General features: G+C 60.4%; 38 protein-coding genes and 1 riboswitch. Of the genes, 14 read left to right on the top strand and 24 right to left on the bottom strand.

The genetic code is table 11. From position 1 onward, the window contains the following. Positions 1–23: 23 nt before the first annotated feature. From HMPREF2779_RS09135 to leuS, 5 genes are all read right to left on the bottom strand, one after another. Positions 24–191 carry a hypothetical protein gene (locus HMPREF2779_RS09135; protein ID WP_233992248.1) on the bottom strand — a complete coding sequence of 56 codons (168 nt, stop codon included), beginning with the start codon at positions 189–191 and terminating at the stop codon, positions 24–26. Between the two features lie 442 nt (positions 192–633). Continuing rightward, complete coding sequence (pgk, locus tag HMPREF2779_RS03465; protein WP_105360839.1) at positions 634–1857, bottom strand: phosphoglycerate kinase; 1224 nt, start codon at positions 1855–1857, stop codon at positions 634–636. 339 nt (positions 1858–2196) lie between these two features. Beyond that, a complete protein-coding gene (gene gap, locus HMPREF2779_RS03460) occupies positions 2197–3201 on the bottom strand; it encodes a type I glyceraldehyde-3-phosphate dehydrogenase (RefSeq protein WP_070686871.1) in 1005 nt (334 codons plus the stop codon). 619 nt (positions 3202–3820) lie between these two features. Then, positions 3821–4879 (bottom strand): DegV family protein, encoded by a 1059-nt coding sequence (locus HMPREF2779_RS03450; protein WP_105360838.1) that lies wholly within the window; start codon positions 4877–4879, stop codon positions 3821–3823. Positions 4880–5058: 179 nt separating this feature from the next. Beyond that, positions 5059–7560, bottom strand: a complete 2502-nt coding sequence (gene leuS / locus HMPREF2779_RS03445; protein WP_369825411.1) for a leucine--tRNA ligase — start codon at positions 7558–7560, stop codon at positions 5059–5061. Positions 7561–7788: 228 nt separating this feature from the next. On the opposite strand from leuS, the gene HMPREF2779_RS03440 reads away from it, so the two are divergent. Together HMPREF2779_RS03440 and HMPREF2779_RS03435 are read left to right on the top strand one after the other, a co-directional pair. After that, positions 7789–8829 carry an alpha/beta fold hydrolase gene (locus tag HMPREF2779_RS03440; RefSeq protein ID WP_070686877.1) on the top strand — a complete coding sequence of 347 codons (1041 nt, stop codon included), beginning with the start codon at positions 7789–7791 and terminating at the stop codon, positions 8827–8829. 9 nt (positions 8830–8838) lie between these two features. After that, positions 8839–9966, top strand: a complete 1128-nt coding sequence (locus HMPREF2779_RS03435) for a glycosyltransferase family 4 protein (RefSeq protein ID WP_105360836.1) — start codon at positions 8839–8841, stop codon at positions 9964–9966. A 325-nt stretch (positions 9967–10291) separates the two neighbouring features. Here the strand turns inward: HMPREF2779_RS03435 and HMPREF2779_RS08960 are convergent, their stop codons facing one another. From HMPREF2779_RS08960 to HMPREF2779_RS03400, 7 genes are all read right to left on the bottom strand, one after another. After that, positions 10292–11164 carry a hypothetical protein gene (locus tag HMPREF2779_RS08960; protein ID WP_158676579.1) on the bottom strand — a complete coding sequence of 291 codons (873 nt, stop codon included), beginning with the start codon at positions 11162–11164 and terminating at the stop codon, positions 10292–10294. A 190-nt stretch (positions 11165–11354) separates the two neighbouring features. Continuing rightward, positions 11355–11606, bottom strand: coding sequence for a DNA mismatch repair protein (locus HMPREF2779_RS03425; protein WP_070686884.1), 252 nt, complete (start codon positions 11604–11606; stop codon positions 11355–11357). A gap of 27 nt (positions 11607–11633) precedes the next feature. Further along, positions 11634–14216, bottom strand: a complete 2583-nt coding sequence (locus tag HMPREF2779_RS03420; protein WP_233992246.1) for an aconitase — start codon at positions 14214–14216, stop codon at positions 11634–11636. Positions 14217–14325: 109 nt separating this feature from the next. Then, the gene (locus HMPREF2779_RS03415; RefSeq protein ID WP_105360834.1) at positions 14326–16737 is read right to left on the bottom strand and encodes a primosomal protein N' family DNA-binding protein; all 2412 of its coding nucleotides are present in this window, start codon (positions 16735–16737) and stop codon (positions 14326–14328) included. Positions 16738–16770: 33 nt separating this feature from the next. Further along, positions 16771–17976, bottom strand: coding sequence for a methionine adenosyltransferase (metK, locus tag HMPREF2779_RS03410; RefSeq protein WP_005506182.1), 1206 nt, complete (start codon positions 17974–17976; stop codon positions 16771–16773). Between the two features lie 175 nt (positions 17977–18151). Then, the gene (gene uvrC / locus HMPREF2779_RS03405) at positions 18152–20092 is read right to left on the bottom strand and encodes an excinuclease ABC subunit UvrC (protein WP_070686888.1); all 1941 of its coding nucleotides are present in this window, start codon (positions 20090–20092) and stop codon (positions 18152–18154) included. Positions 20093–20269: 177 nt separating this feature from the next. Then, positions 20270–20950: a lysophospholipid acyltransferase family protein gene (locus HMPREF2779_RS03400; RefSeq protein WP_044150489.1), complete on the bottom strand. Its 681-nt coding sequence runs from the start codon at positions 20948–20950 to the stop codon at positions 20270–20272. 622 nt (positions 20951–21572) lie between these two features. Here HMPREF2779_RS03400 and HMPREF2779_RS03395 point away from each other — a divergent pair. The 4 genes from HMPREF2779_RS03395 (at position 21573) to HMPREF2779_RS03380 (ending at position 26857) form a co-directional block, all read left to right on the top strand. Beyond that, positions 21573–23990 carry a nitric-oxide reductase large subunit gene (locus HMPREF2779_RS03395; RefSeq protein ID WP_070686890.1) on the top strand — a complete coding sequence of 806 codons (2418 nt, stop codon included), beginning with the start codon at positions 21573–21575 and terminating at the stop codon, positions 23988–23990. Between the two features lie 2 nt (positions 23991–23992). Continuing rightward, a complete protein-coding gene (locus HMPREF2779_RS03390) occupies positions 23993–24835 on the top strand; it encodes a transposase (protein WP_070629640.1) in 843 nt (280 codons plus the stop codon). 285 nt (positions 24836–25120) lie between these two features. Beyond that, positions 25121–25894, top strand: coding sequence for a slipin family protein (locus HMPREF2779_RS03385; RefSeq protein WP_105360833.1), 774 nt, complete (start codon positions 25121–25123; stop codon positions 25892–25894). 252 nt (positions 25895–26146) lie between these two features. Next, entirely contained in the window at positions 26147–26857 is a 711-nt protein-coding gene (locus HMPREF2779_RS03380) for a YoaK family protein (protein ID WP_158676578.1), read from the top strand. A 457-nt stretch (positions 26858–27314) separates the two neighbouring features. Here HMPREF2779_RS03380 and HMPREF2779_RS03375 read toward each other — a convergent pair whose 3' ends face one another. The 3 genes from HMPREF2779_RS03375 to HMPREF2779_RS03365 all read right to left on the bottom strand — a co-directional run bounded on the left by HMPREF2779_RS03375 (position 27315) and on the right by HMPREF2779_RS03365 (position 33108). Further along, positions 27315–29063, bottom strand: a complete 1749-nt coding sequence (locus tag HMPREF2779_RS03375) for a bifunctional hydroxymethylpyrimidine kinase/phosphomethylpyrimidine kinase (RefSeq protein ID WP_199774551.1) — start codon at positions 29061–29063, stop codon at positions 27315–27317. Continuing rightward, positions 29052–29237: riboswitch (TPP riboswitch) on the bottom strand. It overlaps the preceding gene by 12 nt. 210 nt (positions 29238–29447) lie before the next feature. After that, entirely contained in the window at positions 29448–31196 is a 1749-nt protein-coding gene (locus HMPREF2779_RS03370; RefSeq protein ID WP_105360832.1) for an ABC transporter ATP-binding protein, read from the bottom strand. A gap of 1 nt (position 31197) precedes the next feature. Beyond that, positions 31198–33108: an ABC transporter transmembrane domain-containing protein gene (locus HMPREF2779_RS03365; protein WP_105360831.1), complete on the bottom strand. Its 1911-nt coding sequence runs from the start codon at positions 33106–33108 to the stop codon at positions 31198–31200. 444 nt (positions 33109–33552) lie between these two features. Between HMPREF2779_RS03365 and HMPREF2779_RS03360 the strand changes: the two genes are divergently transcribed. Together HMPREF2779_RS03360 and HMPREF2779_RS03355 are read left to right on the top strand one after the other, a co-directional pair. After that, positions 33553–36153, top strand: a complete 2601-nt coding sequence (locus tag HMPREF2779_RS03360; RefSeq protein WP_105360830.1) for a DEAD/DEAH box helicase — start codon at positions 33553–33555, stop codon at positions 36151–36153. Positions 36154–36246: 93 nt separating this feature from the next. Further along, positions 36247–37698 carry an alpha/beta fold hydrolase gene (locus HMPREF2779_RS03355; protein ID WP_105360829.1) on the top strand — a complete coding sequence of 484 codons (1452 nt, stop codon included), beginning with the start codon at positions 36247–36249 and terminating at the stop codon, positions 37696–37698. 111 nt (positions 37699–37809) lie between these two features. Here the strand turns inward: HMPREF2779_RS03355 and HMPREF2779_RS03350 are convergent, their stop codons facing one another. From HMPREF2779_RS03350 to HMPREF2779_RS03330, 5 genes are all read right to left on the bottom strand, one after another. Next, positions 37810–39015, bottom strand: coding sequence for a TerC family protein (locus HMPREF2779_RS03350; RefSeq protein ID WP_105360828.1), 1206 nt, complete (start codon positions 39013–39015; stop codon positions 37810–37812). Positions 39016–39218: 203 nt separating this feature from the next. Then, positions 39219–39575: a hypothetical protein gene (locus tag HMPREF2779_RS03345; protein ID WP_233992243.1), complete on the bottom strand. Its 357-nt coding sequence runs from the start codon at positions 39573–39575 to the stop codon at positions 39219–39221. 164 nt (positions 39576–39739) lie between these two features. Beyond that, on the bottom strand, positions 39740–41908 hold the full coding sequence (gene uvrB, locus HMPREF2779_RS03340) for an excinuclease ABC subunit UvrB (protein WP_105360827.1): 2169 nt from the start codon (positions 41906–41908) through the stop codon (positions 39740–39742). A 160-nt stretch (positions 41909–42068) separates the two neighbouring features. Further along, a complete protein-coding gene (locus HMPREF2779_RS03335) occupies positions 42069–43397 on the bottom strand; it encodes a 2-oxoglutarate dehydrogenase (protein WP_105360826.1) in 1329 nt (442 codons plus the stop codon). A 511-nt stretch (positions 43398–43908) separates the two neighbouring features. Continuing rightward, positions 43909–44595, bottom strand: coding sequence for an IMPACT family protein (locus HMPREF2779_RS03330; protein WP_105360825.1), 687 nt, complete (start codon positions 44593–44595; stop codon positions 43909–43911). 58 nt (positions 44596–44653) lie between these two features. On the opposite strand from HMPREF2779_RS03330, the gene coaE reads away from it, so the two are divergent. Further along, positions 44654–45289 carry a dephospho-CoA kinase gene (coaE, locus tag HMPREF2779_RS03325; RefSeq protein ID WP_105360824.1) on the top strand — a complete coding sequence of 212 codons (636 nt, stop codon included), beginning with the start codon at positions 44654–44656 and terminating at the stop codon, positions 45287–45289. A 206-nt stretch (positions 45290–45495) separates the two neighbouring features. Here the strand turns inward: coaE and rpsA are convergent, their stop codons facing one another. After that, a complete protein-coding gene (rpsA, locus tag HMPREF2779_RS03320; RefSeq protein ID WP_105360823.1) occupies positions 45496–46950 on the bottom strand; it encodes a 30S ribosomal protein S1 in 1455 nt (484 codons plus the stop codon). Between the two features lie 714 nt (positions 46951–47664). Then, positions 47665–50676, bottom strand: coding sequence for a DNA polymerase I (gene polA / locus HMPREF2779_RS03315; RefSeq protein WP_105360822.1), 3012 nt, complete (start codon positions 50674–50676; stop codon positions 47665–47667). A gap of 426 nt (positions 50677–51102) precedes the next feature. Here polA and HMPREF2779_RS03310 point away from each other — a divergent pair, with 426 nt between their 5' ends. The 3 genes from HMPREF2779_RS03310 to HMPREF2779_RS03300 all read left to right on the top strand — a co-directional run bounded on the left by HMPREF2779_RS03310 (position 51103) and on the right by HMPREF2779_RS03300 (position 53380). Beyond that, entirely contained in the window at positions 51103–52380 is a 1278-nt protein-coding gene (locus tag HMPREF2779_RS03310) for a dicarboxylate/amino acid:cation symporter (protein WP_070686921.1), read from the top strand. A 132-nt stretch (positions 52381–52512) separates the two neighbouring features. Beyond that, positions 52513–53019 (top strand): PaaI family thioesterase, encoded by a 507-nt coding sequence (locus tag HMPREF2779_RS03305; RefSeq protein ID WP_070686923.1) that lies wholly within the window; start codon positions 52513–52515, stop codon positions 53017–53019. 112 nt (positions 53020–53131) lie between these two features. Next, a complete protein-coding gene (locus tag HMPREF2779_RS03300; protein WP_070686925.1) occupies positions 53132–53380 on the top strand; it encodes a hypothetical protein in 249 nt (82 codons plus the stop codon). Positions 53381–53647: 267 nt separating this feature from the next. Here HMPREF2779_RS03300 and HMPREF2779_RS03295 read toward each other — a convergent pair whose 3' ends face one another. Further along, the gene (locus HMPREF2779_RS03295) at positions 53648–54259 is read right to left on the bottom strand and encodes an ANTAR domain-containing response regulator (protein ID WP_070686927.1); all 612 of its coding nucleotides are present in this window, start codon (positions 54257–54259) and stop codon (positions 53648–53650) included. Positions 54260–54698: 439 nt separating this feature from the next. On the opposite strand from HMPREF2779_RS03295, the gene HMPREF2779_RS03290 reads away from it, so the two are divergent. Then, positions 54699–55601 carry a PIN-like domain-containing protein gene (locus HMPREF2779_RS03290; protein WP_070686929.1) on the top strand — a complete coding sequence of 301 codons (903 nt, stop codon included), beginning with the start codon at positions 54699–54701 and terminating at the stop codon, positions 55599–55601. A 139-nt stretch (positions 55602–55740) separates the two neighbouring features. Here HMPREF2779_RS03290 and HMPREF2779_RS03285 read toward each other — a convergent pair whose 3' ends face one another. Beyond that, a complete protein-coding gene (locus HMPREF2779_RS03285; protein WP_105360821.1) occupies positions 55741–56787 on the bottom strand; it encodes a glycosyltransferase in 1047 nt (348 codons plus the stop codon). A gap of 662 nt (positions 56788–57449) precedes the next feature. On the opposite strand from HMPREF2779_RS03285, the gene HMPREF2779_RS03280 reads away from it, so the two are divergent. Beyond that, a complete protein-coding gene (locus HMPREF2779_RS03280) occupies positions 57450–57653 on the top strand; it encodes a hypothetical protein (protein WP_168165231.1) in 204 nt (67 codons plus the stop codon). Positions 57654–57671: the final 18 nt, after the last annotated feature.

Here is a 57671-nt window from a genome sequence, read left to right as displayed (position 1 = left end):
TAGCCCAGGTAGGGGTGCAGGTTTTACACCTTGTAAGCACTCGACATGTACCTCACCCCCGGGGTGAGTGCCGAGTAGGCGGGGTGGTCCCGGTTTGCGGGCGTGTAGGGCCCGATCACGCCATCGGCAACGTACGGGTATGTTCCGGTGTAGTCTTTTTCGTCAAAGAGCATTTGAGCGTTGACGGTCATTCTTTGCCTCCTTGGATTCGATGTTCACTAGTTGCCGTTTTCATAAGCTGCCGAGGTGGTTCTGGGCTGCTCGGGACGGTTGGGTTCAACGGCTGGGCTTCTTCGCCCGCCTGTATTCGCTTGTCTGTATTTGCTTGCCTGCATTTGTTTGCCTGTGGAGGTGCGTGCGCCCCCTGCTTCGCTCCCCCGCAGTAACCGTATGGGTACCGCCCGGTGAGCGCCGGGAACCTCTACAAATCCAGTCTAGTAAAGCCGACTCTAACCCTCCCCGGCACAAGCCGCACACCCAGGGAACCCACAGCATATAGCCAGGAAACAGTATGCAAACACCCGCAAGGATAACTTACCGGGCATGCAGAAACCCCCGCCGGAACGGTACCGAAATACCGCCCCAGCGGGGGTTCCTTACACTAAAACCGTGTACTAAATCTGTGCATCCAGATTAGGCGCCCAGTGCCTCCAGGCCGGGCAGGGTCTTACCCTCAATGTACTCGAGGGAAGCGCCACCACCGGTGGAGATGTGGCCGAACTGCTCATCCTTGAAGCCCAGGTTACGGACTGCAGAAGCAGAGTCGCCACCACCAATGATGGAGAATGCGTCAGAGTCGACGATAGCCTGTGCCACCGCGCGGGTACCCTCAGCGAAGGGAGCAATCTCGAACACGCCAACGGGGCCGTTCCAGAAGATGGTCTTTGCGCCCTTGATCTTCTCAGCGAAGATTTCGCGGGTCTTGGGGCCAATGTCCAGACCCTCAGCCTCTGCGCCGAGCTTGCCGCCGGTCAGATCCTCAATGGGGCGGATCTCGGTGTTAGCGTCAGCGGAGAATGCGTCAGACCAAACAACGTCAACTGCGGTGATGATCTCGGTGCCCTTCTCGGGAGCTTCCTTCAGGTAACGCAGAACGTTGTCGACCTGGTCCTTCTCCAGCAGCGACTGGCCAACCTCGTAGCCCTGTGCGTATGCGAAGGTGTAGCCCATGCCGCCACCAATGAGGATGGTGTCAGCCTTACCGATCAGGTTGTCAATCACGGCGAGCTTGTCGGAAACCTTAGCGCCACCCATGACCACAACGAAGGGACGCTCGGGGTCGTTCAGGGTCTTAGCCAGAACGTCAACTTCCTTCTTCACCAGGTCACCCAGGTATGCGGGCAGACGCTTAGCAACGTCGTAGACGGAAGCGTGCTTGCGGTGAACCGCGCCGAATGCGTCGTTCACGTATGCGCCGTTCTCGCCGGTCAGTGCGACCAGCTCGTCAGCGAATTCGCCGCGCTCTGCGTCATCCTTGGAGGTCTCGCGTGCGTCGTAGCGGACGTTCTCAACGACCAGAACTTCGCCGTCAGCCAGGGCTGCTGCCTTAGCCTTTGCGTCCTCGCCTACCAGGTCGGTTGCAACCTTCACGGGCACGGATGCCAGCTCAGCCAGGCGTGCAGCTGCCGGTGCGATGGAGTACTGGGGGTCAACCTTGCCCTTGGGGCGGCCCAGGTGCGCGGTCACGATAACGCGTGCGCCAGCCTTGGCAAGCTTCTCAATGACGGGCAGGGATGCGCGGACGCGACCGTCGTCGGTGACAACGCCGTCCTTCAGGGGTACGTTCAGGTCGGAACGGACGAGAACGTGGCGGCCTGCGACGCCTTCTTCGAGCAGTTCGGACAGTGCCTTAGCCATAGGAATTCCTCCTGGATAGGTGGGTTTATATACCGTTTCCATCATACCGAACATTAGGGTGATTGACAGCCTAGTAAATAGCTTTTATATGGTGTTTTTCCGCAGAATATCGCGGATATTCGCACTCTCTATCAGCTATTTTCTTACGGTATTTTTGACCCAAAAGGGCGACGGAAAATAGTATGTTTATACATTTTGGGGTTTATTAAGACCCTTTACACAGAGCCTTGGTACAGCAAACCCCGACTCCCCCGCTTGATGCGGTGGTGCCGGGGTTCACTATGCGTTAGTTACGCGGGCTGACGCCTACACTCGGTGAGCGTCGTAAGCCTATTAGGCTTAGAGGGATGCCACAACCTTGTTGGTGAACATCACGAGGCGCGAAACGTAGCCGTACTCGTTGTCGTACCAAGCGATAACCTTCACCTGGTCGCCGATGACCTTGGTCAGCGGTGCGTCGAAGACGGTGGAGATGGACTCACCCTCGATGTCCTTGGAAACGATGGGGTCCTCGTTGTACTTGATGATGCCCTTCATGGGGCCCTCAGCTGCTGCCTTGACTGCTGCGTTGACTTCCTCAACAGTGACCTCACGGGAAGCGGTGAAGGTCAGGTCGGTGATGGAGCCGGTGATGGTGGGAACGCGGACTGCGAAGCCGTCCAGCTTACCCTTCAGCTCGGGCAGAACCAGGCCAACAGCTGCTGCTGCACCGGTGGAGGTGGGGACCATGTTCACAGCTGCTGCGCGTGCACGGCGCAGGTCGCGGTGGGGAGCATCCTGCAGACGCTGGTCAGCGGTGTATGCGTGGATGGTGGTCATCAGACCCTGCTTGATGCCGAATGCGTCGTTCAGGACCTTAGCCATCGGAGCGAGGCAGTTGGTGGTGCAGGATGCGTTGGAGACGATGTGGTGGTTAGCTGCATCGTACTGGTCGTCGTTCACGCCCATGACGAAGGTGCCGTCGATGTTCTTACCGGGAGCGGAGAGGATAACCTTCTTAGCGCCAGCCTCGATGTGTGCCTTTGCCTTGGTACCGTCGGTGAAGAAACCGGTGGACTCGAGGACTACGTCAACGCCCAGGTCCTTCCAGGGGAGGTTCTGGGGGTCACGCTCAGCGAGGATCTTGATTTCCTTGCCGTCAACAACCAGCGCGCCTTCCTTGACCTCGACCTCTGCGTTGAAGCGACCCATGATGGAGTCGTACTTGAGCAGGTGTGCCAGGGTCTCAACATCGGTGAGGTCGTTGATTGCGACGATCTCGAAGCCGACGCCCTCGGTCTGAGCTGCGCGGAAGAAGGTGCGGCCGATGCGGCCGAAGCCGTTGATTGCTACGCGTACAGTCACTGGAGTATCTCCTTGTCAGTGCGTTGGTGGCGGTGTACAAATCCGATGCCTTGTGGGCTCTGGTTTAGTCGGATTCGTCCGTGCTCTATGTTGCCCGGTTCGTTCCGCCGTTGTTGGTAACAATCCTACCCTAGTTTGTGTGTGTTTTGGTGTGTTCTATCAATAAATTTTTGTGAGTTACACCATGAAAACCGGTAAAAACCCGTTGTTTTCTGTTGTTTTGCGTTGTGTTCACCCTTAGAAAATGTTGCGATACGGTCATGGCAACATAAACGCACGCGAAACACACATTTACTAAAAACCGCGTCATATCAAGGCAAAATCTGAGGGTAAAAAATACCCTTTCACCTGCGAATGGGTTTCAATGACACCCGATACGCTCGCACACGGTGCAAATTCTCACCCGAAAGCAGACGCCCTCAAAGTAAGACACACCACAGCCTTATAAAGGGCTAAATACGCTCCCAATGTACAAAATTGAGCATATTTCGTGTCGCATTTCGTGTCACCCACGCGCATCATACGAAAACACCCCACAAGAACACCGCACGAAGGCACCCCGCAGACACGCAACACGGGGTCAGCGTGGGCACACCGGATAGGCGGCTAGTACACGATCCTAATAAACGACCAGCGCCACAGCACCCAAACCGGAATGAGCCGACAGCACCGGCGGTAGCGCGCTCACCAAAAACTCCGGCGCCGAAGAATCGGCAGCATCATGAACGAGGGAGCTATCCCCCAGCATCTGCTGAACCTGCTCGTACAGCTGTACCGCCTGCGCCGCATTACCCACATGATGCACCGCAACCACCTCACCGCGCGGGGATGCGGCAAGTGAAGAACTAGTGGGGTCGGTAGCAGTAGAGCCCACTGAAGCCGAGCTGAGCGCCGCCGCATGCTGATGCTCACGGCAGGTCTGCACGGTCACCTCCACCAGGCGCTCCAGGGCGCGCGCGGCAGTGCGGGGACGCTCTACATACGCCAGTTTGCCCTCGGTAATCGTGCCAATCGGCTTAATCTGGAACATCTGCCCCACCATCGCCAACGCCGGGGAAACACGACCGCCACGACGCAGAGCATCAAGGGTTGGGATATAAAAGTAGAGCGTGGACTGCTCGCAGACGGACTGAATGTAGTCCACCAGCTGCGCGGGGCTCAATTGTTCCGAGCTCGGGTAGTCAGGGCTCGGAACAAAATCAGAGGAAGCAGAGTTCAGCATCTCCAGGGCACGCACCACCGCATGACCGTAGGCACCGGCAACCGTGCGGCTATCCACCACGCTCACACCCTTAGAACCCAGGCGGCTCAGGCGGGCACCGGTGCCTGCCGCCTCCACCGTGCCCGAGAGCTCGCCGGACAGATGCACCGACACCACATGCGTAAAACCTCGCGACGCCAACTCGTCATACACATCAGCAAACACGCCCGGCGCGGGTCCGGAAGTGCTCACCGTCTGACCCATCACGTGCGCGAGCATAATCGCCTCGTCCACCTCGGCAGCGGTCAAGTCCTGCAGCTGACGATCCGGCTCACCGGGCGTGCGAATAGTCACCGGCATCGGAACCATCACGAAATTGCCGCGAGCGCTCAGGTGCTGCACGAGCTCCGGGTCGAGGGCGGCGGCGCTATCGGTTACCACGGCAATGCGGTTCTCTGCTTTGTTCTCTCGCTCCATATTCCGGCCCTTCTTCCAGTTCGTCAGTGCGTGATTCGATGACGAACCCTCTCCTAGCGTTCCCTGAACATTATGGCACTCATCACTAGCGCAGTACAGCAAAGCCCCGCCGCGCCTCCGGGTTCGTTCCGTTGGACGAACCGAAGCCACAGCGGGGCTTGTACTTTTATCTAAGAAGCTTAGATCACGATGTTCACGAGCTTAGGCGCACGCACAATCACCTTGCGGATCTCGGCGTCACCAATCGAACGCTGAACAGCGGCGTCCGCCAGAGCCAGCTCCTGAAGCTCCTGCTCGGAAATATCCTTCGCAACCTCCAGGCGAGCCTTGACCTTACCCTTAATCTGCACGATAGCGGTGACGGTGTCATCCACCAGCAGAGCCGGGTCAACCTCGGGGAAGCCCGCGGTCAGAACCGGGGTGTCGTGGCCGAGAGCGTGCCACATGTCCTCAGCGGTGTAGGGTGCGTACAGAGACAGCAGAATAGCGACAGTCTCAGCAGCCTTACGGACAGCCGGGTCAGCCGCACCAGCACCGGAGTCAATAGCCTTACGGGTAGCGTTCACAAGCTCCATGGTCTTCGCAACAACCACGTTGAACTTGCCGTTCTCCAGCAGGCCCTGAACCTCGTGCACGGTGCGAGCAATCAGCTTCTGCAACTCCAGGTCACCGGTGGTTGCGTCAACGCCGGGTTCGCTGGTGACGTCCTGAGCCACACGCCATGCGCGAGCCAGGAATTTCTGCGAACCGGACGGGGAAACATCCGCCCAGTCCACGTCATCCTCGGGCGGGGACGCGAAAATCATGGTGGTGCGGATAGCGTCCACACCGAACTTGTCGAGCTGCTCACCCAGGTTCACGCCGTTACCCAGCGACTTGGACATCGCCTTACCGCCGTTGAGCACCTGACCCTGGTTCATGAGCGCCTTGAACGGCTCATCGTGCTTGATCAGGCCCAGGTCGCGAACAACCTTGGTGAAGAAGCGTGCGTACAGCAGGTGCAGAATAGCGTGCTCCACACCGCCAACGTACATGTCGACGGCACCCCACTCGCTCATAGCCTGCGGGTCGAAAGGAGCCTTGTCGTAGTTCGGGGAAACGTAACGCAGGAAGTACCAGGAGGAATCCACGAAGGTGTCCATGGTGTCCGAGTCACGGCGAGCCTGCTTGCCACACTCGGGGCAAGGCACAATCGCCCAATCATCAGCAGCGGCAAGAGGCGACTGACCCTTAGGAGCCAGCTGCTCACCGCGCAGGTTATCGGGCAGCAGCACCGGCAGCTGATCCTCAGGAACCAGAACCTCGCCACAATCCTCACAGTGAATCACGGGGATGGGGGTACCCCAGAAACGCTGGCGGGACAGCAGCCAGTCACGCAGACGGTAAATGACCTTACCCTCACCAGTGCCGGCAGCCTCAACCAGCTCAATAGCCTTAGCGAGCGCCTCAGCCTTCGGCAGGCCGGTCAGCTCACCGGAGTTGATGAGCACGCCGTCACCAGCTGCGGCAACACCGCTGGTAGCCGGGTCCTCAGCACCCTCAACGTCCAGGACCTTCACGATGGGCAGGTCGAACTTCAGGGCGAACTCGAGGTCGCGCTGGTCGTGCGCGGGCACAGCCATAATCGCGCCGGTACCGTAGTCGGCGAGCACGTAGTCAGAAGCCCAGACGGGCAGCTTCGCGCCGGTCAGCGGGTTAATCGCGTAGCGGCCGGTGAACACGCCGGTCTTCTCGCGGTCAGAGGACTGGCGGTCAATATCGCTCAGTGCCTTAATGTCTTCGCGGTACTGCTCCAGGGCAGCCTTGTGCTCGGGTGCCACGATCTGCTCGGCGAACGCCGCATCCGCAGCAACCACGATGAAGGTTGCGCCGTACAGGGTGTCCGGGCGGGTGGTGAACACGGTGAAGGACTCAGCAGGCTGTTCCTCGGTCGCCTCAATCTCGAAGCGCACCTCAGCACCCTCGGAGCGGCCAATCCAGTTGCGCTGCATGAGCAGAACACGGTCGGGCCACTTGCCCTCCAGCTGCTCCATGTCGTCCAGCAGCTGCTGTGCGTAATCAGTGATCTTGAAGTACCACTGGTTCAGCGACTTCTTAGTCACGGTAGTACCGCAACGCTCACACGCACCGTTGACAACCTGCTCGTTCGCGAGCACGGTCTGGTCCTTGGGGCACCAGTTGACCATGGAGTCCTTACGGTACGCCAGGCCCTTCTTGTAGAACTGCTCGAACAGCCACTGAGTCCACTTGTAGTACTCGGGGTCCGAAGTGTGCAGGCGGCGGCTCCAGTCAGCGGCAATAGCGTAACGCTTAAAGGACTCAGCCTGAGTCTCAATATTCTTGTACGTCCACTCCTTGGGGTGAGTGTCGTTCTTAATGGCTGCGTTCTCAGCGGGCAGGCCGAAGGAGTCCCAGCCAATCGGGTGTAGAACATCGTAGCCGCACTGCTTGAAGTAGCGGGCGTTCATGTCACCAATAGCGAATGCCTCCGCGTGACCCATGTGAAGGTCACCGGAGGGGTACGGGAACATATCCAGCACATACTTGCGGCCCTTGGGGGCGTCACCGGTGGGCTGGAAAACCTTCGTTTCGTCCCAGTAGGGGCGCCACTTGGCTTCCATAGCGCGGAAGTCGTACGCATTTTCGTTGCGTTCGGTCTCTACCTGAGCAGACACAGCGATTCCTTAAATAAAGACAGGTTGATAAAAACTTAACCCTCCAAGTGTAACGCGAAACCCGCACCGCGCCAGAGTTGAGGCCACCTCGACTACCAAATGGACGGCACCACCCACCCGACCACCCGGCCAACCACCGATGCGCCAGGCGGGTTTCAGAGCCCTTTAAGGCTTCTCCCCTAGAATTAAGAACGGGACTTTGCCGTCCCAGTACCCAACCCGCGAAAGGTACCCATGACCTCCACCGTTACCCCGGACTCCCCCAACACCTCGATTCTTGAGGGTGTGCCCGGCCCGCTCATTCCCGGTACCCGCCACGACGCCCTCATTGGTGACGGCGCGCAGGCAGTCATTACCCGCTACTGGCAGTACGGCAAAGGCATGAACGACGGAACCTTCCCCGAAGGCTCCTACCCCGTGCTGCTCGTGCACGGCTTCCGCGGCGACCACCACGGCCTGGAAATCATCGCGAACTATCTGCTGAAGCTCATCCCGAACGTCAGCATCATCAGCCCCGACCTGCCCGGCTTTGGCCGCTCCGCAGACCTGCCCGAAAACAGTCAGGGCGGAGACAACATCAACGCGTACGTGGCGTGGCTGAACGACTTCGTGGAACACATTAACCCCACCCGCGAGGATACACAGCCCCTACCGCTGCACCTGGTCGGCCACTCCTTCGGCTCCATCGTCACCAGCGCCTTCGCCGCCGCACACCCGAACTCGCTCGCGCTCCTCTCGCTCATCAACCCGATTAGCGAGCCCGCCCTCGAAGGCAGCCAGCGCGTCGCCTCCCGCCTCGCCTCCCTCTACTACCGCGCCGGCGCGGCACTCCCCGAAAAAATCGGCTACCCGCTGCTGCGCTCGCAACTGATTACCCGCGCCTCCAGCGAAGTCATGATGCGCACCAAAGACAAAGCAATGCGCCGCTTCATCAACGGCCAGCACGCCGCCTACTTCGGCTCCTTCGGCTCCCGCCGCGGAGTGCTCAGCGCCTACGAAGCGTCCATTACGCACACCGCCGCCGAATACGCCGCCGCCATCCGAGTACCGGTGCAAATGCTCGTTGCCGAAGACGACGACCTGGGCACCCCCGAAACAGCTCGCGCCATGTACGCGACGCTGACCTCCCGCAGCCTGCCCGCGTCTTCGTCCGGTGCCCGCGAGCGCCTGGACATGATCCCCGAAGTCGGGCACCTCATCCACTACGAAACCCCTCGCCGCGCCGCGGAACTCATCGCCGATTTCGCCGCCGACCACTCAGGGAACGAGAAGTAAGGAACCAACATGAAACTCATGGTTGACGCCCGATACACCCGTATCGGCTTCCACGACGGCATCAGCCGCTACACTGCGTCCCTGCTGGGCGCGCTCAAAACCCTCATCGACACCGGTGACGAAGCCGCCACCGACCTCGACCTGACCATGATCATTAGCGACGAGCGTCAGCTGGACATGCTGCCGGATTTGCCGCACGTGAAGATCTGCTCGCCCACCGGCCCGCTCGAACCGACCGCCTCGCTGCAGCTGAATAAGTACGCGCCGGACGTGGTGTTCTCCCCCATGCAGACTATCGGCTCCACCGGACGCAAATTCAAGCTGATTCTCACCCTGCACGACCTGATCTATTACTCCCACCCGACCCCGCCCGGGTTCCTGCCCGCACCGGTGCGCGTGGGCTGGCGGCTCTTCCACAAGACCTACACTCCGCAGCGCTTCCTGCTCAATCACGGCGACGCGGTCGTGACTGTTTCTGAGTCGACCGCCTCGCTGATTCGTGAGCACGAGCTGACCACCAAGCCGCTGTTCGTGGTGCCCAACGCCCCGCAGCCCGGCAGCGTCGTCTCCCGCCAGACCGCGCTGGAACGCGCCATCACCCGCGAAGAGCAGCCCGTCAAGCACCTGGTGTACATGGGTTCGTTCATGCCGTACAAGAACGTAGAAACCCTGCTGCTGGCGATGCGTTCGCTGCCGGATTACCGCCTGCACCTGCTGTCGAAGATGCCGCCGCAGCGCCTGGTGCAGCTCACCGACGAACGCCTCATCGGTGAGAACGTGGAGGTGCACAACGGCGTGAGCGACGAGGAGTACCAGCAGCTACTCCGCCAGGCGCACGCTCTGGTGACTGCCTCCCGCGAGGAGGGCTACGGCCTGCCCGTGGTCGAGGCGCAGGCTGCCGGTTGCCCCGCGGTGATTAGTGACATCCCGATTTTCCGTGAGATTGCGCCGCACGCCGTGTTCGCGCCGGTTGACGGCGCCCCGGAGGCGAACGTCGCCGACTGGGTCAAGGCTATCCGCTCGCTGGAGGACACCGCCGTTCGCGAGCGCGTCATCATTGATGGGCTTTCGGATGTGCGCCGCTACTCCTGGCGCGACTCAGCACTCAAGCTGCTGGAGGTCGTGCGCGGGCTCTAGGGCCTGCGTTGGGCAAAGAAATGCCGCCGCACTCCCCCGAAACTCGGGAGGGTGCGGCGGCATTCTCTATCTACATCGGGGTTTATCTCTTACACGGACAAGCAGGTCATAACCCTCCTACACCCTGTCGAAGCGAAAAATAATGCAGACTTAGGATTCACTTATAGGCATTGCACATCAACATAACCACAGTTATGATGAAGGTTTCGTGCATGATGAGAAATATTGGTTATCCGCTCAGAATAAAACGAACGAGAACGCACCCATTGAGTAAAACATCCTCACTCAAATCTAAAATATATGACACATCTAGTCTAGTCTTACACTAAATAATCAAAGTAGATAACAAATAAAGGAACATAAATCCCGCCATACCCGTAAGTGCACCAAACAGCAACGACCAGAGATATATTCTTAGGGCATCAAGTTTTATGCCAGACTTCTTATCCCAATACAGATATTGACTATAACTAAAGACAGAATCATTAACTGGATAGAGCAGGAAAATAGAACTCACCACAAATGGCGTGAATAGCACCAAATACCCCAGCCAACGATCTGCAAACTTTAAATCGATCAGCATCATGATTACATAAACTGCAGTCGCAAAAATGACATACAAAATTCTAAAGGTCTTAAAATCACCCACATATCTATTACCAGACTGATGCATACCAACCATTTCGAGGATGTTACTAGAAACTATCTTACACATCAGAGACCCCTCCTTAAAATACGATTTAATTTTATGAGCAATCTTGTAAACAGGAATTGTATGTGAATCACTTTCAGGATTCAAAGATGATATTGAGTTTCCAACAAGATCAGCAGTGAAAGAATGATTTTGCCAGGTAGCCCTATCCTTTATATTTACAGTCTGAGATTCAGCTATTTGTTTCCTGGAGTACAGATAAGTCACACAGAAAATTAGACCGTATAGTACACTCCAGAAAACATCTGACATTACAGCAGAAAAGTCTCTATTGATAAGGTGGAGTACGGCATACATAGAATAATATACGCTTCCAACCAACGAAAGAAGGCCGACAATATTTCCCAAAATAAATCCCGACGTACGGCAACCATCCTGGCCAATATCTCGCAATAGACTTACTGGAGCAAATCCACTTCCAAAAGTAATTAAATGAAGTTTATCTTTATCGATATCTTGCACCTTCTGAATTGCATCAACAGACAAGTATGCTCCCATCGAATGCGCAACGACTGTAGTGGACGCAAAGCGGTACGCGTTCTACACAGGGGCGGCGAGGCTACACCTTCCGGAAGCGCCCTCAGGGTGCCCGAAGCGAAGCGAGGGCGGGTTCCCTGCGTAGGCGCGGAGGAAGTGTGTAGCGAACCGCCACGGAAGCAAACCGGAGCAGGAAGCCTTAGACCGTAGCAAAGCTACCGGTACGAGCTGCTTCCTTCGCAGCCAGTTCATCCGCATGACCATACGCGTAGAAAATCTTCGCGTCATCCAGCTCAGCAAAACGAGCCAGGTAGCGGCACACCGCGCCACGCTGAGCCTTCGTCATCGAGGACAGCAGCACAGGGTTCGGGTGAGTAATGCCGTTGTCGCGGCTCGGTGCCGAATCGCCAAATTCCGGCTCGTAATCATAGGCAATATTGGCAAAGCTCATCGGTGAGTACCTTTCCTTAGGAGCACCCTAAACTACAGCGCTCTGCTCTGCTTTACTCTCCTGCTTTTTCTCCCCTGCGGGGTTATGTTCCTCTGCATCCTCAGCGTCTTCATCCTCACCATCAAGACCCAGAAGAGCCGTCACCATCGGCAAAGGATTGAACTCGCTCAGCTGACCCGTACTGTCCACCTTGCGCATCATGAACGCACGCTGCAAACGCCGCTGAGTCCACGGCGAAAGCACCATCATTAGCAGCGCCTCCACCACAAAAATGCCGACCAGAATCCACAGCAGCAGATCCGAAGAACCCGCCTGCTCACGCAGCTGCTGAGCATCCGCCACCAGACGGTCAAAGCCCTCCGAATGCAGGCGCGACGTATCAAGCCCCGTCAACGCGGACAGGCTCACCGGCGACGCCACATTCAGAAGCACCGCATACAGTCCGTAATGCATGGTGCGCATCAGCTTCTTCACGCGCGCAAAACCGTGGTTCAGTTCCGTACCAATATCGGTGAAAGCCGCCGCCTTCTGCGTCTGCTCACCCGCCGGCATCATGTGCGGCACCAGGCGGTGCGCAAGCATCAATGGCACCGGCGAGCACGCATCAAAATACTGCATGTGACTATTCACCGACGGGCCCGGCAGGGTCACAAAGCTGACGTCTACATCGGCGGGCTGAGTAATATTCGACCTACCAATGCTGTCACCACGAGCGGAAATCTCGCACCGGTCAACCACATCAAGGTCCTGCAGCATCGGCGCGTAGGCGCGCACATACAGGTGGCAGGCGCTACGCACCGACATCATGAGCACCAGAATCAACGCACCCCAAAACGCCACCGAGGAGGCGGTCAACTCAGGCACAGCGCCCTCAACACGCAGCTTCGCCAACGCCAGTATGAACACCGCGTACAGCATGAAAACGCCGTGCACGAACAGCAGCGGAATCAGCCACTTCACGTAGGCGCGCGTGCCGTACGGGTTCATAAGGCTCACATCCGCAGGGGCCTTTGCGGAGGTATCTGCGGAGGCGGCTTTCTTGCGAACAATACGCACCCGCCCCTTGAACGCACCCGGCACGCTCGCCACCAGCGGCACCACGCTCAACGCCAGCGGAACCAGCATCGCATGATGCAGTAGCGAACGGTACGGACCAAACAGCAGGGACGCCTCCACCAGCCATGAGAACGCCGCGACCGCGCTCACCCACAGCAGCATCGCGCGGTTACGGTAGCCGCCCCCGGCATCCAGGGGCGCCGGAATATCGTTACGGTCACTAGCGATAATGCTAATCGGAACCACACCACTACCCAGACCGTAGAAGAAACGAATCGGCTTCTTACCCGCCGCCGCACGACGACGCAGAAGCTCATAGCTCAAATAGCCGCCCTGCGAATGGGCAATAATACCCACCGCATCGCTACGGGAACTCAAATCATCCAGCTGACGATCCAGACGCACATAAATACGCTCCAAATCGCGCGACTCCGGGCTGGTTGCCGTCTGAATCAGCTGCGTCGGAATAGCCTTCATCAGCGCCCACAGCTCACGGGCACGACGAGCCAAAACCCAGCCCACAATACCCAGGCCGAGCACCGCCGCCAGACCCGTAAATGCACCCTGCGGAGTACCCAGAGACGCCACAAAAGCATCACGGAACGTCATGAGCGCCATAGCTGCCAGCACCAGCCACAGCGCCACCTTCACAAACCGCGCCGTAGAACGAAGCAGGTGCCCGGCACGCTCACGCCAGGTTACGCCGGGGCGCTCATAGTAGAAGCAGAACATCAAAAACAGCGGCAAAACCGTCGCCAACCAGGGCAAATGCTCCTTCAACGGGCGGTAATGTCTGGGCCGCCAGAAGCCCTCCTGAAAAAGGAGGCTGCGGCGAGTGACCGTGCGAACCGGGCGCGGCTTCGGCTGAGGCAGGCGCGGAAGCTCAAGATTAGGCAGCTCAATATTCGGGAAGTCGATGCTCGGGAGCTCTACCTTGGGAAGCTCAATTTTCGGCAAATCAATTTTCGGCAAATCAATCTTAGGGAGCTCCACTTTAGGCAGTTCCACCTTGGGCAGCTCTACCTTCGGAAGTTCAACTTTCGGCGGACTGATTCTTGTAGATTCTTTGGGCTCGGAGGCTTTGGCGGGTTCTTCCTGCGCGGAGTTCTCTTCAACCTGCGGGCTTTCCTCAACCGGTTCAGCGGGGCCGGCAGGGTACTCCGTGCGCTCAATCGTCAATGAATACGTCAACTCGCTGTGGTGACTCAGCGGGTTCACCTCAGCGGCAGACGGGAAGGTATCACCGTCAGGAATCACCTCAACACGAACTCGCGCAGAAGCCTCCGCGGCGGGGTTCTCTTCGGAGGCGGTGACAGAATCCGTGTTCAGAGCCAGCAGAGTCTGCCCACTATGCGCCACCGGCTTGCCAAAATACGCGAGCGTCTCCCCGTGATTCTGGTAGCCGATACCGTGAACCAGCAGCACCGCCGCATCATGATGCTGGCCCTTGCGGTGCAGGGCACTCTTCGGGTGCGCAGAAGCATACTTCGTCAGCCGCTGCTGCTCACCATCAGGCAGCGCACTACCCTTCAGCAGATGAGGCACCTTCGACACGCCTCTCACCTCCTCGCCTCTGCGCACAGCGCGCCCGCAAACCCGCGTGCCAACGCCCAACCCGGGGCAAAAACGCCCCTCACTAGAACACTACAGCACGACTAGAAAATCACAGCACGTCCAAGCCGTCACAACGAATCTGAACCGGCCGCTCCCCCACGTTCTTCTTCAACGCCGCAATCGTTGCACGCGTAGCACGCAACTCACGGGTCACCTGCTGGGCAATGCCATACGAGAAGAACATCAGGGTACGCCAATCGCCCTGAACCGGCGCCTCCTCAGAATCCTCCTCAAGAGACTCCGACCAGGCAAAATACCCCTGATCCAGAGGAACCGGACCCACAATACGCAACTGCTCACGCACCCGCTCCGGCAACGCAGAAGAGCCCAAGAACTCCTCCATGAAGGCGCGAACATCCGCCTCCGCACCGGTCACCGCAGCCGTACGAACCGCCGGAGGCAGACCCGTCTGAGCGCGCTCCTCCAGCTCCTGACGAGCAAACCACGCCGGATCCCAACGCACCAGCGCCTGCTCCACCGGCGACGGCGAAGCAGTCGTCACCACCGTACCCTCAAGAGCCGCCGGACGAACCAACGCCGCCGCATTCAACCAGCGACGCAACGCCGCCTCCGGAGCACGCAACGAATCAAAACGAAGCATCCTATCGGCATCCAGAAGAAGCGCCGCCGCATAGCCACCAAAAGCCACCGGCTCAGCACCCGGAGTCGCCACCACCAACGCAGGCTCAGGACCAACCGACGCGCGCACATGGTCACCCGCCGAAGAAATCACCGGAACATTCGGGAACGCACGACCCAGCTCCTCAGCAGTACGAGTCGCACCCGCCGCCGAATAACGCCAATGCGTAAAACCACACTCAGAGCAACGCCATTGCTGCGCCAAATGACCGCACCACGAACACGACGGAACCGACGAACCCGAAGCCACCGACAAAGGCCCACTACACTCGCCACAACGCGCCGGCATGCGGCAACGTTCGCACGAAAACGACGGAATATAACCGCTACGCGCCACCTGCACCAACACAGGACCACGCGCCAACGCCCGACGAGCATGTTCAAACGCCAGGTGCGGAATACGCGCCATCGCCGCCAACGGGTCACGCGCCAACTCAAACTCCGAACCCGTCGAAAAAATACGCGGCGAATAATCACGCACCAACGCACGCGGCGCACGCACATGAGACGCCCAGCGGGTACGCACCAGACGCGCCGCCTCACTACTCATGCTGAACCCGGCAAACAGCGCCGCAGTATTCTCAGCAGAAGCACGCAAAAGCAACACATCACGGGTATGACAATACGGGGCGCGCTGCTCCACCAGCGAAGAATCGCCGTCATCCCAGCACACCACCAGGCCCAGGTTCGCCACCGGCGCGTATGCCGCCGCGCGGGTACCAATCACCACCGGCACCTGCCCCAGGCGAGCCTTCACAAAACCGTGATAGCGAGTATGCGGAGTCGAATCAGAACTCAAACGCACAAACGAATCAGCCGGCAGACGCTCGGCGAGCGCCGCCTCCAGAAGATCCAGGTTCTTAGCGGTCGGAACCACCGCAATTGCGCCGCGGCCACTGGCAGCAGCAGCCGCGAGTGCGGTCGCCAAAACATCCGCCCACGTGTGCTCCAGATGGCCGGGAAGAACCGTCATCACGGCGCGGGTCGCGGCACCGGCGGCAACATCCTCAATGAACTCCGCACCGTTCTCGTAATCAGAGAAGACGGAGGCGGCATCCGGCGCGTCCGGGTTCAGCGCCGGCGGGTCCAGCACGAAGGGGGCGGGCGCGCCGGGGGTGGCAAGCCACGCGTACGGGTCGGTAGCGCTGGCAGTAGTGGTACTGGAGGTGGCGGAGGCGGTAGAAGGCCCAGATTCTGCGCTCTCGGAAGCCACAAGCTCAGATGCCGCAGGCTCGGGGGCATCGGAAGTGCTTACCGGAGCAGAATCACCCAAATACGCCGACTCGTAACCCGGTAGAAGGGGCGCGTACTTCTTATCCAGCGCGGCAATGCGCGGCGGCACCGCCAGGCGCAGCACGTTCGCCACCGTGGAGGCGTAACGGTCAGCAAGCGCCTCGGCAAGCGCAAAAATTTCGGGCGCAACAGAGGGCACACGCGACAGCACCGACTTGAGCGGCAGCAACGAGGTGCGCGTCCAATCAGTCGTGGCGGCGCGTTCCTCAATGTAACCGGTCATCTCGTGGCCGTTGAACAGCACGCGCACGCGGGCGCCGGGCACCGCATCCTCACTCAGCTCGGCGGGCACACGGTAATCAAACGTGCGGTCCACCTGCGGCAGGGTGCTATCCACGCGCACGCGCGCCACAGGGTTCGGCACGCCGCTCGCCTCCAACTCGGCGGCAACGTTCACCGGCTCCGGGGCAGCCGGAATCAGGGCATCACGAAGAGCAGGAAATCCCTGCAACAGGTCAAGCTGTTGCAGGGATTCCTGCTGGGCACCCAACGGTGCCGAAGAGTTCGATTCAGAACTGCTCTGAGTCACCCGAATCTGCGTGCTCCTCTACCCTGACAGATATTAGGAGGAGGACACTGCCGAACGCAGTGCATCCACGCGGTTCAGGCGCTCCCAGGTGAATTCCGGCTCGGTACGACCGAAGTGGCCGTGAGCTGCGGTCTTCTTGTAAATCGGGCGGCGCAGATCCAGTTCGTTAATGATTGCCAGCGGGCGCAGGTCGAAGACCTCACGCACAGCCTTCTCAATCTTGATCGGGTCGACCTTCTCGGTGCCGAAGGTTTCAACGTACAGACCGACCGGCGCTGCCTGGCCGATAGCGTACGCAACCTGAACCTCGGCGCGGTCGGCAAGACCGGCACCCACAATGTTCTTCGCAACCCAACGCATTGCGTACGCTGCGGAACGGTCCACCTTCGACGGGTCCTTACCGGAGAACGCGCCACCACCGTGACGAGCCGAACCGCCGTAGGTGTCCACAATAATCTTGCGGCCGGTCAGGCCCGCGTCACCCACCGGGCCACCCTGAACGAAGCGGCCAGCGGGGTTCACAATGAACTTAGCGTTGGAGGAATCCAGCTCGACGCTGCCCAGAACCGGCGCGATAACGTGCTTCTCAATGTCTGCACGCAGGTCAGCCAGGTCGTAGCTTGCGGTGTGCTGGCTCGAAACAACGACGGTGTCCACGGAGACGGGCACGTTGTTCGAATCGTAGCCGAGGGTTACCTGAGTCTTGCCGTCGGGGCGCAGCTCGGTCAGCAGGCCGTCCTTACGGACCTTGGTCAGACGCTCAGAGAGGCGGTGCGCCAGCCAAATCGGGGCGGGCATCAGCACGTTCGTCTCGTTCGAAGCGTAACCGAACATGATGCCCTGGTCGCCCGCACCCTGGCGGTCGTACTCGTCAGCAGCAATGCCCTGACGAACCTCGAGGGACTCGTACACGCCGGCGTTAATGTCCGGGGACTGCTCACCAATGGAGACAGACACGCCGCAGAACTCGCCGTCGAAGCCGCGGGTAGAGGAATCGTAGCCGATACCCAGAATGGTCTCGCGCACGATGGAGGGGATTTCGACGTAGCTGGAGGTGGTCACCTCACCAGCAACATGCACCTGACCGGTGGTCACCATGGTCTCCACAGCAACGTTCGCTGCGGGATCCTGGGCGATGATGCCGTCAAGGATGGCGTCAGAAATCTGGTCACAAATCTTATCGGGGTGGCCTTCAGTCACCGACTCGCTGGTGAATAGGCGCAGATGGTTATTACTCACGGTTTCCACTCTACTGGTTGAGGGCGCGCGAAGATAGCGCGCTCGTAATGATGACGGTTTCCTTCAATTATGACACGTTTGTTAAGCGCCATTACGAGGCGGGGTGCTGCGTTCACACCCCGGGCGGGCCTTCACCCAGCGCCAGCCAGAGGATTAGGTCAGCGCCAGCAGGCGCTTAGGCAAGCGCCGTCAGAATCTTCTGAGCCAACGCCGGACCAATACCCGGCACCGCCGTCAGCTCCTCGGCGCTCGCCTGCTTAATCTGAGCCACCGACCCGAAATGCTTAATCAGCGCGGAACGCTTCACCTCGCCCAGACCGGGCACCTCATCCAGGGCGGAGGCGACCATCGCCTTACCGCGCTTGGAACGGTGGAAGGTGATAGCGAAACGGTGCGCCTCATCGCGGATGCGCTGCACCAGGTACAGCGCCTGCGAGGTGCGCGGCAGCACGACCGGGTAGTCGTCGTCCGGTAGCCACAGTTCCTCCAGGCGCTTAGCGATGCCGGCAACGTACACGTCCGTAATGCCCAGGTCGCTCAGCGCGGCGGAGGCGGCAGCCACCTGAGGCGGGCCGCCGTCCACGAGCACTAGGTTCGGCGGGTAGGCGAACTTCGCCGGCTCGGGCGTGGAGGCGTCAATCTCGCCGGATTGCACGGGCGCAGCTTCGCGTTCAGCCTGCTGCGCCAGGTGCCTCTTGAAGCGGCGCGTGATGACGTCGTACATGCTGGCGGTATCGTCGCGCGCGGCGTCGCCGGTAATGCTGTAGGTGCGGTAGGCGTTCTTCGCGGGCATGCCGTCCTCAAAGACGACCATGGACGCAACCACGTTCGTGCCCTGCACATGCGAAATGTCGTAGCACTCAATGCGCAGCAGCGGATCGGGCAGTTCCAGCGCCTCCTGCAGCTCCACGAGGGAAGCGCTACGGGTGGTCAAATCACCGGCACGGCGGCTCTTGTGCAGGGTCAGCGACTGGCGCGCATTCTCGGCGACCGTCTTCATGAGCTCTGCCTTGTCGCCGCGCTGCGGGACGCTAATCTCCACGGGGCCGCCGCGCACCTCCGCCAGCCAGGACGCCAGCTGCTCCTTATTCTCGGGCTCCACCGGCACGAGCACGGAGCGCGGAATATCGTAGCTGTTCAGGCTCTTCTCGGCATCCTTCGGGGAGGCGAGACTCGCCGCAATATCGCTGTATACCTGCGCGATCAGCTGTTCGATGAGCTGCGCGTCGGTGCTGTCGTTGACCTTCTCCACGATCCAGCCGCGCTGGCCACGGATCCTGCCACCGCGCACGAAGAACACCTGAACGGACGCCTCCAGGTCGTCCTCAGCGTAGGCGAACAGGTCGGCATCCACGGTCGCGCCGAGCACCACGGCGTTACGCTCAAACGCCTTAGTCAGCGCGGCAATATCGTCACGAAGAATCGCGGCGCGCTCAAAGTCCATATCAGCTGCGGCGGCTTTCATTTCCGCGGTCAACTGGGCGATATGCTTCTCAGCGCCACCACCCATAAACCGGGTCAGCCCGCGCGCCAACTCGCGGTGCTCCTCGGCGCTAATCTTGCCCACGCACGGTGCTGCGCACTTATCGATATAGCCGAGCAGGCAGGGGCGGCCGCTATTCTTCGCGCGGTTAAACACGCCATTCGTGCAAGTGCGCACCGGGAACACACGCAGCAGCGCATCCAGGGTTTCACGAATCGCCCACGCCTGCGAATACGGACCAAAATAGCGCACGCCCTTACGGCGCTCGCCGCGGGTCACCATGGCGCGCGGGTACACGTCATTGACGGTAATCGCCAGGTACGGGTACGACTTATCGTCGCGGAACGCAATGTTGAATCGCGGCGAAAACTCCTTAATCCAGGTGTATTCGAGCTGCAGCGATTCCATTTCACTCGCCACCACGGTCCACTCCACGCTTGCCGCCGTATGCACCATGGCGTAGGTCTTCGGGCTCAGCGTCTGCGGGGACGCAAAATAGCTGTTGAGTCGGTTGCGCAGGTTCTTCGCCTTGCCCACGTAGATGACGCGGCCGTCGGCATCACGGAAACGGTAAACGCCCGGGTCGGTGGGGATTTCGCCGGGGGCGGGGCGGTAGCTGGAAGGCTCTGCCATGGGTACTTTCTCCTCGCTCTACTGGGCTTTCTGCGGGGTTGCCGCTGCTGGGCTACCGAGGTCATCCCAGGCTCGCACATACGACAAACCGCGCATCTTGCACCCATCTCCCCCATAACGCGGGGGTCGGTGCGTGAATGCGCGGTTTAAGTCTACGCGGTATAGGCGGCGAGTGCCCTAGCCTGCGTCACGTGCGGCTGAGGGCGAAACGTTGTACTCATGCTTTCGCGCCTGACCGGACAGCTGAGCAATCTCATCCATGATCGTGTCGGTGGTGACGCGGCGCTGCTTGCCGGTCATCTTCTCACCGGTCTTCTCAAAGTAAAGCGGCTTGCCCACACGAATCGTGAAGCGGCGCGGGTAAATCATGTTCGAGCCGGGCTTCTGCAGGCGGTCGGTGCCAATCAGACCAACCGGAACCACGGGCGCGCCGGTCATGTGCGCCAGCCACGCCACACCAATCTTGCCGCGGTACAGGTAGCCGTCGCGGGAGCGGGTGCCCTCGGGGTAAATGCCGAAGACCTTACCCTCCTGTAGCTTCTCCAGGGCAATGTCGAGCGCCTTGAGCGATTCGGAACGGTCGGAGCGGTTCACGGGAATAATATCCACGGCTTCGAAGAATGCCTTCATCATCTTGCCGCGCGGGCCGGGGGTGTTCACGTACTCAGCCTTGGCGAGGAACGCCACGCGGCGCGGCATCATGGCAGAAATAATGATGGAGTCCAGGAAGGACAGGTGGTTGGAGGCGACAATCACCGGGCCGGTGGCGGGGAAGTTTTCGAGTCCGGTCACGCGGGCGCGGAAGACGGTGCGCAGGATTCCGGTGACTGCTTTCTGGGTGGATTTGTAGAGAAGCACGTGAACTCTCCTGAGGTGCCGATAGATTGCGGGCTGTGGTGGCGGGCTGCCGTGGGTGCGGGGTGAGTGGCCCCTTCTGAGGGTACACCGTGTGGGTGCACAGAATCTGTACTGAAAAAATTTGTACTGTGTTTAGTAGTACCGAGTTTTATTATTCCACACCCGAGTGTAGGAACGTGAGGGGTGCCGCATTCCCCTTCCACATGCTGGGATGCGCCTCCCACCAATAATTCCGGCAAGATTTCCGGTAGAAGCTCAAGTAGAAGCCCGAGTAGGAACCCGAGTAAGAGTCCTGATTGAGGGAGCCTGCATAGCTTCCGCCCTATGTCCCCCCGTTACAGGCGGAAAAGCGGCACGGAAGCTAAGGATTCAACCTCAACGTAACATTCGAACTTTTTTGCCTTGTAACTGTGGCTTTTATGCCTGAATACGCCTGTCATATTGTGACGATACGTCAGCAAAGTTTCGTAAATACGCATTTAATATGCAAAAATGAGAGCAGGGTGGGCTGTCGCACCTCCCTCAAGGACGATTCACCCTGAACATAGTGAGCCGCCCCTCCAGCGGATGTGCGTCGGAACCACTCCACCTACACAATCCACGCACACTGGAGACATACACTATGGCTACAAAACCCGTCTCGCGTGCGCAGGCAGCAAAGATTGCCCGCCGCTCAGACACGGTCGGTGCCTATGCCGGAAAAGGCTGGGTACAGGCTGTTGCGTTTGTGATGCTCCTGGGCTTCACCATCATGGCAGTCCTTGCAATGCGCACCTACGCACTCTCCATGCCGCTCCCCGACAAAATCGTCGGCAACGACGGCAAAACTATCGCAACCCAAGAACAGATTCTGCACGGTCAGGAACTGTTCCAGGGACGCGGCCTGCAGCAGTACGGATCCGTTCTGGGTCACGGTGCCTACCTCGGCCCCGACTACACTGCAGAATACCTGCGCCTGACCACAGATGCTGCCGTCAAGGAGTACCGTGAACAGGGCAAGCAGGACCCCCGCGAGCTCGTCAAGAACGAGTGGCGCAAGGAGAACAAGTACGACGAGCAGACTAAGACCATCACCTGGTCCGCTGGTGAGACCAAGGGCTACCAGCTCATGCTCAAGCACTACCGTGAAACCCTCATGAAGGGTGACACCTCGCAGGGCCTGTTCCCCAACGCCATTAAGAACGACGAAGAACTGCACGACATCGTCGCATTCTTCGGCTGGACCGCATGGGCATCGGCGGCAGACCGCCCCGACCAGCCCTACTCCTACACCAACAACTGGCCCTCCGAACCCAACGTGGACAACAAGCCCACCGCGGATCTGATGGTCTGGTCGGCACTCTCCCTGATTGCCCTCATCGGTGGTACCGGTCTGATGTTCGCCATCTACGGCCGCTGGTCCCGCGCTATCGGCTGGCATGCGGAAGAGGCCCCCGTCCTCGACTTCCGTCAGCCCGACGAAGTTCGCCTGACCCCCTCGCAGAAGGCAGCCTGCCTGCTCTTCGCAACGATCCTGGTGCTGTTCCTGCTGCAGGCTCTGGTGGGTGCGCTCACCGAGCACTACCGTGAAGAACTCACCGGATTCTTCGGTATCGACATGGGCCAGTTGCTGCCCTACACGGTATCCCGAACCTGGCACCTTCAGCTCTCCCTCTTCTGGACCGCAGGCGCGTTCCTGGCGGGCGGTATCTTCATCGCCCCGCTGATTACCCGCCGCGAACCCAAGAAGCAGGGCCTGCTCACCTACGTTCTCATCGGCGCTGTGGTCTTCGTGGTCCTCGGCTCGCTGCTGAACGAATGGTTCTCTCAGAAGGGCCTCATCCCCAAGGAATTCACCGGCTTCTTCTCGCAGCAGTGGGAGTTCCTGGACCTGCCGCGATTCTTCCAGATCCTGCTCACCGCGGGTATGTTCATCTGGATCGTCATCGTCTGGCGTACCCTCTCCGCTCGCCTGAAGGGCTCGAAGAAAACCTCCCTGCCGTGGCTGTTCCTCTTCTCCGGCCTCGCCATCCCCATGTTCTACGCGGTCGGCCTGCTCGCAGGTCAGCGTACTCACGTGACCGTCGCCGAATTCTGGCGATTCTGGGTGGTTCACCTCTGGGTGGAGGACTTCCTCGAACTGTTCACCACCGTCATGGTGGCGTACATCTTCGTGCTGCTCGGCGTGGTCCGCGAGCGCATCGCGATCTCCATCATCATGATGGACGCTGTGCTCTACTCCGTCGGTGGTGTGATCGGTACTCTGCACCACACCTACTTCGTCGGTACCCCCTCCGAGCAGATGGCATTCGGTGCGTTCTTCTCGGCTGCTGAGGTTATCCCGCTGACCTTCCTGACCGTTGAGGCGTGGGGCTTCATGCAGCTGGGTGCTCGCCAGTACTCCAACCGCACCAAGCCTTTCCCGCACCGTTGGGCTGTTATGTTCCTGATTGCTGTGGGCTTCTGGAACTTCCTCGGCGCTGGTGTGTTCGGCTTCCTGATTAATCTGCCAATCGTGTCCTACTTCGAGATTGGTACGGCACTGACTGCAAACCACGCACACGCATCCATGATGGGTGTGTACGGTATGCTCGCGATCGCGTTCGCGGTGTTTGGTCTGCGCTACCTGATCCCTGAGGACAAGTGGCCTGAGAAGGGTCTGAAGTTCTCCTTCTGGACCCTGAACATTGGTCTGCTGTGGATGTCCTTCATCTCGCTGCTGCCGCTGGGTATTGCTCAGCTGTACAAGTCCGTGGGTGAAGGCTACTACGAGGCTCGTTCCTTCGCGTTCATTCACGACGGTGCTTCCGCCGTGATGGGTTGGATGCGTATGCCCGGTGACGTGATCTTCCTGGTCGGCATTATCCCGCTGATTAAGCTGGCTCTGCTGGGTATCAAGGAGATCTTCTCCAAGAACGCTAAGGAAACCGTCCTGGAGCTGCCCGAACCGCCGCTGTACGAGGTGGTTGAGGACGCTCGCATCGCAGAGTTCGCCGGCGCTAAGGCTGCCGAGAAGCTGCCCGAGCAGACCAGCCCCTACCGTAGCGATCGTCGAGGCTAACCATGCCTGAGCAGATTGCTGGAGTTTCTTTCCTCGTGTGGCTGGCCTGCGTGTACGCGCTCGGCCTGGTCGCCGTGGGTTGGGGCTTCGATATTCTCGCCAAGCGCACCAGCCAGCGCATGGTGGCGGCGCGAACCTTCGGGTTCACCTACCACGAAGAGAGCGACGCGTGGCTCTGCCCCGAAGACCAGTGGCTGTGGGCGACCGCATTCGACTCGGATAACCGAGTGATGCGTTACCGCGCCAAGCCCAGCGTGTGCAACACCTGCCCGATTAAGGACAGCTGCACTGTCTCGGCGAACGGCCGCGAGCTCACCCGCGAAGTGGACGAATGGCCCTACTCCGAGTCGGGTCGTTTCCACCGCGGGCTGGCGGTTGCTGTCTCGCTGCTGGGCGTGGTCATCCTGATTGGTGCCGCTATCGTCTGGCACTCCCCGCTGGAGCTTCTGGTGGAGGGTGCCGCCGCGGTGGTCTGCCTGTCGCTGACCTACCCGCTGGCTGTGAAGCTCATGCGTTCCCCCGCGAACTTCGAGAACGATCCGAAGCATATTCACGCATCCACCGCTGACGAATCGGTGAACGTGAAGATGGATCGTTTCGCGGCGAAGTGGGGTGGCGTTTCGAATGAGCGTAAGCGCCGTACCGAGCAGACCCGCAAGCAGATGATTGCGGAGGCAACCCTGCCGGTTCGTACCTCTGCCCTCGACCCGGACCGCCCCGCATGGAGCGGTACCGGCACCTCGGTTAAGCGACTGCACAAGACCACGAATGAGGTCCTGCAGGAGCAGAACCTGGCTGAGGTTGAGGCTGCTGAAAAGCTGGCAGAGCAGATGGCGAAGAAGTAGCGCTGCACAAGTTTTTCCGTTCCGGCGGCTGATCGGTCGATTGGTCCCGTCTGTTAGCTTCGGCAGCCACCCTGCGTGGAATTCTCTTTTATTCCTCTTTTGAGTTTTCCAGGCGGGGTGCCGCTAAAGCACCGACCACCGCATGCCGCCGGGACGGAAAATTCCCCTCTCTAAACTCCCCCAAACACAGCCCGGTTACCGGGCACCCCCTACTACCTGCACCGTACGAGGCGCGGGCAGGTGGGCACACATACCGTCCTCCCCCAATACTTGTGAAGGAAAACCATGGATCCCGTCACTCTGGCAACTATCCTCATCCCAGTTGCCGTCATTGTTCTTTTTATTCTGATTCGTATGTTCCGCGTCATCCCCGAATACGAGCGCGGCATCTCTTTCCGCTTCGGTCACCTGCGTTCGGAACTGGAGCCCGGCCTGAACGTCGTCTTCCCCCTCGTCGACTCCCTGCAGCGCGTTGATATGCGTGTTATCACCCTGACCATTCCCCCGCAGGAAGTCATCACCAAGGACAACGTTCCCGCCCGCGTGAACGCCGTGGTCCTCTTCCGCGTGACCAACGCCAAGAACGCCGTGCTTGAGGTTGAGAACTACCCGATTGCCACCAGCCAGATTGCGCAGACCACCCTGCGTTCCCTGCTCGGCCGCGTTGACCTGGACACCCTGCTCGCACACCGCGAGGACCTGAACGAGGACCTGCGCTCCATCATCGGTTCGCGCACCGAGCCGTGGGGTATTCAGGTGGAGCTCGTCGAAATCAAGGACGTTGAGATTCCCGAGGCTATGCAGCGCGCCATGGCTCGCGAGGCTGAGGCTGAGCGTGAGCGCCGCGCAAAGATCATTTCGGCACGCGGTGAGCTGGAGGCCTCCAGCGAGCTGAAGGAAGCATCCGACATTCTGAGCCAGTCCCCCGCCTCCCTGCAGCTGCGTTACCTGCAGACCCTGCTGGAGCTGGGTGCCGACCAGAACTCGACCGTGGTCTTCCCGCTGCCCATGGACGTGATTGGTCCGCTCGTGGGTGCACTCAAGGGCGAGAGCAAGTAAGCTACTCTCCCCGAGCTAAAAACCGAATAGTATGCAGGCCCCGAGCAGACACCTGCTCGGGGCCTTCGCTTTAACAGGGGTTACCCGGCGGGGTGCTTATCCTCTCCGGTACCCTGCTGACTTATGCCGTAGCATGGAACCAGCGGCATTACTGCTACGCACAGACCCACCCACCGTGAGAGAAGGCGCATGCTACACCACCTCCGCGAGATGCTACACCGCATCCCAGCACCTCGACGCTACGGGCGCGTCATGGCTCTGCTCCTCGCCTCCCTGGGCGGCGCAGTGGACGTCTTCTCGCACATCCACTATGAAGCGCTCGTTGCCACGCAGACCGGTAACTTTATTCTGCTCATCGCCGATCTGCACCGTGACGCACCGCATGTGGTGCACCTGCGCTGGCTCTCCGTTATTCTTTTCAGCTTCGGGTATCTGGCAGGGCATTTCATTCATGATCTACTCGGTCAACGTGCCCGGATGAGACACTGGCGCATCGGCACACTCCTGCCGTTCCTTCTGGTCTGCTTCGCGGTACCCTTCATGGATAGAACTCTGAGCAATAGCTTTCAGGTGGGCGCGCTGGCGTTCACCGTCGGTCTGATGATTCACGCCCTCGCGGATACACGCATTGGCGAAAACCCCTTTTCGCTCTTCATGACCAGCGGCAACTGGCGCAAAATGCTCAGTGCCTGGTACACCGCCGGTTCGCTGTACCTCACGCGGAAAACCCCCGACGGAGACACAAAAAATGAGGCGAAGGCACAGCGCCGTACGGCTCTGCTCAAAGCCATTGATTACTCTCTCGTAGTCGCCTCTTTCATAGCTGGCGTGATTCTCATGGCGCTTGTCACCCGATGGTTTGGCGTATTTTCCATCTGGTTGGCGGCGCTGATCGCGGGCGCTGCGTTCTGCTTCGGCTACCAGGCGGAAAAGAAAGAGGTTCGTGAGAACCAGGGCGCATAAGATTCACCCAATCTGCGGCTATAGACGAGGGCAGAGCAGAAAACAGAACAGCAAAATATCCCGTGCAGATGAGAGTATCTGCACGGGATATTTCTATGCGGGATTTACACGCCACACGCTTTCAAACGAAGCCCCGAAAACTGGGAAGGAAGGCGTTTGGCCCGCCGCGGGGGTTGGATGAGGTGGTTGCGACGGGCCAAACTGGTCGGTTACACGCCGTAGAGGTGCGGGCGCGGCAGGTACATCAGCCAGTTGGGTGAGGGCCGGAATCCTGCCGCTAACGGTTTTCACCGACGCCTTAAGCATAACCGGCAAGGCACCCGAACCGGCGGCAGGTTGAGTGAAGCATCAATCACCCATCTCACGCCATGCCGGGGCGGTATTCAGCCCCAAAATCGGCACCTAAAGCACCGGCGTCCCAAACCCCGCGCGAGCCTCTAGCGCAGCGCCCGACGAACTACCGCAGTGCCCGGTGAGCCTGGTCGAAGAACTCACGCTCATACACGCACGCCGACAGGTACGCCCGCGCCGCGCGGACACGCTGAGCCGGTGAAGCCGCCTCAAACGCACGCTCCACCTCCGCGAGACTACGCTCCACCTCCGCGGCGAACTCTTCGCCACCGTACAGGCTCAACCACTCCGCGTACGGGTGGTCCGCGTGGTTCTGCGAGGAGAGCACAGCGCCCACCTCTTCGTACAGCCAGTAGCAGGGCAGAATCGCGGCAGCGCCGACCACATAATCCTCACCAGCTGCGGAGGCACGCAGGAAATTCGTGTACCCCATGGTGATGGGCGAAGGCCCACCCAGGCGTGCGCGGTTCGCCAACCAGCCCTCGTGCAGCTGCGATTCGGCGGCAATCGCCTCATGCGCGCCAGCCGCCCAGTGCACCTGCGCCTCAGCGGTGTCGGCACGCGCCGAAAGGGTCGCGAGCGCACGCGAATAGTCGCGCAGGTAGAGGGCGTCCTGGTCCAGGTAGAAGGAGAACAGGTCCTCGTCGAGGGTGCCGTCGCCGAGGGCACGCACGAAGGGCAAGTCCAGAATCTGGCGCCAGGTTTCGCCTCCCGCAGCCCAGAGCGCGGCGGTCCAGGGGCCGGCGGGCTTTACGACGGCTTCACCGGCGGATACGGGGCTGACCGGCAGCAGTCGCTCCGGGCTGGTGCCATCAAGAGCGTTGCCCTCAGAGTCGGTAGTGGCGAGCAGGTGATGCCACGGGTAGGCGGAGGCTGCAGCCTCCAGACGGCGGGCACGGGCGGCGTGATCCACCGGGCCGTGACCCTCACCGGAGCCGACCTGCAGACCGGCACCTGCGGCAATGGATTCGTGGAGCCAGCGGGTGCTCCACTGCAGGGCACGGTGGGTGTCTTCGCTGGTCAGAGTGTTCTTCTGGTCTGCGGCAGGTTCTGCGGCCTCCGCGTGCTGCAACAGCTCCACGCCCAGGCGGGTTGCCAGCGAGGAGGATAGGGAGCATCCGGTGCCGTGCGTATTGCGGCTGTCCAGACGCGGGGTGCGCACGTGCGCGCAGGTGCCGTCCGGGAAAACCGCGGTGTTACCGGCGTCCTTGCCGCACAGGTGGCCGCCCTTCACAATGATGGTGGTTCCGGTTGCCGCCGCGAGGTTCGCCGCCTGCTCGTGCGCCTCATCAAAGGTCTGGGCGGGCTCCTTCTGGCAGAGCACGGCAAGCTCCGGAATGTTCGGGGTAATCACGTCCACGAGCGGCACCAGGTCACGCAGCGCCTGCTCCGCTTCCGCCTGCAGCAGACGGTCACCACTGGAAGCAATCATGACCGGGTCGAGCACAACCACGGGCACGGGGTGCTCACTCAGCCAGGTGCGGACGGTACGAATCGTGTCCGCGTCGCCGAGCATGCCGATTTTCACGGCGTCCACCGTGACGTCATCAAAAACGGCGGCAAGCTGCGCGGTCAAAAACTCCAGGGGCGGGGTGAATACTTCACGAACCCCGCACGTGTTTTGGGCGACCAGCGAGGTGGTCACGCACATGCCGTAACCGCCGGATGCGGTAATGGACTTGAGGTCCGCCTGAATACCCGCACCACCGGAGGGGTCGGTTCCCGCAATCGAGAGGACCCTCGGCACCCGAGCTATCTGAGATACCCGGGGGTTTCCGGGAGCGCTCGCGCCGGGTACAGGGTTAGAGGGGGTGGTGGATGCGCACGTGGGCGCGCTAGGCTGCTCTGCCTTCATCGATAATCCCTTCGCTAGTTCGAACTAGAGCAGGTTCAATGGGTGTTTTTCTCAGCCTTGAGTGTTTGTACGCTGTTTCGCGCGCCCGCTGTTCCGTGCGCCCGCTGTTTTGGTTGCCCGTCTTTGGGCGGGTCAGCGGGTCGCGGGCGTCTCAAGGCACCCCATATCGCTCTGCCAGGTTATCACAATGATTCTCCGTAGCTAAAAGTTCTGCGGGTAACAAGTGAATCTCTCCGAAATTTTCGTTTGAGTCTTGCACTCTTGCGAGTGCTCCCGCCGCCGATTTCAGTGCACCCTTGTACGGAAACCACCCGTTAAACACGTAGTGCCCGGCACCGCTTCACACGGTACCGGGCACTATCAGCCGGGCACTATCAGCCGGGTTTAGGTCAGGGCGAAAATCTCTGCCGGTGAACCCTCCGCAATGATCCTACCCTCGTGCAGCAGGACCGCGCGGTCAGCCAGCGAGGCGATACGCGCATCGTGCGAAATGATCAGCACCGCACGGTTCGCCAGCACGGCGCTCAGGGACTCGGTTGCGTCCGCGAGCTCCAGCTGGGTGGTGGACTCGTCCAGAATCACGGCGTGCGGGTCAGCAAGCACAATACGTGCCAGCGCCAGCTGCTGAATCTGGTCGCGGGTCAGCGGCGAATCCGCGCCGCTCACGACAGTATCCATGCCCTGCGGCAGGTCGCGCCACCAGCGGGCACCGATAGCGTCCAGTGCCTCGCCCATCTGCTCGACGGTTGCATCCGGCACGACCACCGTAAAGTTATCGGCGAGAGTACCGAAGAAGACGTGCGCTTCCTGGGTGCAGACCAGCAGGCGCGGGCGGCCATCGGCGGCGGCATCGGTCGGGAAGTCGCCGTGACCGACCGGGCGGCCCATCACGGTGATGGTGCCTTCCAGGGCGGTCAGCGAACCACCAATCAGACGAGCCAGGGTGGTCTTACCCGAACCGGAACGACCCACCAGGGCAAGTGCCTCACCGCGGCGAATCTTCAGGTTGATACCTTCCAGAACGAGGGCGTCCGGCGAGTAGCCGTAGGAGACGTCGGTGCAGTCAATGGCGTACTCCGGGTTCTTCACGGCTTCATCAGATACGGCGGCGAACGCTTCGGCACGGTGCTGTGCACGCGCCTCACGCTGCTTCTTCGCCAGGGAGACCACACCGAACACACGACCCATGTTCACCAGCATGATGCGCAGGCTGCTGACGTGGTGGTTCAGCATGTCGGCGAGGACTCGCAGGCTGAAAACCATGACCGAGGCGGTCGCCACGGCGCCCCAGCTTGCCCAGCCGAGAGCCACGCAGGCGGCACCCCAGAGCATACACAGAATCGTGGGGATCCAGGCGTTGATAGCGTCCACGGTGAAGTACAGCTGGCGGATGCGCACCATGCCCAGCTGCGCGGCGAACTGGCGCTTGTTCTCACCGGCGAAGGCGTCTTCGCGGGCGGTGTGAACGCCCAGCTCACGGATCGTGGAGGTGCCGCGAATGTTCTCGGTCAGCACACTGTTGAGGTCACTCACGCGCTCCTGGGCGGTCTGGTTGCGTGCCGCCATGAGCGGCAGCATCTTCGACATGATGAGGGCAAGACCGGCAATCATGGGTAGCATGATCAGGCCCATTGCCGGGCTCACAACCGCTAGCGAAATGGTGGAGATAATGAAGTACAGCACCACGTAGATTGCGCCGAGCAGGTCCTCGCTGACGGACTTGGCTGCCGAGGACAGGTCGTCGGTCACGCGGGTGAGCAGGTCACCGCTACCGGCTTCTTCCACGGTGCGTGCGTCCAGGTCGAGGGTGCCGTCGAGGGTGTCCTGGTTGGCGTCACGGGTGACGAGCGCACCCAGTCGCGCCGCACTGTACGAGGAGACCATGAGGGTTATCGCCTGCACGATGAACGCCGCCAGGATAATCAGAATCGGCTGCCACGGGTAGCTGGAGAACTTGCCCGCCACCACGTCGTCCACGGTGGCACCAATCTGCAGGGGCACCACCGCACCCATGAGGGTGCTGACCATGTAGATGACGAAGGTGTAGAGGGCTCGCCCCTTGTGCGCCGCGAGGTAGTTCCACATGCGGCGTGCTACGTAGGCGGGGCTTTCGATGGGGAGCTGCTTTGCCATGCTAGTTCACCTCCTGATTCTGAGTGGTTTCGGTCTGAACAGTTTCAGACTGAGCGGTTTCCGGGTAGCCGTCGCGTTCCATGCGGCGGGTCGTCTCCGCGGTCGTGGAGACAACGTAGACCTGCTCCAAATCCTGTAGCAGGCCGGGGTAGCCGACGGGCAGGCGGTCGCTACCGACCTGGGTTTCCATCGCATCGTAGATGTAACGCTGGCTGGGTTCATCCACGGAGTTCAGCGGCTCGGTCAGGATGAGCACCTGCGCGTCCTGTGCGAGTGCGCGGGCGAGTGCCAGACGCTGACGCTGACCGCCGGAGAGGTTCGCGCCTTCGCTGGTGATGCGGGCGGCGAAGTAGTCTTCGGGGTTGCGTCCGCCCAGTCGGTAGGCGATTTCGCGGGAGTCGGTAATCTTCAGCAGTTCCTCATCCTTTGCCTGTGCCAGCTCCTCATCGGGGTTCGGAACGGTGCCCAGGCGCAGGTGCTCCTGCAGGGTTCCGGCGAAAATCATGGGGTTGGGTTCGCTCAGCAGCACGCGGCGGCCGGTTGCGTCCTTGAGGTCCTCTCCCCCGCGTCGCAGGGTGCGGGCAAGCGCCTCAGCGTAGTCTTGCGCGGTGAGGTTGTAGTCGCGCGGGTTGACGTACACGATGCGCGGGTTGCTGGCACCGGCGGGGGCGACGGGTACGGGCACCTCGAGGGTGCTAGCCTCGACTGCCTGTTCGGCGCGTGCCAGCTGCGCCATTTCCTCGTCGGTGCGCGGGCTCTTCAGCACGCCCTGGCGTACGCCCGCGTGACCTTCGAGGCGGGCAACCTTGGCGAGCGCAATCTTGGCGTATCGCCATGCGGTGAGGAAGTTCTGGGTAATCCAGATGGGGCCGCCCATCATCGCGATAATGGAGGCGACGGTCACCAGGGACGCGGCGGGCGTGTCGGAGACCCAGCGGCCGTTTTCGACGTGGCCGGTGAGGGCGAAGCCGATGCCGAGCAGGGTCACGGCGCCGCCGAGCAGCGCGCGGATGAGGTACATCCAGCGGTGCGTCTTTTCGTAGCGCATGTAGCTGTCGAAGACTTCGTCGGTGCCGCGGTGGTAGCGTTCACGCATCTGTTCTTCGGCGCCGAGGCCGGCGATGGTGCGCAGACCGGTGGCGATGTCGGAGGCGCGTGAGGAGGCTTCACCGTCCTTTTCGCGGTATTCGCCAATCTTCGATTCGAGGAAGGTCGAGTACCAGGCGATCACGCCGACCACGATGAGCGTGCCGATGAGGGTGACAATCGCGGTGACGGGGTTAATGAGCCAGAGCTGCACGGCACCGAGGGTCGCGATAATCATGGCGTTGACGAATAGCGGCAACGAGAAGTAGACGTCCGTAATGCGGCGTACGTCTTTGTTCATGACGGTGACCGCTTCGCCGGAGTCTACGCCAGCGCGGGTGCGCCCCATGAGCCGGTTGATGTAGATGCGCCAGTCGCGGCTAAGTTCCGCGCTGAGGGTCATGGAGGTGCCCCAGCCGAAGAACTCGTTGATCACGATGAAGGTGATGGCTGCGACTACTACCCAGAACATGGGCCAGGCATCGGGGGCTTTGCCGGCGATGTGCTGGTTGATGAATTGGCCCACCATGACGGGAATCAGGATTGCGCCGGTACCCGCGGTGGTTTCACCCAGGACGGGGATTGCCCAGCGGTGCCAGGGGTATTTGTATCCGGGGGCGGTGACTCGCAGGGCGAGGCGCTTTTTGAGGGCTTCCTCTTCTGCCTTGCGCTGTTCGCTACCGGTTACTTCCTGTGCAGCTTTTTTCTGCACAGTTTTCTTCTGAGCGGCTTTTTCCTGCGTGGTTTTGTTATGCATGGATTCTTCATGCGTAGCTTCTTCACGCGCGGCGTTTTCTTGTGCCTTGTCAGCGTTGTATTCAGTCATTCAACGTCTCTCCTTTCTCTTACCCTATTCCTTTATCAATGTGGCACGCAACACTATTTATGCAATAGATGGGCGTGTCGTTATTTATGCAACGTATTTTGGGGCGTGCATCAGCCGCTCAATATGCACCGACATCAATCGGCGGATTCTGCATCTACGCGGTAATCTATGCGGCATGGAGGCCTACGTTTTCGACCTTCTGAGCACCAGGTTTTTGCACCACTGCACTTTTAGTGCTTTGTTCTACACTACACGAATTTGGGGAATTCCCGCGTTAGCGCGGCACCGCGCCTCCCGAACACCCTATAAACGCCCCGCGAAGGAACCGCGAACTCCCTGCAAAGATGCAGCGAACACCCCGCAAACACTCCGCGAGTACCCGTTTGTTCCCTCGTAACGATAACGCCCCCGCGCCCGCGCTATTCCCGATAGACTGGAATCCTCATGAGTATTTTGAATTTTCTTTCTCCCGGGCTGGGCGAGAACCCCGGCGACTACAATCGACGCGATTTTAAGGGCAACCCCCTCACCGCCGAAGAAATCTATGAGGCGTTCACCGAGTGGATTTCGACCCGCGGCATGACCCTGTACCCCGCCCAGGACGAGGCCGTTCTGAGCATTGCCGCCGGACATAACGTGGTGCTGGCAACTCCGACCGGTTCCGGTAAGTCCACTGTGGCTGTTGCCGCGCATTTTACGGGCCTGGCGACCGGTCAGCGCTCCTACTACACCGCCCCCATTAAGGCGCTGGTGTCTGAGAAGTTCTTTGACCTGATCAATATTTTTGGTGCCGAGAACGTGGGCATGATTACCGGCGACTCCGCCATTAATACGGAGGCGCCCATTATCTGCTGCACCGCGGAAATTCTCGCCAATATTGCCCTGCGCGAGGGTAAGGATGCGGACCTCTGCCAGGTCATTATGGACGAGTTCCACTTCTACTCTGATCCGCAGCGCGGTTGGGCGTGGCAGCTTCCCCTGCTGGAGCTTCCGCAGGCGCAGTTCCTGCTGATGAGCGCGACCCTGGGCGATACGACTCGCTTCCAGGAGGAGATGACGGCGCTGACCGGTCGTGAGAGTGACCTGGTCGCGCATTCTGAGCGCCCTATTCCGCTGCATTTCTACTACTCCACCACCCCGGTTCAGGAGACAGTGCAGGAGCTCGTGCAGACCAAGCAGACTCCGGTCTACATTGTGCACTTCTCGCAGAAGGCGGCGCTGGAGCAGGCGAATGCGCTGCTGTCGGTGGCTATTGCCTCCAAGGAAGATAAGGAACGCATCTCCGAGCTGATTGCTAAGTTCCGTTTCGGTCCGGGCTTCGGTAAGGCACTGAATAAGCTGGTGCGTGCCGGTATCGGTATTCACCACGCGGGTATGCTGCCCAAGTACCGCCGCCTCGTGGAGCAGCTGGCTCAGGAAGGTCTGCTCAAGGTCATCTGCGGTACCGACACCCTGGGTGTGGGCATTAACGTGCCCATCCGTACCGTACTGATTACGGCGCTGTCGAAGTTTGACGGTGCCCGTAGCCGCCGTCTGCGTGCCCGCGAGTTCCACCAGATCGCTGGACGCGCCGGCCGCGCCGGTTTTGATACCGCCGGCACCGTGGTGGTTCAGGCACCCGAGCACGATATTGAGAACGCTCGCCTGCTGGCTAAGGCGCAGGCGAAGTTCGGTGACGACACCAAGCGCATTAACCAGTCGCTGTCCTCCAAGCGCAAGAAGGCGCCGGAAGGCTTCGTTGGCTGGTCCGAGAAGACCTTCGACCAGCTGGTAGAAGCCGCCCCGGAGCCGCTGACCTCCTCCTTCGACATCACCCATTCGATGCTGCTGAACCTGATGCACCGCCCGGAGAACCCGGTCATTGCCGCGTACCGCATCATTCAGGAAAACCATGAGAGCCCCGCGCGCCGCCGCGAGCTGCTGCGCAAGGCGATTGGTATCTACAAGGAGCTGCTGACCGGCGGCGTGATTGAGCGAACCAACACCCCGGACGAGCACGGCTCCTACCTGCGCCTGACCGAGGACCTGCAGGATAACTTTGCCCTCAACCAGCCGCTGTCTGCCTTCGCGGTCGCCGCGCTGGAGCTGCTGGACCCCGAATCCCCCAGCTACGCCCTGGATGCGCTCTCCCTCATCGAGGCGACCCTGGATTCGCCGAACCAGGTGCTGTACGCGCAGGAGCGCAAGGCGAAGAACGAGCTCTCGGCGCAGTTGAAGGCGGACGGTGTGGACTACACCGAACGCATGAACGAGCTGGACAAGGTCACCTACCCGCAGCCCCTGGCTGAGCTCATTGATCAGGCGTACACGACCTACAAGCAGTCTGCCCCGTGGGTTGCACGTTTTGAGCCGCGCCCCAAGTCGATTGTGCGTGACATGTACGAACGCGCGATGGGCTTCAACGACTTCGTGCAGTACTACACGCTGGAACGTGCCGAGGGCGTGCTCCTGCGCTACCTCTCTGACGCGTACAAGGCGCTGCGCCACACCATCCCCGATTCTACCGTGACCGACGAGCTCGACGACATCATCGAGTGGCTCGGCGAGCTGGTACGCCAGACCGATTCCTCCCTGGTGGACGAGTGGGAGAAGCTGGCAGCCGGCGAAGACACCGCCACCGTTGCCGCCGAGCACGCCTCCATCGAGGAGGAAGAGCCTCCCGCCGTGACGAAGAACCTGCGCGCCTTCCGCGTGATGGTGCGCAACGCCCTCTTCCGCCGCGTGGAGCTCTTCGCTGACGAGCGTGACCGCGCCCTGGGCGCCCTGGACGAATGGTGCGGCTGGGATGCCGACCGCTGGGCGGACGCCATGGACGACTACTTCGACACCTACGACGACATCTACACGGACGCCGACGCGCGCTCGCCTCGCCTGGTCAGCATGGATGAGGACACCGCCGCGCATCCTGGCGTGTGGAAGGTTCAGCAGAGCTTCGCTGACCCCGAAGATAATTTTGACTTCGGTATTCGTGCCGAGGTTGATTTGGCGGCATCCGATGAGGCGGGGTACCCAGTGCTGAAGATTCTGAGCGTGGGCGAGTTCTAAGACTCCGATTAAGGCTCCGAATGAGACTCCGCCCGAGGCTCTGCCCAGATGTTGCCCGTAGTGGGCTAGAATACAGAGTATCTATCTATTTGAATGAAAGAAGGTTCACCGTTGACCGTTTCTTCGCTTCCCAAGGTTGAGTACCGCAAGGGTTCGGTCGTCAAGCACGACGGCTACGAGATTACCGACCACTGGTTCCAGGTTCCCCTGACCCACGGTCTGATTTTCTCCAAGGGCAAGGATGCCGCTCTCTCCTCCCGTTTCGCAGACCAGACCATCACCGTGTTCGCCCGTGAGGTTGTGAACACCAACGAGACTCTGACCGTTTCGGCTGATAAGCGCCCTTACATTGTGTACCTGCAGGGCGGCCCCGGTTTCGGTTCGCCGAAGACCGGCTCCATTGGCGGCTGGATTGCTGAGCTGGCGAAGACTCACCGCGTGATTCTTCTGGATCAGCGCGGTACCGGCATGTCTTCCCCGCTGTCTGCTCGCAACATCACCGCTGTGGGTGATGCGCAGGTTCAGGCTGAGTACACTGAGCTGTTCCGTGCGGACTCCATCATCGCTGACGCGGAGGCTGTCCGCGAGGTGCTGCTGGCTGACCGTGCCGACAAGCGCTGGTCCACCATTGGTCAGTCCTTCGGTGGCTTCCTGACCCTGTCCTACCTGTCGTTCGCACCGCAGTCGCTGCGTGACTGCCGCATCACCGCGGGCCTGGCGCCGATTCGTACCTCGGTGGACAACGTCTACCAGCACACCTTCGACCGCATGAAGGAACGTGTTGAGGAGTACTACAGCTGGTTCCCTGAGGACGCTGAGCTCGCTACCCGCATTGCTGAGCACCTGCGCACCCACAAGGAGTACCTGCCCACCGGTGAGCGTCTGACCGATCACCGCTTCCAGATGGCCGGCCATTTCCTGGGTGGCCGCTGGCGCGAGCGCGGTCTGCACTACTTCCTGGAGACCGCCTTCGCTGAGGGTAACGACCATCTGTCCGATCAGTTCCTGACCGCTATGGGTGCCGAGGTGACCTTCCAGGCGAACCCGCTGTACGCCCTGATGCACGAGACCATTTACGCTGACGGCCCCGCTGACGGCGTTCTGCCCGGCATCCCCGGCTACGAGCTGTCCCCCTCCCCCGCGCCGACCAACTGGTCTGCTGCTCGCGTGGCGGCTTCCCGCCCCGAGTTCGCACCGGATGCGGACCGTCTGCTCTTCACCGGCGAGCACATCTTCCCCTGGTACTACGAGGAGGATCCCTCGCTGCGTCCGCTGGCTGAGGTTGCAAACCTGCTGGCTGAGAAGAAGGACTGGGGTCGCCTGTACGACCACGCACAGCTGCACAAGAACGAGGTCCCCGTGGTGGCTGCGGCGTACAACCCGGACGTGTACGTGGACTTTGAGCACTCCATGGAGACCGCTCGCTGGGTCGGTAACACTCAGGTGTGGACCTCGAAGACCCACCACCACGACGGTTTCGGTTCTGACCCGCTGACCATTCTGGGTCACCTGAAGAACATGCTGGCTGAGGTTCACAACCAGTAATTCTTCTGAAATATCTCTGATATAGCTAAAGCCCCTCACCCCGGTTGATCCGGTGTGAGGGGCTTTAGTGTTAGCGCCAGCCTGGTGAGGCCGCACGCTCAGTAGCTCAAACTACTTCGAGGAGGAAGCGTGCGCATCCTGTGCGGTGCGGGCACGCATCACGAGGGCGTGGTATTCGTCTTCCTTCTCAATCAGCTCTTCACGCAGCTTCTGCGGAATAGTCTTGAGCTTCTCGGTTTCCTGCTGCCAGCGGGCGGTGATGTCCGCACGCTCGGCGGCGGGTGCATCCTCGGGCAGTGCCAGGTACTTCTCGGAGAGCGCCTGAACACGCTGAATGGTCTGCAGTGCGCGGCCCTTGGGGCTGAGCAGCGAGGCAAGCACGGTAATGATCAGGACGCCCACGATGACCATCAGCGACATTTCGGTGCTGATTTCGATGACGTGCACGGGCTCGCCGTGGTTGATGAACGGCAGGTTGTTCTCGTGCATTGCGTGCAGGATGAGCTTCACACCAATGAACGCGAGGATGGTCGCCAGGCCGTAGGAGAGGTAGACGAGGCGGTCCAGCAGGCCGTCAATGAGGAAGTACAGCTGGCGCAGACCCATGAGAGAGAACGCGGTCGCCGTGAACACAATGTAGACGGACTGGGTGAGGCCGAAGATCGCGGGGATCGAGTCGAGCGCGAAGAGCAGGTCGGAACCGGCGATAGCGACCATGACGAGCATCATGGGGGTCATGACGCGCTTGCCGTTTTCGATGGTGAAGAGCTTGTCACCGTCGAAGTGGTCGCTGGTCTTCAGGTACTTCTTGGCGAGGCGGACCATGATGTTGTCGGCTTCGTCGTCGCCGTCGCCTTCGGTGAGTTCGTCCTTGAGCAGGTTACCTGCGGTCATGAGCAGGACCAGGCCGAAGATGTAGAACACCCAGGCGAAGGAGTTGATGATTGCCGCGCCGGCGAAGATGAAGGTACCGCGCGCCAGGATCGCGAAGACGATACCGAAGAGAAGGACCTTCTGCTGATTCTCACGGGCGACACGGAAGGTGCCCATAATGATCATGAAGACGAAGAGGTTATCGACCGAGAGAGCTTCTTCGGTGATGTAGCCTGCATAGAATTCGGTGGCGGCGGAGGGGCCGTTCGTCACGAAAATATACAGACCAAACAGCATCGCGATGCCGATGTAAATACTCGACCAGATGGCCGCTTCCTTGACGGAGGGTTCGTGCGCCTTACGAACGTGGAACACGAAGTCGAAGGCCAACAGACCCGCGATGATGAGAATAGTAACCAACCATTGCAACCCGGTAACTTCCATGGGGAGCCTTTCTTGTGGTGTGCGTACAGGACCACAAGTCTCTCCCGCCGGCCTGAATGGAGGTCGGCTCGATTCACCGGTTAGGCGCCTTCGGCTAACGTGCTGACGATGAGTCGATTGGTGGGATACTCCCTTGCTCGGTGAACGATTATACAGCAGGTTGAGGTTTTCGCACAGGAGCCCCTCCGGAGGGTTTTCGCGAGCTAGGCACACCAAAACGCCGCATCCGGCAGAGCTGACCTGTCGGATGCGGGGTTCGGTGAGGTTGCACTCTCCATGGACCACCACGCCTGACCGGTCTCCGGCGCAGTCACGGGCTTGTTCTTGGTGCGCGACTGCAGGGCGCCACTGGCAGGGTTGGTAATCATCCAGCCGCCAACCTGAGTAAAGTCCGGGCCGTGTACCGTCTTGCAATCATCAGCCGAAGCAGCGAATGCGGGCACCGTCGTGGAGGCGGCAATAGCGGGCACAACCCAAAGCGCGCCGCGGGTGAGGTTGCGGCGGGTAATGGAACGAGCTCCCGTGGTGTGTGCGTCTGAAGAGTTATGAGAAATAGTCACAGATTTTCTTTATCGTTCGGAAGCATCGAGGTTTTATTTGACACGTAAAACACCTTGATAGTGTACAGCATGTATCTGCACTCAGTAGAACTTCATGAACAATGAGTTACCTCATGGCGAAAAACCTACGTCGGCCCCTAAACGCCGGGCTTAGAACACCGGGTTTAGGCGTGACCCGCCTCCTTCATCAGGCGTAGCTCCTTCTTCAAATCGGCAAGCTCATCACGCAGACGCGCCGCCAACTCAAATTGCAGGTTCTCCGCCGCCACGCGCATCTGCTCGTTCATCTGCTCAATCAAATCCAGCAGGTCCTCGGCAGGTGCCGCCGCCAGGCCGTCGGCACGAACGCGCGCCTCCGCACGGGCGAGAAGCGCCTCCGACTCCGGGGTGCTCGTGGCAATCTTCGACGAGGTCGCAGAACCGGTCTTCGCACCCGCACTCACCGTGCGGGCCCCCTTCTTACCGCTCTTACGCTGCTGCAGAAGCTCGCGGGTGTCCTCTTCCTCGCGGGCGAGAACATCCGTAATATCGGCAATCTTCTTACGCAGCGGCTGCGGGTCAATGCCGTGCTCACGGTTGTACGCCTGCTGAATCTCGCGGCGGCGGTTCGTCTCATCAATCGCCACGCGCATAGAATCCGTAATCTTATCGGCGTACATGTGCACCTGACCGGACACGTTACGCGCCGCACGACCAATCGTCTGAATCAGCGAAGTGGTCGAACGCAGGAAGCCTTCCTTATCGGCATCCAGAATCGCAACCAGGGACACCTCGGGCAAGTCCAGGCCCTCACGCAGCAGGTTAATACCAACCAGCACGTCGAAGGTGCCCAGGCGCAGTTCGCGCAGAAGCTCCACACGGCGCAGGGTATCAACGTCAGAGTGCAGGTACTGCACCTTCACGCCATGCTGCAGCAGGTACTCGGTCAGATCCTCCGCCATGCGCTTAGTGAGGGTCGTGACCAGCACACGCTCATCACGCTCAACGCGCACGCGAATCTCCTCGAGCAAATCATCAATCTGCCCCTTGGTCGGCTTGACCACAATCTCCGGGTCAATCAGGCCGGTCGGGCGAATAATCTGCTCCACATAACCATCAGCCTGCGACAGCTCATACTTACCGGGGGTCGCCGAAAGGTAAATCGTCTGACCGATACGCTCCAGGAACTCCTCCCACTTCAGCGGGCGGTTATCCATCGCCGACGGCAGACGGAAACCGTGCTCCACCAGGGTGCGCTTACGGGACATATCGCCCTCATACATGGCACCAATCTGCGGGACCGTTACGTGCGACTCATCAATAATCAGCAAGAAATCATCCGGGAAATAATCCAGCAGACAGTTCGGGGCGCTACCGGGGGCACGACCGTCAATATGGCGCGAGTAGTTCTCAATGCCATTGCAGAAGCCCATCTGCTCCATCATTTCCAGGTCGTAAGTGGTGCGCATGCGCAGACGCTGCGCCTCCAGCAGCTTGCCCTGAGACTCGAGGGTCTGCAGGCGCTCGCGCAGCTCATCCTCAATGGAGGTAATAGCCTTCGCCATGCGCTCCGGGCCAGCAACGTAGTGGCTTGCGGGGAAGACATACATTTCTTCTTCCTCACGAATTACCTCGCCGGTCAGCGGGTGCAGGGTGTAAATCGCCTCAATCTCATCACCGAAGAACTCAACGCGGATCGCGTTCTCCTCGTACATGGGGATGATTTCGACGGTATCGCCACGCACACGGAACGTGCCGCGGTGAAAGTCCATGTCGTTACGCGCGTACTGCATCGCCACGAACTGGCGCAGCAACTCGTCGCGGTCAATCTCCTCACCGCGACGCAAAGTCACCATCTGCTTAATGTACTCCTCGGGCGTGCCCAGACCGTAAATGCAGGACACGGTCGCAACCACTACCACGTCGCGGCGAGTCAGCAGGGAGTTCGTCGCCGAGTGGCGCAGACGCTCCACCTCCTCGTTGATGGAGGAGTCCTTCTCAATGAACGTATCGGTCTGCGGCACGTACGCCTCAGGCTGGTAGTAGTCGTAGTACGAGACGAAATACTCCACCGCATTATTCGGCAGCAGCTCGCGCAGCTCATTCGCCAGCTGCGCCGCCAGGGTCTTATTCTGCACGAGCACCAGGGTCGGACGTTGCACCGCCTCAATCAGCCAGGCTGCGGTCGCGGACTTACCGGTACCGGTAGCGCCCATCAGCACAATGTCCTTCTCACCGTTCTGCACACGCTCGGTGAGCTCGGCGATAGCCTTCGGCTGGTCACCGGCAGGCTGGAAGGGGCTGACCACTTCAAAGGGGGCGACGATGCGGTTAATTTCGGGTGCGTAACTCATGTATCCATCCTAGGGGAAAGCCACCCAATGCGCCTCAGGATTGGTCGCCCTTTTCTGCTGGCGCAATATAATCACGCGTAATGCACTCGCAATACCCTCTGCCCACCGCTGGCTACGCGCCAGTGGGTACATGCCAGTGGGGCACCTCGCGGGTAAGGATTTAGCGCACCTCCAGGGTGGCTCCGGCGAGGCTCATCAGCGCCCGGTTCGTCAGCGGAAGGTACCCGTTCAGGGCGCTCAAAATCAGCTGCATGGTGCGCTCTTCATCCTCCACGCTCAGCCCGCGCGGAATACCCACACCCGGCACGCAGATGCGCTGCTTATAGAGGTCAATCACCGCGCACACGGTGCGGTTCGGCACGCTCAACACCGGCAGCATGCCGCGGTGATTGATGGTGCGCAGGCCCTTACCGACCACGGCGGCGGTGCGGATATCCGGGCGGGCACTCCTCGCGAACCGGGAGGTGCTCGCACCGTTCGCAAAAGCGGCAGGGTCGGGAATACTATTCGGCACCGCGCTCTTCTCGTTCAGCACAGACAGCAGCGGCTCCCCCACCGCGGCGGTGACCGCCACGTAGCGTACCTGCCGGTCCATGGCGTTGAGGAAGTCCAGTTCCGCGTACTCCTCCACGCGGTAGTTTTCGACCAGACCGGCTTCACCCGACCCGGTTTCTTCCACGGTGCGGGTGATGACTTCTTCATCGTAGAAGCTTGCCACGCACACCTGCGGGGCGCCGCGCTCAATGCGGGCGCGGCACTGATAGTCGTCGTCGAGCAGCCAGAGGGACAGCTCGTAGCCGTCGGGCACATCGCGCACACCGGTCGCGAGCAGCACTTCGCTGCCGTCCAGGGAGAACGGTTCCCAGCCTGCCGGTTCAAAAGCGTTGAGGGCACCGTCCAGGGCGGGGTTGCAGGAACCGAGGCTCGGCGCCTGATCAGCCGGAGTGAACGCCTCGGTGGAGGGCATGGCGATGGTGAGCCCGCGCATCCTGCCGGCGAGGCAGAGCTCAACCGCCATGAGCAGGTGACCCGCACCTTCACGGCTCAGTGCTGGGCTCTGAACCAGGTGCGCCACACCGGAGTTGTCCAGACTGAGGTGTTCGCCAACTCCGCGGGCGGCGTTCGAGTAGCGGTTATGCAGGCGCACCAGCTCGTCAATGGGCAGGGCGCGACCCACGGCGCCGAACGCCTGGGCGATAGCGTGAACGTGTTCGGGGAAGACGCGGCAGAGCCTGCCGAGCTGACAGGCAAACTCCGCCGGACGCTGCGTGAGCACGCCCAGCAGGGTGCCGAGGTTCTGCTGGCGGTAGGCGTTGAGTAGCTGGGCGACGGTGGCGGGTTCAAGCTGCTCGACAGTGCCCATCTTGGGGAGGCGCGCTCCCTGGCGGTTGAGGGTTGCGGTGCCGCCGCGGCTGCCCGCGGACTGCTCTGATGAGTTTTTGCCTGCTTGTTCGTCTACTTGTTGATAGTAGGTTCCCGACTGCGTCACGTTTTCACGACCTTGAGCTCTTCAGAGCGTTCGTTAGCTGATTCTTCGTAAGGTGACGGGCGGGGCTCAGCGCCTACCGGCAGATGGTTCGTGCACACACTCGACCGTCTACCGGGTCGTATAGTACCGGCATTCAGCTGTGTCTCGTTCCTTGAGCAGCTAAGCTATAGCTTCAAGACGTCAGCATCAGGACCTCAGCGCTGAGATAGTACCCAGTTCTCAGCGCTGAGATGTCAGCGTTGAGCCCTGCCCGTCGGTGCGGGCGCACGCGTTCCCTCGTGGAGGCGCCGGGCTGGGTTACCGCTGGTGACGAACCCGTTGCCCGTGCCGTGGAGGGGCGCGTGCGTTCCGCAACGCTTTTTAGGCTATCAGCTTTAACGGGCAAATACTAGGGTTAGAGTAACCATTAACTAAGGTTGAGCTATCTTTTAGATTTTGAGAGCTTTCCGCAAACGCTTTAGCCCGGAAATCTAGGAGGAAATCTGGGAACGGAAATCTAGGGGCCAGTAACCTAGACCGGCAAATCCACCCACTGCGTATCCCCCCAGGCCACGCTCACCGCGCCGGAACTCAAGCTCACCACCAGCTCCTCGGCACGCGCCAGCTCTTCTGGGCGGTCAAACACGCCCAGGGAAATCGTGGCACCCTCCGCACCGTACTCGGTACCTAGCACATTCAGACCGGCGGCACGGATCTCGTTCTCCAGGCGGCCAGCATCCGCATGCGAACTGAGCACCTGACCCACACGCAGACGCTCACGCGAATCGAATAGCGCACCATCCAGGGTCTGCACCACCGAATCAGTGTAGGCACGCACCAGACCGCCCGCACCAAGCTTAATGCCACCAAAATAGCGCACGACCACCGCAACCACATCCGACAGGTCGGTGGTACCGTCCTCGCGGGTCTGACGCGCCAGCAACGCCTGCATCATCGGCACACCGGCGGTACCGGCGGGCTCACCATCATCGGAGGAACGCTGAATATCGCGGTCAGCACCAATAATGAATGCCGAACACACGTGGCGGGCGTCGTGGTAGGTCTTGCGCACCGACTCAATGTAGGCGCGCGCCTCCTCAACGGTGCTCACGCGCTTGATGTGACCAATAAATTCGCTACGCTTAATTTCGAGGAGGCTCTCATAGGGCTCATCGCCGCGCGGCACAAGGTAGCGGTTGGCGCGAGTTTCTTCCTGCATGTGTCCTCCTCTAATCAGTACCTATCTATTGTGGCACAGCCCGTCAGGAGCACCGTCCATGTCCCAGCCTTCTTCCCCCGCCTCTAATACCCTGCGCCGTTACGCCCTCACCGGCGGTATCGGCAGCGGCAAGAGCACCATCGCCTCCCTCTTCGTTGAGCAGGGCGCGTTCCTGGTGGATGCGGACGCTATCTCCCGCTCCCTCATGGAGCCCGGTGAGGCGGTGCTCGCCCGCACGGTCGCGGAGTTCGGTGAGCATCTGCTCGATGAGGATGGCCGCCTCAACCGCCCCGCCCTGGCGCGTATCGTGTTCAATGATGAGCAGGCACGCCTGCGCCTGAACGCGATTGTGCATCCCGCTATTCGTGAGCGTGCCGCGCAACTGGTGGAGCAGGCGCAGGCCGAACCCGGGTTCATCAGCGTGGTGCTGGAGGATATTCCCCTGCTCGTGGAGACCGGCGACCCTTCCGCTTTTGAGGGCGTGGTCGTGGTGCGCACTCCCCTGGCGACTCGCCTGCAGCGCCTCGTATCTTCACGCGGCATGACTGAGGAGGATGCGCGCGCCCGCATCGCCGCGCAGGCAACCAACGAGCAGCGTGAGGCGGTCGCAACCTGGATTATCGATAACGGCGGCTCACTGGAGGAAACCGCCGAGCAGGTGCGCGCCGTCTGGGAGCAAATGGTCGCCGCCTAAAATCCTCCCCGGCAACATCGGGCACAGCAACACAGTGCACACGCCCCCCGGCTCCCAATACGCCTAGCTCCAAACCCAAACCCCCAATAACGCAAGGAACCCCTTCACCTCCCAAACGGGAGATGAGGGGTTCCTCTGCTCTAGGCACCCCGTATGGGGTTACCTATCGGCTATTACGCCTGATGAGTGCTCATCTGAGCGGCAGATTAGTTGCCGGTCAGCTTCTTGCGGAGCTCAGCCAGTGCCTCATCCGATGCGAGGGTACCTGCGGAAGCGGGCTCCTCGGAGGAGTAAGAGGTCGGTGCGGGCTCAGCTGCTGCGGGAGCTGCTGCTGCAGCCTCTGCGTCAGCCTCGAGAGCCTTAGCAACCTGAACCTTGTGAGCCTCGAAGCGAGCCTGTGCCTCTGCGTACTGTGCTTCCCAAGCCTCGCGCTGTGCATCGAAGCCTTCCAGCCACTCGTTAGCCTCGGGGTCGAAGCCCTCGGGGTACTTGTAGTTGCCAGCATCATCGTACTCTGCTGCCATGCCGTACAGAGCGGGGTCAAACTCGGTAGCGTTGGGGTCAACGCCCTCGTTTGCCTGCTTGAGGGACAGGGAGATGCGGCGGCGGTCCATGTCGATGTCGATGATCTTAACGAAGACCTCTTCACCAACGGAGACGACCTGCTCAGCCAGGTCAACGTGGCGGGTTGCCAGCTCGGAGATGTGGACGAGGCCCTCGATGCCGTCCTCAACGCGCACGAATGCACCGAAGGGAACGAGCTTGGTGACCTTGCCGGGAACAATCTGACCCAGAGCGTGGGTGCGAGCAAATGCCTGCCACGGATCTTCCTGGGTTGCCTTGAGGGACAGGGACACGCGCTCGCGGTCCAGGTCCACCTCGAGAACCTCGACGGTAACGGGCTGGCCAACCTCGACAACCTCGGACGGGTGGTCGATGTGCTTCCAGGACAGCTCGGAAACGTGAACCAGACCGTCCACGCCACCCAGGTCCACGAATGCACCGAAGTTGACGATGGAGGAGACAACGCCCTCGCGGACCTGACCCTTCTCCAGCTCGTTGAGGAAGGAGGAGCGAACAGCGGACTGAGTCTCTTCCAGGTATGCACGGCGGGACAGAACAACGTTGTTGCGGTTCTTGTCCAGCTCGATGATCTTAGCTTCGATCTGCTGACCGATGTAGGGAGCGAGGTCGCGGACGCGGCGCATCTCAACGAGGGATGCGGGCAGGAAGCCACGCAGACCGATGTCGAGGATAAGGCCACCCTTGACAACCTCGATAACGGTACCGGTAACGACGCCGTCGTTTTCCTTGACCTTCTCGATGTCGCCCCATGCACGCTCGTACTGTGCGCGCTTCTTGGAGAGAATCAGGCGACCTTCCTTGTCCTCCTTGGTGAGGACGAGTGCCTCAACCTCGGAGCCAAGCTCGACAACCTCAGAGGGGTCGATGTCGTGCTTGATGGACAGCTCGCGGGAGGGGATGACGCCTTCGGTCTTGTAACCGATGTCGAGCAGAACCTCATCGTGGTCGATCTTAACGACCTGGCCGGAGACGAGATCGCCGTCGTTGAAGACCTTAATGGTCTGCTCGACAGCCTCGAGGAATGCCTGCTCGTCGCCGATGTCGTTGATTGCGACCTGAGGGATGTTGGTGCTCATGTAGTGAGGGCTCCAATTGGATTTCTAATAGGTCGACGCTGCCGGTTCGCCGCTCAACACCCCCGGGTGGAGGCGCCGACCGGCTCACTTTTTCACCCCGGCGCGCACGGCATAGGGCCGCTAACGCCTTTGAACGAGGTGAGGAAACGTCGAGCTGACGGATACTTACAATGTGTACCGCCCACCGGAAGCAGATGCTTTTAGCAGGGTGTGCGAGCGGTCTGTGCCCGTTTTCTCCCCGTTTTCTTAAGGAGAAAAAGAGCATAGAAAACCCGTACGTTGGTACACGCGATTAATAGTGTACGGGAATCCCGGGCGTGTCGTCAATGGTTACGCGCCCGGGATTCCCGTACTTATTTGCGGTTTTGGAGTTGTGGTTCGCGGAGGGGTTTGCGGAGGGTCGATGCTCGTCCTCGTTCCTACAGGGGCACCCGCCCTCGCTTCGCTTCGGGCACCCTGATGTCACTACGGACGACACCGCCCCTCCACGCGACGCGCCAAGCTTAGCCGGAGCGCAGGGTAGCTATACCCTCCGGAAGCGACATCAGGGTACCCTCTCGGGTGCTCTCCGCAGCGAAGCAAGGAGAGAGCGGAGCGCCCGAGAGGGTGGGTTCCCCTGCAGGAGCGGAGGAAGGGTATAGCGCACCCACCCCCTACCTGTAGGAACGAGGACGAATACCGCTTTCCGTGCGGAAGCCAATAAAGGTAGTGAGCCTAGTGGCCTGCCTCCTGCCAGGACTTACCCCAGCCGACCTGCACATCCAGAGGAACACGCAGGGATGCGGCACCGCTCATCTCCTCGACCAGCACGCGTTCGGCGGCTTCACGCTCACCGGTGGCGACTTCGAGGATGATTTCGTCGTGCACCTGCAGCAGCATGCGGGTCTTCAGGCCCTCTTCGCGCAGGCGGCGGTGAATGTTGATCATAGCGATCTTGATGATGTCCGCGGCGGTGCCCTGAATCGGGGCGTTGAGGGCGGCGCGTTCGGCGGCTTCACGGCGTACACGGTTGGGCGAGTCCAGGTCGGGCAGCACGCGGCGGCGGCCGAAAATGGTTTCGGTGTAGCCGTCCTGGTGTGCCTGCTTGAGCACGCCGCGCAGGAATCGTCCCACGCGTCCGAAGCGTTTGAAGTAGTTGGTGCGCAGTTCGCCTGCTTCGTCAGAGCTGATGTTCAGCTGCTTGGCGAGGCCGAAGCGGGACAGACCGTATGCCAGACCGTAGGACATTGCCTTGACCTTGGAGCGCTGCTCGGGGGTGACTTCTTCGGGGGCTACGCCGAAGACTTCGGAGCCGACGTAACGGTGCAGGTCCTCCCCCGCTTCGTAGGCTGCGATGAGCTTCTCGTCGGCAGCGAGGTGCACCATAATGCGCATTTCGATCTGCGAGTAGTCGGCGGTGAGCAGGCCCTCGTACTCCACACCGTCGACGGGTGCGGGCGCGACGATGAAGGCGCCACGGATGCGGCGGCCTTCTTCGGTGCGGATTGGGATGTTCTGCAGGTTCGGTGCGGTTGAGGAGAGTCGACCGGTGGAGGCGGCACCCTGCTGGAAGGTGGTGTGAACGCGTCCGTCGTCGGCGGCTGCTTTCTGCAGGCCTTCGACGGTCTGTACGAGTTTGATGTTGTCGCGGTAGGCGGCGAGCGCACCGAGGAATGCGGCGCCGTCGGACTCCGGGGAGATTTTGGTGAGCAGTTCGGTGACGGATTCGGCGTCGGTGGAGTAGCCGGACTTGATTTTGCGGGTGTGAGGCAGGGCGAGCTTGTCGAAGAGCACGGTCTGCAGCTGTTTGACGGAGGCGAGGTTGAGGGGTTCTTCGCCGTCGTCGGTTTGGACGGTGTCGCCGATGATGGTGCGTGCGGCGTCCTGCGCCCGGGCTGCGCGCGCGGAGAAGGTGTCGTGCAGTTCGGCCAGGAGCGCGTCGGAGACGGCGATACCTGCCTGCTCCATGTCTGCGAGGACGTAGAGTAGCGGCAGTTCGATTTCTTCGTATACCTTCAGCTGGCCGTGTTCTTCCATTTCGTAGTGCAGCAGGCGTGCGAGTTCGTGGATGATGCGGCTGATTTGCGTGAAGTAGCGCAGGTTGTCGACGGGTTCGGCTTCGCCGGGCATGCTGAAGAGGGAGGGCTCTGCCTCATCTTCTTCGGGCTGGAAGACGAGCTGCGCGTAGGGGTCCTTGGGGATCCAGAGGTAGCGTTCGGCGAGGTCTTCCATGCGTTCGGAGAAGAGCTTGCGGGTTGCGGTGGGGATGAAGCCGCACATGTAGGAGGACAGGGCGGGGTCTTCGACGGCGCCGGCGAGTTCGTAGCCGTAGGCGCGCAGGAGTTTGCGCTGAACCTTGAGGTCCATGACGATTTTGCGGGCGGCTTCGTCGGAGAGCCAGGCGGCGAGGGCGGCGTCGAGTTCCGGGTCGATGGTGCGGGTGTCGATCCAGAGGCTGGTGTTCTTGCTGGTGAGGAGCACGCCGAGCAGTTCGGGGTTTTCTTCAGCGGCGCGGATCTTGGTTTTGGTGACCTTGACGGCAGGTGCGTCGCCGATGGCGGGGCGCGCTACGGGCAGGTTGGTGACCGGGTAGAGGGTCACGGCACCTTCGAGTCGTTCGGGTACGGCGATGGGCGCGCCCTGTTCGTCGTTGCCGTAGTTTTCTTCGGCTGCGGCGGCGCAGAAGGCGCGGAATGCTGCTGCGTCTGCGTTTTTGGTGGGTGCGCTGGTGGCAATGGGTGCGTAGACGGGGCCGGTGGGTGCCTTCTTGGTGGCGCCCTCCTCCCCTGCTTCTGCGGTGGAGCTTGCAGAGCCTGCGGTTCCGGCGGCGCGCACGATGGGGCCGAGGGTGTCGGAGGCACGCTTGCGGATGGTGCGGAACTCTACTTCGTTGAAGAAGGTGTTGAGTGCATCCAGGTCGGGGGTGAATGCGGTGTCTTCGAGGGTGATGCCCAGGTCGAGGTCGTTGACGAGCTGGTTGAGGCGGCGGTTACGCACCACGTTATCCACGTTCTCACGCAACGCCTCGCCCTTCTTGCCGCCAATCTTGTCGCGGTTGTCGAGCACGCCCTGCAGGGATCCGTACTCGCCGAGCCACTTGGCGGCGAAGCCGGGACCCACACCGGGTACGCCGGGCAGGTTGTCCGCCTGTTCGCCGGTGAGGGCGGCGAGGTCCGGGTACATGTGCGGGGGTACCTTGGTTTTCTTTTCGACGGCGGCGGGGTCCATGCGCTGAATACCCTTGGAGGGGCCGGTGGTGACCGGGTAGAGCAGGGTGACGTCGTCGGTGACGAGCTGGAAGATGTCGCGGTCACCGGAGAGGATGAGGACCTTGTAGCCGGCTTCAGTGCCGCGGCGGGTGAGGGTTGCGACAATGTCGTCGGCTTCGTAGTTTTCGTAGGTGAGCGCGGGGATGTTGAGTGCGCCGAGCATCTTTTTGATGAGGTCGATCTGGCCGCTGAAGGCTTCGGGGATGGCGTTGCGGCCGCCCTTGTATTCGCCGTATTCGGCGGTGCGGAAGGTGCCGCCGGGCAGGTCGAAGGCTACGGCGATGTGGCTGGGCTGGTTATCTTTGATGATGCTCAGCAGGGTGGAGAGGAAGGCGTGGACGGCTTCGGTGTGCTGGCCGTCGCTGCGCACGAAGATGTGCTGTCCGGTCTTTTCGGCCATGGTGTAGATGCCGAAGAAGGAGCGTAGGGCGAGGGAGTGTCCGTCAATGAGCAGGAGGGTTTTGTTCTCAGTAGTCACTCCTCTAGTGTATCGAGTCTGAGTTTTCTCGGTGGTTGCGCTTCGTGACAGAGGGTTTCGTGACGGGTGGTTTTGTGATGGCTGGTCAGCCCTGTGGGGAGGCGCCTGCACCGTATTGGGTGCCGGTGCTGTGCCATATAGCGGAATAACGGGGTGTATGGAAAGAGTTTTACCTCATATATAGGTGCCTGTGGGGTGCGTTTGGTGGGTTTTCCTCCCAAAGATTGTGCCCTAAGCCACTATGTGAGGTGGATAATAATACAGTTTCCAGATAATATATAACCTTATTATCGCCTCCAGCGTAGGAAACCCCCACACCCCGTGTATTCATAGGCAGAACTCTACCCAGAATTCACCGGCAGGATCCACCGGACAGTGAGGGCACATCCCGCGCTTAACACACAACGAACCCTCATTTAGGAAACTATGAAGGCACTCAAAAAACTTCCCCTCCTCGCGTGGATTATCATCGCGATCGCATCGGGTGTGCTCATTGGCATGCTGACCCCCGGAATGATTAGCGGCATCAATGACGCAACCGGCGCAGCCATCCCCACCGATTTCATTGTGCAGCTCTTCGTCTCCTTCTCCACCGTGTTCAGTGCCTTCCTGAGCTTCGCGATTCCGCTGATTATTATCGGCTTCATCGTGCCCGGCATTGGTTCCCTCGCGCAGGGTGCAGGCAAGATGCTCGGCATCACCGTGGGTCTGGCGTACATCTCCAGCATCCTTGCTGGCTTCCTGGCACTGACCTGCGCACTACTGCTCTACCCCATCATCCTGAAGGGTCAGCAGCTCGCCTCCTTCGATAACCCCGAGAACGCACTGTCCAAGGGCTACATCTCCTTCGAGCTGACCCCGATTATGGGCGTGCTGAGCGCACTGATTCTCTCCTTCATCCTGGGCCTGGGCATTACTGCCCTGAAGACCCGTGCGATGCTGAACCTCTTCGAGGACTTCCAGGTCATCGTTGAGAAGATGCTCGGCTACGTGATTATCCCCCTGCTGCCGGTGCACATTGTGGGCGTGTTCGCAAACATGACCCTCGCCGGTCAGGTGGCGAAGATCCTCTCCGTCTTCGGTCTTGTGTTCGTCATGGTGATTATTCTGCATTGGGTCACCCTGGCGTTGCAGTACTCGGTGGCTGGCGCGATTTCTCGCCGCAACCCCATCCAGATGCTCAAGACCATGCTCCCGGCATACTTCACCGCAATCGGTACCCAGTCTTCGGCTGCGACCATCCCGGTGACCGTGCGTTCGGCGAAGAAGGCTGGCATCTCCCCCCGCGTGGTGGACTTCGCGATTCCGCTGTGCGCGACCATTCACCTCTCCGGCTCCATGATTACCATTACCTCCTGCTCGGTGGCAGTGCTGTTCATGACCGGTCAGCACCCCGACTTCGGTAGCCTGATCCCCATGATTCTGGTGCTCGGCGTGATGATGGTTGCCGCTCCCGGCGTTCCCGGCGGTGGCGTGATGACTGCAATCGGTCTGCTACAGTCCATGCTTGGTTTCGATGCCTCCATGATTGCCCTGATGATTGCCCTGTACCTGGCTCAGGACTCCTTCGGCACCGCAACCAACGTGACCGGTGACGCGACCATCGCAGCCCTGACCGAGCGTATCTCCAAGGCAAGCGGCGTGAACCCCGATAAGGAAATCCGCGACGAGGACATCGAAAAGGCAGAAGCTATTTCCGCCTAATCCTCTCCGCTTCCATAGCGTTTTTCAGCCCCGCCTCCTGAGTTCAGGAGGCGGGGCTGACCCGTACCCGGAAGCACTCGCGAAAAGCTATCCCGCCAAAAGCAACAAAAACCGAGGAGTACACTGGAAGTCATGACTGAAAACAACACACACCACGCACCCGTCCGCGCGGCAGCGCCCACCACCCTCACCGCAGAAGAAATCAAGGCGCAGCTGACCGAGAGCGGCATCCCCGAGCACCTGCATTCCTACTTCCCCCGCGGTCTGGGTGAGCTCATCCCCGCCATGGGCATTAAGTTCCAGGAACTCACCGCAGAACGCACCGTCGCGACCATGCCCGTCGCCGGTAACACCCAGCCCATCGGCCTGCTGCACGGCGGCGCCAACGTGGTCCTCGCCGAGACCCTCGGCTCCCTCTCCGCAGGCGTGCACGGCGGCGAAAACCTCGTAGCAGTCGGCGTGGACATCAACGCAACCCACGTGCGCCCAGCAGTCTCCGGCGTGGTCACCGCAACCTGCACCGCCGTCAAACTCGGACGCACCCTGTGCATCCACACCATCGACATTGTGGATGAGCGCGGCCGTACCACCTGCACCGCGCGCATCACCAACATGCTGATCCCCCGCCCCACCGCCTAAACTCCCACCGCCTAACGTCCTACAACTTCAGCAAGTAGCCTAAAATCGTAGAAGCACGGGGTACACGGCACCCCGCCAACACCCACCAGAAGGTACGACCAGAAGGAGCACCATGGCCCGCGAGCGCACCCCCTATTTCAAGCGTTACCCGAAGATTGTGCGCGCCAAGCGCATTGTCCTGCCCATCGCAATCGGCGTGATGCTGGTGTGCCTGGTCACCGCGATTAACAACCCCGGCACCTTCTGGTGGCTGGGTGTGATGCTCGGTACCGGCGGAATGCTCTGGGCTGGCTCCCCGACGGACCGCCCCATTAGCGGCCCGAACAATAACGACGACGATTTGAACCGCTACCTGCGCTAAGCCCGTCTGACGCTGCACCTCTTGCAGCGTTGGGTTGCCTGCAGTACCGGCGTAGAAACGCTCCGACTGCCCCGGCAGGGTGCGAGCTTCAGAAGTTAAACGTTAACGCCCCGTCCCTCAGCTTCATTGTGAGGGATGGGGCGTTAGTGTGTCATGAAAAGGTGCTGGTCAGATTCTGACCAGTTGAAGGCGCATACGAGCGAATCCTAGTCTTCGCCGTAGCGTACGTTCGCACCTATACCGATATGTACTATGTACGTCTCGTATTTAGGAGAGCTGCTTGATGATGGTGTCGGAAACTTCGCGCATGGACAGGCGACGGTCCATGGAGGTCTTCTGAATCCAACGGAAGGCTTCCGGCTCGGTCAGGTTCATCTTGGTAATGAGCAGCGACTTTGCGCGGTCAACCAGCTTGCGGGTCTCGAACTGGTCGCGGATGGTACCAACTTCCTTCTCGAGGGCGCGAATCTGCTCGTAGCGGCTGATTGCCACCTCGATTGCGGGAACCAGGTCGTTCGGGGAGAACGGCTTGACGACATACGCCATAGCGCCTGCCTCAACGGCACGGTCAACGAGTTCCTTCTGGCTGAAGGCGGTCAGCAGAACGACGGGAGCAATATGCTCCTTCGCGATTTCTTCAGCTGCGGTGATGCCGTCCATAATCGGCATCTTCACATCCATGAGGACGAGGTCGGGGCGGTGCTTCTGCGCTAGCTCGACGGCGGTCTTGCCGTTATCGGTTTCTGCAACAACATCGAAACCCTGGTCCTTCAGAATTTCAACGATGTCGAGGCGAATCAGTGCTTCGTCTTCTGCTACGACAACAGTGCGGGACGGGGCCTGCTCCTCCGCCTGGTTTTGAGTGGTCAGCTCTGACATTACTCTTCTCCTTTATCAAATTTGAATCACTTAAAGTCTACAGGAGGGAATAAATGTTCATCTACTTTCTCGCCTTGTCCCCCGCGTGTTATATGCGTCCTATGTGCAGGTGGGGGGAGTTTTCTTTCGTCATTTTGGAGCCACCACGCGGATTTTACACCTTAATGCATGTTTTTGTTCTATACTACTCATAACTATGAAAACAAAACCGCACAACATAGAGGTCACGCGGTGAAATTCACACCTAAAACATAGACCCGAAAATGACTCTGACATGCACTAACACGTCATCGGGTTAGATAAAAACGTAATAAACAAAATATTTATACCGAAACTCCATCACCTGCCAAAGAAGGCCGATACACTGGAATGGATTATTCTCCTCGACTTCTCCGGCACTCGCATTTGACCGACCATACTCGATACCCGGAGGGGATTCATGTCAATCACCCGTCAAGCACGCACCCTGTACTCAGACTTCGTTGAGTACAAGGAACTCGACCGCAAACCGCTGACTTCCATTCACCCCGGAATTCTCGTCGCCTTCGACTCCACCGCGCTTGCAAGCCTCTACAACTACCCAACCCACATTAGCGACGAAATCCTCCGCGCCTACTCGCAGCTCCGCGGACACGCCTTCCTCCCCCACCAGGCACTCAAAGAATTCTGGGCAGCACTCGACGGCGCCTCCCCCGTACCCGCCGCCGCAGACCGCGTCCGCTCAGCACTCGCATCCTTCAAAGAAACCCTGCCCGAAGAACGCAACTCCCCCTGGAGCGCACTGCGTTCAGTCACGCACCAGCTGGACCACTCCATCGCGCAGATTATGAGGATCCTCGAACCCACCACCGACACCGGATCCATCAACGTGGCACGCCGCGAAGACGACACGATTCTGCCGCGACTGAACCGCATCTTCACCGGACACGTGGGTGCAGCACCCAGCCCCGAACGCCACGAACAGCAGTGCCGCGAAGCCCTCGCACAGGGCCACCCGCTGCTCGCTAACGCCAGCTTTGACGCCGACTTCGCGCTCTGGAACCAGTGCGTTACCGAAGCAACCACCCGCGTGAAGGGCACCGACTGCGTCTTCGTCACCGGCGGTGTGCGCGACACCTGGCTGCGCAACGGTCAGCAGGTACGCGCCGCATCGGGCGGCGAACCCGTGCGCCAGCTTGCAAACCGTCAGCTGTTGCGTGAATACGCTAAGGCAACCGGAGGCGGCGTGTTCCGCATCTACACCGTTGAGGAGATCCTGCACCTCGCCTCCAACCAGTACGGCGTGGCCGTCAGCGACGCGACCTATAGCGCGATTCGCGCGGAACAGCCCGTAGCTGTGTAGGCAAGCAGTGTAGGCGCCCACCCGTACCACCTTTAACAGCGAGAAGCCGCCAAAACGTGGCTTCTCGAAACACATGTGGCTTTTCAGCGTCTGCGGGTAGAGCGCCTACAGATTCAAAGTATCCATAAGGCGTGAAAACCTACTTCTCGCGGCTGGCGCGGTACAGCTCCGCGGCATGTTGCTCCAAAGACTCGTCATCACCCAGAAGCAGATAGCACAGGTACAGGGTGAAAGCGGCGCGGCGGTCGTCAGCGTGCCCCTCCGCGTCATCACCCTCAGGGGCGCTAAAAGCGATAACCTTGTGCGCCTGCGGCAGGGCGGCAATCAGGTGCGCGGCAACCTCGTAGCCCTCCCGATTAGCGGGCAAAATGAAGTTGCTCGGCTCCTGGTTCTCGTCAGCAGTACCGGCTTCCGCTCGAGCGGCGGAAAAGTTAGCTTTGAGGACGTCCTCAACACGGCTCATCAGCTCATCATCGGGCAGCGCGCGGTCTGCATCTGCCAGCGACACGTGGATGCCGTTCAGGGTCTCGTAGGGGTGCTCACCCGCATAGTATCCGGCGGCGAGCGCGTAACCGGTCAGCAGCTGCGCCTCGGTGGCGGTGAAGGTGCCGCGCGCCTCACGCAGGGCGGGCAGCAGAAGCTCGGTCAGGAGGGGGTGCAGGGACTCGGGGGCGTTTGCGATAGCCTCCTGCAGGTACTCTTCCGCTTCCGCGGTGGGCTCAGAGTTGAGCAGGGTCAGGAAATCCTCATCGGCGCCTTCACCGTAGCGTGCCAGGAGCACGAGGGTTGCAATGAGCGCGAGAAGTTCGCGGTAGTTGCCCGAACGGTCAGCGCCGAAAGTGTCAGCAACAACGCGTGCCAGCATGCGTGCGGCAATATTCTCGAGGACAAACTCGTCGTAGGCGTTGCTGCCGGGCCAGTTCGCGGGATCGGGCAGGTAGGTGTCGTCCAGGTACCGCAGCACGGGATCGAGGGGCACGGGAGCATCCGCAGCGAGGTCAGGGTAGCACTGCTCAATCCAGCTGTTCACGGTCGCCTCATCAGCGATGCCGCTAGCCTCAGCAAGCTGGGTACGCGAAAGGCTGTACGGCGCAACGAGCTGGGCGAGGTCGTCGCACGCGCCATTGGAGCGGTAGGTGGGCCGGTAGTTGGGGTCAGGAAGAGTTCCAGGGAGGGTGGCTGCCATGGTGGCTCCTTCGCTGAGGTTCGGGGTGAACTGGGTTGTATGGTGTGCGATGCGCGGGCCCGTTTGAGGGGCTAGCACATCTTCTAATTTCAGAATATCCCAGAGCCCCGCATCGTGTGCTGCCCGTCGTCATTACCCTTGTATTGACCGCGAAAAGCCACATGTGTTTCGAGAAGCAACATGTTTGGTGGCTTTTCGAAACACATGTGGCTTCTGGAGACTGCTAAGAAGCGCCCGCTCGCAGGAATTCAAAGAATATATTCCCTCTCTCTCCCCCCCCCCGCCCCTAGTTCGACAATTTTTCGCTTACCCCGGGGTAAACCAAAAATCTCAGCACCCCTAAACCCTCACCCTATCATGGAGGTACAAAGTCACTGCACGGCCACCAACCCATCTGCCCCGGTGCAGACCCAAACGGGCCGGGGCAGCAACAACCAAAGGAGCACATTATGAGCCCCACCTTGACTCAGCGCATCCGCGCATTCATCAACCCGCCGGCGGAAGCTGCCTCCCCCGATACGCTCCCCCATGATTGAGCTACCGAGAATTACGAGGAGGCAAACCAGCACGAATTTAATGGCTACACCTTCATCTCCCTGCCGATGTACAACGCAGGCGTGAAGCTCAGCCGCCAGGTCCTCGCACTTCAGGTGGCCTGCAGTATGCACTGGGGCACCGACCACGAGGATGTTCAGATCTACGACCCCGAGTCGAAGAAGCTGATTGCCGAGAGCCTCGTAGACCTCACCGAGTTCGGGAAGCAGAACGGCTGGTTCCACGCCGGTTACGGTGGCCGCTACAACATCAACTGGAGTGCTGTTAAGGGGTCGCTCAAGACGGCGAGCTTCCCGCTGAAGGCCGAGTAACGCCTCCCCCCCCCCCGC

It is taken from the genome of Rothia sp. HMSC069C03, assembly GCF_001811075.1.
In the GTDB taxonomy this organism is placed as follows: domain Bacteria; phylum Actinomycetota; class Actinomycetes; order Actinomycetales; family Micrococcaceae; genus Rothia; species Rothia mucilaginosa.
Note: the sequence above shows the minus strand (reverse complement) of the source record. Positions and strands in the feature narration are given on the sequence as shown.

Coding starts and splice junctions, on each gene's coding strand:
- HMPREF2779_RS03365 (WP_105360831.1), bottom strand. CDS start 33,108: ATGACTGAATACAACGCTGACAAGGCACAAGAAAACGCCGCGCGTGAA.
- HMPREF2779_RS03385 (WP_105360833.1), top strand. CDS start 25,121: ATGGATCCCGTCACTCTGGCAACTATCCTCATCCCAGTTGCCGTCATT.
- HMPREF2779_RS03440 (WP_070686877.1), top strand. CDS start 7,789: ATGACCTCCACCGTTACCCCGGACTCCCCCAACACCTCGATTCTTGAG.
- pgk (WP_105360839.1), bottom strand. CDS start 1,857: ATGGCTAAGGCACTGTCCGAACTGCTCGAAGAAGGCGTCGCAGGCCGC.
- HMPREF2779_RS03425 (WP_070686884.1), bottom strand. CDS start 11,606: ATGAGCTTTGCCAATATTGCCTATGATTACGAGCCGGAATTTGGCGAT.
- HMPREF2779_RS03375 (WP_199774551.1), bottom strand. CDS start 29,063: ATGAAGGCAGAGCAGCCTAGCGCGCCCACGTGCGCATCCACCACCCCC.
- HMPREF2779_RS03355 (WP_105360829.1), top strand. CDS start 36,247: ATGAAAGAAGGTTCACCGTTGACCGTTTCTTCGCTTCCCAAGGTTGAG.
- uvrC (WP_070686888.1), bottom strand. CDS start 20,092: ATGGCAGAGCCTTCCAGCTACCGCCCCGCCCCCGGCGAAATCCCCACC.
- coaE (WP_105360824.1), top strand. CDS start 44,654: ATGTCCCAGCCTTCTTCCCCCGCCTCTAATACCCTGCGCCGTTACGCC.
- HMPREF2779_RS03380 (WP_158676578.1), top strand. CDS start 26,147: ATGGCTCTGCTCCTCGCCTCCCTGGGCGGCGCAGTGGACGTCTTCTCG.
- HMPREF2779_RS03280 (WP_168165231.1), top strand. CDS start 57,450: ATGCACTGGGGCACCGACCACGAGGATGTTCAGATCTACGACCCCGAG.
- HMPREF2779_RS03300 (WP_070686925.1), top strand. CDS start 53,132: ATGGCCCGCGAGCGCACCCCCTATTTCAAGCGTTACCCGAAGATTGTG.
- HMPREF2779_RS03390 (WP_070629640.1), top strand. CDS start 23,993: ATGCCTGAGCAGATTGCTGGAGTTTCTTTCCTCGTGTGGCTGGCCTGC.
- HMPREF2779_RS03295 (WP_070686927.1), bottom strand. CDS start 54,259: ATGTCAGAGCTGACCACTCAAAACCAGGCGGAGGAGCAGGCCCCGTCC.
- HMPREF2779_RS03290 (WP_070686929.1), top strand. CDS start 54,699: ATGTCAATCACCCGTCAAGCACGCACCCTGTACTCAGACTTCGTTGAG.
- HMPREF2779_RS03360 (WP_105360830.1), top strand. CDS start 33,553: ATGAGTATTTTGAATTTTCTTTCTCCCGGGCTGGGCGAGAACCCCGGC.
- HMPREF2779_RS03330 (WP_105360825.1), bottom strand. CDS start 44,595: ATGCAGGAAGAAACTCGCGCCAACCGCTACCTTGTGCCGCGCGGCGAT.
- HMPREF2779_RS03395 (WP_070686890.1), top strand. CDS start 21,573: ATGGCTACAAAACCCGTCTCGCGTGCGCAGGCAGCAAAGATTGCCCGC.
- HMPREF2779_RS03350 (WP_105360828.1), bottom strand. CDS start 39,015: ATGGAAGTTACCGGGTTGCAATGGTTGGTTACTATTCTCATCATCGCG.
- HMPREF2779_RS03285 (WP_105360821.1), bottom strand. CDS start 56,787: ATGGCAGCCACCCTCCCTGGAACTCTTCCTGACCCCAACTACCGGCCC.
- HMPREF2779_RS03305 (WP_070686923.1), top strand. CDS start 52,513: ATGACTGAAAACAACACACACCACGCACCCGTCCGCGCGGCAGCGCCC.
- uvrB (WP_105360827.1), bottom strand. CDS start 41,908: ATGAGTTACGCACCCGAAATTAACCGCATCGTCGCCCCCTTTGAAGTG.
- HMPREF2779_RS09135 (WP_233992248.1), bottom strand. CDS start 191: ATGACCGTCAACGCTCAAATGCTCTTTGACGAAAAAGACTACACCGGA.
- rpsA (WP_105360823.1), bottom strand. CDS start 46,950: ATGAGCACCAACATCCCTCAGGTCGCAATCAACGACATCGGCGACGAG.
- HMPREF2779_RS03370 (WP_105360832.1), bottom strand. CDS start 31,196: ATGGCAAAGCAGCTCCCCATCGAAAGCCCCGCCTACGTAGCACGCCGC.
- HMPREF2779_RS03450 (WP_105360838.1), bottom strand. CDS start 4,879: ATGGAGCGAGAGAACAAAGCAGAGAACCGCATTGCCGTGGTAACCGAT.
- HMPREF2779_RS03310 (WP_070686921.1), top strand. CDS start 51,103: ATGAAGGCACTCAAAAAACTTCCCCTCCTCGCGTGGATTATCATCGCG.
- HMPREF2779_RS03435 (WP_105360836.1), top strand. CDS start 8,839: ATGAAACTCATGGTTGACGCCCGATACACCCGTATCGGCTTCCACGAC.